The sequence below is a fragment of the Streptomyces griseocarneus genome, from assembly GCF_014655595.1.
In the GTDB taxonomy this organism is placed as follows: domain Bacteria; phylum Actinomycetota; class Actinomycetes; order Streptomycetales; family Streptomycetaceae; genus Streptomyces; species Streptomyces griseocarneus.
Map to the genome: position 1 here is coordinate 1406181 of NZ_BNBL01000001.1, position 48922 is coordinate 1455102.

Below are 48922 nucleotides of genomic sequence, written 5' to 3' on the forward strand. Positions count from 1 at the left end.
CGGATCCGCCTGCCGGCACGATTCGACATCGGCACGGGAGGCCGCGCACGATGGAAGAAAGGACGTTCGAGGGGGTCCGAGGGCGACCTGGGAGGCCGACATGGCCGGTGAGGACAAGATTCTTCATGTGCGCGTGACGGCGGCCGACACCCGCGCGCTGCGCAACCTGCTGCGCGACGAGCGGCTGGACGTCGGCGGTGGACCCGCCCCCACGCCCGGCCCCGGCGAGCAGAGGAGCATCGAGGCGTACGTCACCGAGGAGAAGGCCCTGGGCCTGGAGCGCGAGGACGTCGCCGTGCACGTCCTCGGGGACGCGACCGCCATCGGGCGGGCCCGACAGGAGGAGGTCGGCACCGGCGATCGTTACGCGGACCCCGGCACCGTCCCGCAGGGCCTCGGGCAGAAGGTGAAGGACCGGAGCCGGGAGGGATGAGATGCCGTACCTCAACACCACTGAAATAGACTCCGCGTTGGTGAATCTCTCGGGCGCCTATCCCACGCTCTGCGAGCTGATCGACCTTCCCGAGACGTCCGTCGAAGGAGTCGCCTGCCACGCGCTGCGCATGCGGGCGGAGCCGGACGCCGGGCCCCGCGACTGCGCCGTGTTCATCGGCGGCGTCCACGCCCGTGAGTGGGGCAGCTGCGAGATCCTCGTGTTCTTCGCCGCCGACCTGCTCGAGGCGTACAGCACGGGGTCCGGGCTCGTCTACGGCGGCAAGACGTTCACCGCGGCCCAGGTGGCCGCGCTGCTGGAGGGCCTGGACATCGTCGTCTTCCCGATGGTCAACCCGGACGGCCGGCACTACAGCCAGACCGTGGACGCGATGTGGCGCAAGAACCGCAACCCCGAGCACTCCACGGGCGTGGGCGACTGCGTGGGCGTCGACATCAACCGCAACTACGACTTCCTGTTCGACTTCGCCACGGCCTTCTCGCCCCTCTCCGACGTCCGGGTGTCGGCCGACCCCTGCGACCGGCAGGTCTACCAGGGCCCCCGGCCGTTCTCCGAGCCCGAGACGCGCAACGTGCGGTGGCTGCTGGACGAGCACCCCCGCACCCGGTGGTTCGTCGACGTGCACAGCTACTCGCAGGCCATGCTGCACGTCTGGGGCGACGACGAGAACCAGTCGGACGACCGGGACATGAACTTCCAGAACCCCGCGTTCGACGGCACGCGCGGCGTCGACGGCGACACCGCCTACCGCGAATTCGTCCGCAAGGACGACCTCGACGGCTCGTTCGCCCTCGCCCAGCACTTCACCCGGGCCCTGGAGGCCGTACGGGGCAAGGAGTACACCCCCAAGCCGGCCTTCGACCTCTACCCCACCGCCGGAACCAGCGACGACTACGCCTTCGCCCGGCACATCGTCGACTCCGGCAAGGGGAAGATCCTCGCCTACACCGTCGAGTGGGGCACCGAGTTCCAGCCGCCGTGGGCCGAGATGAAGCTGATCGCCAAGGACGTGTGCGCGGGCCTGCTGCAGTTCTGCGTCGAGGCGCCCTCCACGGTCACCGACTGAGCCGGTCACCGACTGAGCCGGATACGGACCGACCGAGCCGGTCAGTCCTCCGCGACGACCCTGACCACCTCCAGCCGGGGATCGGTGGCGTCGGGGACGACCATGCCCGCCTCCACTCCGGTGCGCAGATAGCGCAGCACCGCCGCGTCGAACCGCTCGCCGGGCAGCACCGCCGGAATGCCGGGCGGATAGGGGGTGAGCGTCTCCGCCGCGACGCGGCCGCGGGCCTTCTCCCGGGGCACCACCTCGGCGGGACCGAAGAAGGCGTCACGGGGCAGCACCACCTGCTCCAGCCGCAGTTCCGCCGGTGCGGGCACCTCCACGTCCAGGGTGGTCCGCAGCGACGCCGCGTGCCGGGAGAGGTCGCGCAGGGCCTCGACCAGGACGCCCGCCGTCCGCTCGTCGTCGGCGTGGGTCAGCTGGGCGCTGACCCGGCGGTGGTCGCTGACGTGCGAGTTCATCCGGTGGTGGGCGCGCAGCCAGTCGGCGCAACGGTAGCCGGTGGTCCCCAGCGCGGAGACGTCGACGACCAGCTGCAGCGGATCGAGGGCGGCGGCCCGGCCGGGGCCGCAGAAGTCCTCGCGGCCGTACACATGGAGCCCCTCGATCCGCTCCAGCCGGGCGCGGACGGTGTCCGCGAGCGCCAGGGCACGGTCGTACAGGTCCCGGCCGTGCTGGACCATCTGCCGGCGCCAGCCGTCGAGCGCGGCGTGGACCAGGACCGACGGGCTGGTGGTGCCCAGCAGGTCCGCGCAGGCCCTGAGCCTGCCGGCGTCGACGCGGTCACCGCGCAGGTGGAAGACCGAACTCTGCTCCAGGCCGGAGCCCATCTTGTGCGCGGACGTGACGCACACGTCCGCCCCCGCGTCCATCGCCCACACCGGCAGCGAGGGATGGAACGGCAGGTGCGCGCCCCACGCCTCGTCGACGACGAGGGGCTTGCCGCGCCGGTGGCAGACGTCGGCCAGGGCCGCCAGGTCAGCGCAGGTGCCGTACGGGGTCGGGCTGGTGACCAGGGCACCCCGGGCGTCGGGGTGGCGCTCGAACGCCTCCTCGAAGTCGGCCGGCGACGGGGGATGGGCCAGGTGCAGCCCGGCGTCCCACCGCGGGTCGACCCACACGGGCCGTACGCCCGAGAGGATCAGCCCCGCCACCACCGACTTGTGGGCGTCACGGCCGATCAGCAGCTCCTCGTGGGGACCGGCGACGGCCAGCATGGCCGCCTTGACGGACAGTGAACTGCCGCAGGTGGAGAAGAAGGTGTGCTCCGCCCCGACCGCGTCGGCCATCAGCGCCTCGGCCCGCTCCAGGACCCGGCCCGAGGACGTCCGGTCGTCCAGGCCGCCGACGGCCAGCACGTCGTGGGCGAACACCGCGTCCCCCAGCACCTCCCGCACCCGGGGGTCCGTGCCGCGTCCCTGTTTGTGGCCCGGCGGGGTGAACGGGACCTGCCCGCCGCGGGTGTAGGCGGAGAGTGCTTCCAGTACCGGTGCGCGAGAGTGGTCCATGGGATGCGGCTCCCCCCGAAGCGCCGCGCGAAACGGCACTCGTGCCTTGGGCCGGCAGGGTGAGCGCCGCGCGGTGGGCGCCGCCGGATGCGGCGATGGCGAGCGCGGGCGTGCTGGACTCCCTGCGATGGCGGAGGGCCATCGGCCGCGGGGCGCGCGCGGCCAGCGGGCACCCGGCGCGCAGGGAGCGTGGTCAATGCTGTTCGGGAAACGGAGGGGGCGGGCCGCGGAGCGGGCCCGGGCCGTGGCCGTGGCCGGCTTCGAGGCGCTGGACCGGCGCTTCCCCGCCGCCGAGGCGGGCAACGCCCTGCTGCGCAAGGTCTTCCCCGGCCACTGGTCGTACCTGCTGGGGGAGATCGCGCTGTACAGCCTCGTGGTGCTCGTCGTCACCGGCTGCTACCTCGTCTTCTTCTTCGACGCGAGCATGGTCGAGACCGTGTACGACGGGGCGTACGGGCCGCTGCGCGGGCTGCGGATGACCCAGGCGTACGCGTCGACGCTGCGCATCAGCTTCGACGTGCGCGGCGGGCTGCTCATCCGTCAGGTGCACCACTGGGCGGCGCTGGTGTTCGTGGCCGCCGCCGGCGTCCACATGCTGCGGATCTTCTTCACCGGGGCCTTCCGCAGGCCGCGCGAGCTGAACTGGGCCGTCGGCGTCACCCTCTTCATGCTCGCCCTGCTCGAGGGGTTCTGCGGCTACTCCCTGCCGGACGACCTGCTCTCCGGGACCGGGATGCGCACCGCCAACACCATCGTGATGTCCCTGCCCGTCGTCGGCACGTACCTGAGCTACCTCATCTGGCAGGGGCCGTTCCCCGGTGAGGGCGTCATCCCCCGGCTGTACATCGTGCACGTGTTCTTCGTGCCCGGCGTCCTGCTGGCGCTCGTCGCCCTGCACCTGTTCCTGGTGGTCTACCTCAAGCACACCCAGTGGAGCGACCGGGGCCGGACGAACCGCAACGTGGTGGGGGAGCCGATGTTCCCGCAGTTCACCATGAAGTCCACGGGCCTGTTCTTCATGATCTCCGGGGGGCTGACCGTCCTCGGGGCCCTCGCCCAGGTCAACCCGGTGTGGAGCTACGGGCCCTACCGCGCGGACCAGGTCACCACCGACGCCCAGCCCGACTGGTACGTGGGCTTCCTGGAGGGCGCCCTGCGCCTGATGCCGCCCTGGGAGAACGCGGTGGCCGGGCACACGCTGATGTGGAACGTCCTGCTGCCGGCGGTCGTCCTGCCGGGCCTGCTGTTCCTGATCCTGTACGCCTACCCGCTCTTCGAGAAGTGGGTGACGGGCGACGTGAGCGAGCACCACCTGTGCGACCGCCCCCGCGACCGGCCCACCCGTACCGCCTTCGGGGTGGCGGCCGTCGTCTGCTACGGCCTGTTGCTGCTGGCCGGCGGCAACGACGTCATCGCCCTCACCTTCCGGCTCTCGGTCGAGGAGCTGATCCGCGTGCTGCGGGCGCTGGTCGTGCTCGGGCCCGTCGTGGCCTTCGTGGTCACCAAGCGGCTGTGCCTGGCGCTGCAGGCCCGCGACCGGCGGCGCCTGACGGAGGGGGAGGAGACCGGCGAGGTCGAGCAGAGCGTCTCCGGCGGTCTCGGCGAGGGCCACCGGGCCCTCTCGCCCCGGCAGCGGTACCGGCTGATGGTGCGCGAGATGCCCCGCCCGCTGCCCGCTCGGCCGGCGCCCCTGACCCGCCGGAACCGGCTGCGGGTGGCGCTGAGCTCCTGGTTCTACCGGGACCGGGTGGACATGCCCGCGACCGCCGAGCAGCGCGAGCAGATCGCCGGCCGGCTGGCCGCGCCGGCCCGGCGGCCCCGGGAGTGAGCCGTCCCCCGTACGGGGTTCACAGCTCGCGCCCGACGTACTGGAAGGTCATGCCCAGCACACCGGCGAGGAGGACCCCCATGGCCAGGAGGAACAGCCACAGGCCGTAGACGACCCCCAGGGCCAGCAGCGCGATCCCGGCCGCCGTGAGCACCGGGTAGGGGCTGTGGGGCGGGAAGAAGTCCAGCCGCCCCGCGCGCTCGGCCACCGCGGCGTCCTCGCGGTCCTCGGGCCTCGGGCCGCGGCGGCGGTAGTTCGTGGCGCAGAAGAAGCAGATCAGCGAGGCCATGATGAAGGACACCGTCAGCGCCGTGGTGCCGACGGGTTCCCTGTCCGACCACCAGGCGTAGCCGACGTCGGTGACGAGGAAGAAGCCGGCGACCCCGGCGAACAGCAACGCCTCGGTCTTCATGCGTCCCTCTCCCGGGAGGTGTCGGCAGTGGCTCCGGTCCCGGCGGGAAGCGGGCGTGCCGCCGCCTCGGGGTGGTGCAGGTCGAAGGCGGGGGAGTCGGAGCGCACCTGGGGCAGGGCGACGAAGTTGTGGCGGGGCGGCGGGCAGGACGTCGCCCATTCCAGCGACCGCCCGAACCCCCAGGGGTCGTCGGTCTCCACCTTCGGCGCGTGGCGGGCGGTGTGCCAGACGTTGTAGAGGAAGGGCAGCGTGGACAGCCCCAGCAGGAACGACCCGATGGAGGAGACGCTGTTCAGGACGGTGAAGCCGTCGGCGGCCAGATAGTCGGCGTAGCGGCGCGGCATGCCCGTCTCGCCGAGCCAGTGCTGGACGAGGAAGGTGATCTGGAAGCCGGCGAACAGCGTGAAGAAGTGCACCTTGCCCAGGCGCTCGCCGAGCATGCGACCGGTCCATTTGGGCCACCAGAAGTAGAAGCCGCCGAACATCGCGAAGACGACCGTCCCGAACAGCACGTAGTGCAGGTGGGCGACGATGAAATACGTGTCGGTGACCTGGAAGTCCAGCGGCGGGGAAGCGATCAGCACGCCGCTGAGCCCGCCCAGCAGAAAGGTCACGAGGAAGCCGACGGCCCACAGCATCGGGGTCTCGAAGGAGAGACTGCCCTTCCACATCGTGCCGATCCAGTTGAAGAACTTCACCCCCGTGGGCACGGCGATCAGGAAGGACAGCAGCGAGAAGAACGGCAGCAGCACCGCACCGGTCGCGAACATGTGGTGCGCCCAGACGCTGGCCGACAGCATCGTGATGGCGATCGTCGCACCCACCATGCCCGCGTAGCCGAAGAGCGGCTTGCGGCTGAAGACGGGGATGATCTCGGTGATGACCCCGAAGAACGGCAGCGCCACGATGTAGACCTCGGGGTGGCCGAAGAACCAGAACAGGTGCTGCCACAGCAGCGCGCCGCCGTTGGCCGCGTCGAAGACGTGGGCGCCGAACTTCCGGTCCGCCTCCAGGGCCAGCAGCGCCGCCGTCAGCACCGGGAAGGCCAGCAGCGCGAGGATGGAGGTGAAGAGGATGTTCCAGGTGAAGACCGGCATCCGGAACATCGTCATGCCGGGGGCGCGCAGGGTCACGATGGTGGCGATGAAGTTCACCGACCCCAGCGTGGTGCTCAGCCCGGCGACCACCAGCCCCATCGCCCACAGGTCGCCGCCCGCCCCGGGCGTACGGACGGCGCTGTTCAGCGGCGCGTAGGCGAACCAGCCGAACGACGCCGCGCCGCCGGGCACCAGGAAGCCGGACACCACGGTCAGCCCGCCGAAGAGGAACAGCCAGTACGTGAGCGCGTTCAGGCGGGGGAAGGCCACGTCCGGGGCGCCGATCTGCAGCGGCATGACGGCGTTCGCGAAGCCCGCGAACATGGGCGTGGCGAACAGCAGCATCATCACGGTGCCGTGGATCGTCACCAACTGGTTGTACTGGTCGGCGCTGACGATCTGCAGCCCCGGCCGCGCCAGCTCCGCGCGCATCAGCATCGCCAGGACGCCGCCCAGCAGGAAGAAGCCGAACGCGGTCACCAGATACATGTTGCCGATCACCTTGTGATCGGTGGTCGTCAGATACGTCAGGATCCGGCTGCCCAGGGTGGAGCGTTCGCCTCGCGCCACCTCCTCCCGGCGCACCGCGCTCCGGTCCTCCAGCTGGGGCATGCGCCTCTCCCTCACCGTCCGGTTTCACGGCGCACTCGCCGGGTACCCGCGGTGTTCTTCCCCGCCCGGCGGCCCGACGCCGCACGCGTGCGGCCGGATGGAGTACCGGCGGCGGGCGCCCGCCCGCCGGGTGTGCCAGCGTGACGAGGCGTGGAGTACCGGCGGCCACTCGGCGAAGGAGAGCAGATGCGCGCCCTGACCTGGCACGGGAAGCGGGACGTCCGCGTCGAGACCGTCCCCGACCCGCGCCTGGAACAGCCCACCGACGTGATCGTCCGCATCACCTCCACCGGCATCTGCGGCTCCGACCTCCACCTCTACGAACTGCTGGCCCCCTTCCTCGATCCGGGCGACATCCTCGGCCACGAGCCGATGGGCGTCGTCGAGGAGGTGGGCCGGGAGGTCACCTCCCTCGCGCCCGGCGACCGGGTCGTCGTCCCGTTCAACGTCTCCTGCGGGGCCTGCTTCATGTGCGGCCGGGGCCTGCAGTCCCAGTGCGAGACCACCCAGGTCCGCGAGCGCGGCAAGGGGGCCGCCCTGTTCGGCTACAGCAAGCTCTACGGACAGGTGCCGGGCGGCCAGGCCGAGTTCCTGCGCGTGCCGTTCGGCGACACCCTGCCCGTCAAGGTGCCCCACGGCCCGCCCGACGAGCGGTTCGTCTACCTCTCCGACGTCCTGCCCACCGCCTGGCAGGCGGTGGAGTACGCCGCGGTCCCCGACGGCGGCAGCGTGACCGTCCTGGGCCTGGGACCCATCGGCGACATGGCCGCCCGGATCGCCCTGCACCGCGGCGCCGAGCGGGTCATCGGCGTCGACCTGGTGCCCGAACGGCTGGCGCGGGCCGAGGCCCGCGGCGTGACCACGCTGGACGCCGGCGCCCTGGGCAAGGACCTCGTCGAGGCCGTCCGTGACCTCACCGACGGCCGGGGGAGCGACGCCGTCATCGACGCCGTCGGCATGGAGGCCCACGGCGCGCCCGCCGCCCACGCCGCCCAGCGGGCCGTGGGCCTGCTGCCCGGCACCCTGGCGCAGAAGCTCATGGAACGGGCCGGCGTGGACCGCATGTCCGCCCTGCTCACCGCGATCGAGGCGGTGCGCCGCGGCGGCACGGTCTCGGTCGTCGGCGTCTACGGCGGGATGACCGACCCGTTCCCGATGATGACCGTGTTCGACAAGCAGATCCAGCTGCGCATGGGCCAGGCCAACGTCCGGCGCTGGACCGACGCCATCCTGCCGCTGCTCTCCGACGCCGACCCGCTGGGCGTGGAGGGCTTCGCCACGCACATCCTGCCGCTGGAGGAGGGCCCCCGGGCGTACCAGGCCTTCCAGGCCAAGGAGGACGGCATGATCAAGACACTCCTGACCCCCTGAGGCGGATCCCGTGACGGCCTACGACGACATGACCACCGCGGCAGGCTCCCCGCACCCGAGAGCGGCCGTCTTCGACGTGGACGGCACCCTCGTCGACACCAACTACCTGCACGCCGTCAGCTGGTGGGAGGCCTTCCAGCAGGCCGGCCACCGGGTCGCGATGACCGACATCCACCACACCGTGGGCATGAGCTCCGGCCGGCTGATGGACCGGCTGCTCGGCGAGGACCGCGACAAGGAGCGGGACGAGGCCATCAGCGCGGCGCACAAGGCCCTCTACGCCACCTGGTTCGACCGGCTGCCGCCCCTCGAGGGCGCCGCCGCCCTGCTGCGCGCGCTCGCCGACCGCGACTGGCGCATCGTCCTCGCGACCTCCGCCGAGGGCTCCGAACTCAAGGCGCTGCGCCGCGCGATCGACGCCGACGACGCCATTCTCGCCGCCACCAGCGCCGACGACGTCGACGCCGGCAAACCGGCACCCGACCCCGTCCTCCGGGCGCTCGAGCAGGCGGACGTGCCGCCGCACCGGGCCCTGTTCACCGGCGACACCGTCTGGGACGTCGAGGCCGCCCGCGCGGCGGGGGTGGACTGCGTCGCCCTGCTCTCCGGCGGCATCGGGCGGGCCGAGCTCGAGGCCGCCGGGGCGATCGCCGTCTACCGCGACCCCGCCGCGCTGCTCGCCGGCCTGGACGACAGCCCGTTCGCCCGCATGGAGTGACGCGGGGGGCTCGAACCTTTGGGCCTATGGGCCGTCAGCCGGGCAGGCGGTAGACGACCAGCGCCTCGTTCTCCTTCTCCAGCAGCAGGGAGCCGGGCGCGGGCGCCACCTCGCCGTCGTAGGCCAGATGAGTGTCGTCCGGGATGTCCTCGACGGACAGCCGCCGCACCCGCGCCGCCTTGAGCACCGGGGAGTGCTTGAGCGCCCCCGACAGGGCCGCCGTCAGCAGCCGTGTACGGGCAAGCCTGCCGCCCAGCAGCATCCGCACGTCCAGCACCCCGTCGGCCAGGTCGTGCCGGCGGACCGGGGTGGCCCCCAGGCCGCGGTAGGTGCAGTTGCCGGCGAACAGCGCCCACAACGACCGCTCCCGGCCGTCGATCCGCAGCCGCAGCGGACGCCCGGTGCGCAGCACGTGGACGGCGGCCACGATGCCGGCGGGCCAGGCGCCGATCCGCCCGGCCCAGTGCTCCCGCACTCGCACCAGTTCGGGATACGCCCCGATGCTGAAGGTGTTCAGGAAGCGGCCCTCGCCGAAGCGGCCCAGGTCGACGGCCACCGCCTCCCCGGCCTCCACCGCGCGGGCGGCGTCGGCGACGGACTCGATGCCCAGGTCGTGGGCGAAGTGGTTGTACGTGCCGCCGGGCAGCACCGCCAGCGCCACGCCGTGCCGCGCGGCGGCGGCCGCCGCCGCGTTGACGGTGCCGTCCCCGCCGGAGACGCCCAGCGCCCCGCCGAGCTCGGCGGCCCGCTCGGCGGCCGACTCCAGCGCCTCGGACAGGTCGTCCTCGGGGCCCACCCCGACGAACTCGGTGTCCGGCAGCTCCGCGCGGATCTCCGGCTCCGGGTCCGTACGGCCCGGCATCCGCTGGCCGGAGGCGGCGTTGGCGACGACGACCAGGCCACGGCCGCCCGGCAGCGCCGGAGCCTCCGCCCGCGGCCGGGCCGGCGGAGCGAGCTGGGAACGGGTCGGGGCCACCCCGCGCACGGCGTAGGCGGCGCCCACGCCGAGCAGCGCCCCCGCCAGCACGTCGCCCGGGTAGTGCACCCCGGTGTAGACGCGCGAGAAGCACACGGACACGGCGAGCGGCGCCAGCGCCAGGCCCCACACGGGGTTCTCCAGCGCGACGCCGGTCGCGAAGGCCGCCGCGGAGGCGGAGTGCCCGGACGGGAAGGAGGTCGTGAACGGCTGGCGCGCCAGTCGCCGGATCACCGGGACCGCGTCCAGCACCGGCCGGACGCGCCGCACCGACCGCTTGCCCAGGGTGTTGACCGTCGCCGAGGCGAGCGCCAGCGACGCCACCCCGCGCAGGGCGGCGCGCCGCGCGGGCCGCCCGCCCAGCAGCGCCGCGCCCGTGGCCACGCCGAGCCACAGCACCCCGTGGTCCGCCCCGCGCGAGAGTTTCGGCAGCACCCGGTCGCCCCCCGGCCAGTGGCGCGTGGCCACCAGGTCGAACAGGGACCGGTCCCAGGAGTTCAGCAAGGTGCGCATGGGGCACGGGTACCCGCATCCGGGGCGGGCACGCGTCCCGGCGACAGCACCGCGCCTCTGGTCGCGACGACCGCGCGGGCCAGCTCGGACAGTTTGCGGTTGCCGTGCTGCGAGGCCCGCCGCAGCACCTCGAGGGCGGCGTCGGCGTCGCAGTCCATGAGGTGCATGAGGATGCCGCAGGCCTGGTCGACCACCGCGTGCGAGCGCAGCGCCGCGTCCAGCTGCTCCACGGCGGCCAGCGCCCGGCGGTAGCGGCGGTCCCGCGCGATCGTGTCCGTGAGCAGCTTGCCGAGGATCACCGGCGGCCCCTCCGCGACGCCCTCCAGCCCGCCGGGGCGCAGGTGGTAGAGGGTGACAGTGACGGTGACGCCGTCCCGGCGGAAGGGGAAGGTGGTGCTGGCCCGGATGCCCGTGCCCAGCGCACTGGCCCGGTAGCGCGGCCAGCGGCTGTCGTGGAGCAGGTCGGCCGCGTGCACCGGCTCCTGGGTGCGCAGGGCCGTGGGGATCGGGCCGTCGTCCTCGCGCAGTTGCACACAGACCAGTTCGGCCAGGTCCGGGTGGGTGGCCGCGGTCGGCGGTTCGTCGCCGCCGTCCCACACCGTGGTGGTCGCGCCGCAACTGCCGGGCACGAGGCGGGGGATGAGCTCGGTGAGCCGGGCGGTGCGCCGCCCCGACGGGAGGCCGGCCTCGTCGCCGAGCACGTCCGCGCCCTCCGACAGCGCCCCGGCCTGTGGTGGTGCCATGTCGTCCATGGGGGGCGCATGCCCGGGGGCCCGGCGGGGAAACGGCACGGGCGCGGGGCACTATCGTGACGTCATGGCCGGTGAGGACTGGGACGAACTCGGCGAGGACCTGCGGGACTTCCGGGCCCGGGTCAGGGAGCTGGAAGGCGCGCGGGGCCTCGCCCCGGACCGGCGGGCGCCGGCGCTGGAGGCCGCGCTGATCGAGCTGCGGTACGCGGCCGACGTGCTGTGGCCGCACTACGAGGAGCAGGCGCGCCGGGCCGGGGCGGGCACCGGCCCCGGCCGCCGCGAGGAGCAGCTGCTGCGCCTGCTCTTCCAGCGGCTGCCCCTGCCCGTCGCCCTGCTCGACCGGGAGGGCACCGTGCGGCGGCTGAACCAGGAGGCCGCCCGCCTGCTGGGCGTCGGCGCGGGCTACGCCGCCGGGCGCCCGCTGGCGTCCTTCCTGCGGCCCGAGGACCGGGCCGCCCTGCGCACCCAGGCGGCCGCCGTCGCCCGCGGCGACGGGGCGCGCAGCACCGTGGTGCGGCTGCTGACGGCCGGCCGGCCCCAGGGCGAGCGACGCCAGCTGACCCTGCTGGCCCTGCGCCCGCCGGGCGAGACCCGCAACGCCGTCCTGACCGTCTTCCAGGCCCCCGGTCACCTTCCGGACCCCCACCCGTCCGGCGGCGGCGCGGCGGCCGGCCCCGCGTGCCCCGTGCCGCCGGCGGCCGAGCGGGAGACGCTGCTGCTGGACATCGCCGACGAGGCGGCGGCCGCCCTGCTGACGGTCCGCGCCGGGGAGCCGGAGGACGTGCTGCGGGCGGTGACCCGGGCGCTGCGCGCGACGGCCGCCGACTGGGCGGTCGCCGACCTGGTGGAGGACACCGGGCGGCTGCGGCGCTGTGCCGTGGCCGCTCCGCCGGGGCAGGAGGACGGCGCCGTCGCGGCCGTCCTGCGGGCCCAGGACCCGGCTGACTGCCCGGTGGTGGCCGGGGCGGCGGCGGGCGGGGTGGTCACGGTGCGGGTGCGGCCCGAGGACGCCGACTGCCTGGGCCGGGACGGCGAGGGCAACGCGCTGGTCACCCGGGCCGGGGTGGTCTCGCTGGCCTGTCTGCCGGTGCGGCGGCCGGACGGGCCGGGCGGCCCGGCGGTGGCGGCCGTGCTGACGCTCCTGCGCACCCCGGACGGGGCCGGGGGCGGGGCCGGGCCGTTCTCCATGGCGGAGGCGGGGGTGCTGGAGAGGGTCGCCCGGCACACGGGGCTGGCGCTGGGCGGCCCGCTCACGCCTCCGCCGTGATCTCCTCGCGCAGCCGGGCGCAGCAGCGGCTGAGCAGGCGCGAGACGTGCATCTGGGAGATGCCCATGACCTCGGCGATCTGACGCTGCGTCATGTCGCGGAAGAACCGCAGGTAGAGGATCTCCTGCTCGCGCCGGGGCAGTTCCCGCAGCCGAGGTTCCGCCGCCACCCGGTCCACCACGACGTCCAGCCGGCCGTCCGGGCCGCCCAGCGAGTCCAGCAGCGCCTGGCCGTCGCCACGCCGGGGTTCCGCCTCGAGCGAGAGCGTGGCGTAGCTGTCGATGGCCTCCAGCCCGGTGCGCACCTCCTCCTCGGTCAGCCCGGCGTGCTCGGCGATCTCACCGACGGTGGGGCCGGTGCCGTCCGGGCTCTTCGCCAGCTCGTTGCGGGCGCGGCGGACCCGGTTGCGCAGGTCCTGCACCCGGCGGGGCACATGGACGCCCCACATGTGGTCGCGGAAGTGGCGCTTGATCTCCCCCACGACCGTGGGCACGGCGAACCCCGCGAACGCCGTCCCGCGGTCGGGGTCGTAGCGGTGCACGGCCTTGACCAGGCCGAGCGCCGCGACCTGGTGCAGGTCCTCGGCGGACTCGCCGCGGTTGCGGAACTGCACGGCCAGGCGCTCGGCCATCGGCAGCCAGGCGGTGACGACCTGGCGGCGCAGCTCGTCCCGCTCGGGGCCCTTGGGCAGGCGGGCGATGCGGCGGAACGCGGCCGCGGTGTCGGGGGCGTCGTCATGGGGGTGTCGGGAAGGGCGCATGGCGGTGACTCGTCTCCTCGGGGGATCGGGTCTTCCGGCCGGCGGTCGCCTCGCGCGCACGCCGGGGCAGCGCCGCACGGCCAGGGCGGGGAGTCCTGCTGTCGCGGCGTGCCTCCGGTCCGAAGCACAAGGAGCGGCTGCCCTCCCGTCAACCGCCCAAACCCCACCGGCCGTTCCCACCGGTGCCCCTGACGGTGCGCCCGCCGCCGGGCGGGCGCACCGCGCCCCCGGGCCGCCCGGGTCAGCGGCCGGGTACCGTACGGCCGGCGCCGGCCGGCGCCGCCCGGGCATCCCGCTCCCTGGTGAGGTCACCCAGGCTCACCAGCCCCACCGGGCGGCCGTCCTCGACCACCGGAAGCAGCCGCACCGCATGCAGCCGCATCAGCTCGGCGGCCCGCTCGGCGGGCTCGAGCGGCCCGATCACCACCGGGTCCGGCGTGCACACCGAACCGGCGCTCAGCGAGAGCGGGTCCATCCCGTCGGCGACGGCGCGCACGGTGATGTCCCGGTCGGTGATCATCCCCACCACCGTGTCGCCGCTGGCCACCACCACGTCCCCGACGTCCTGGTCGCGCATCATCTGCGCGACCTCGGCCAGCGAGGCCTCGGTCCACACCGTGGCGACGCCCGCCGTCATCACGTCCTTGACCAGTCGTGTCATCGTCTCCTGCCTCCGTCCCGGGTCAGAGCGCCCGGACCTCGTCCGTCAGGGCGCGGATCCCCTCCCGCCGCCGGTGCGGCGGCACCACCACGTCGTCGCTCCCGGGCCGCTGTCCGGCCGCATCCGAGGGCGCCATGCCCGTTCCTCCTCAACGCGTCGGTCGGTCGGGTCCGTGCCGGGTACCCCGCGTCGCCGGGGCGACACCGCGCCCGCCGCGACCGTCCCGAGCGGCGCCGCCCGCCGTGCCGGGTGACACTTGGCGGACAGCGAAGGAGGTGGTCCCGTGGCCCGCTCGCACCATGACCGCCTGGAAGGCCGCGCGGCGCTCGTGACCGGCTCCTCCCGGGGCCTGGGCCTGCTGATCGCCCGGGAACTGGCCCGCCGGGGGTGCTCGGTGCTGCTGTGCGCCCGCGACGAGGAGGAGCTCGCCTGTGCCGCGGAGATGCTCCGCGACGAAGGCGCCCCCGTCACCCACCTGGCCTGCGACGTCACCGACAAGCACGCCCCGCAGCGCCTCGTCGCCGCCGCCCACGAGGCCTTCGGCGGCCTGGACATCCTGGTCAACAACGCCGGCGTCATCCAGGTGGGCCCGCTCTCCGCCATGACCGAGGCCGACTTCCGCGACGCCATGGAGACGATGTACTTCGCCCCGCTGCGCCTGGTCCTGGCCGCGGCGCCGGCCCTGCGCGAGCGGGGCGACGGCCGGATCGTGAACATCAGCTCCATCGGCGGCCGCGTGGCCGCCCCGCACCTGCTGCCCTACGTCGGCGCGAAGTTCGCCGCCGCCGGGCTCTCCGAGGGGCTGCGCGCGGAACTGGCGGCGGATGGCATCAGCGTGACGACCGTCCTGCCGGGCCTGATGCGCACGGGATCCCACACGGCCGCGCGGTTCAGCGGCCGCCCCTCCAAGGAGTACGCCTGGTTCGCCGTCGCGGCGGGGCTGCCCGGGCTGTCGATGGACGCCGAGCGGGCGGCGCGCGCCGTCGTACGGGCCGCCGAGCACCGCCGGCCCGAGCTGGTGCTCACCCCCGTCGCCAAGGCCGCCGTCCGGCTGCACGGCGTCGCCCCGGCCACCACCACCCGCGCCCTGACGCTGTGCGCCCGGCTGCTGCCCTCCGCCGGCGAGGCGCCGAGGCGCAACGTCCCCGGCCGCGTCGCCGCCCGGGGCGCCCACTCCCGGGCCCTGCACCGCCTCACCCGGCTCAACGACCGCGCCGCCCGCCGCTTCAACCAGCAGCTGTCCTGATCCGGCCCCGGGCCGCCCGGCCGCGCCCGGTCGGCGGTGTCCAGTTGCCCGCCGGGGGAACGCGGGTGAGCCTGAGGAGGCGAGCGGCGCCGTGCCGCCGAGTCCCTCCCCCCTTTGGATGAACCCACGCGGAAGGATGTGCGCGCGTGTCCGCCCACCACCAGTCGCAACAGCGGGGGACCCCCGCACCGCAGGACGCCAAGGACGAGCAGCTGGAACGCTTCCGTGCCGCCCCCGAGAGCGACGCCCTCACCACGGACCAGGGCGTGCGGGTCGACGACACCGACAACGCGCTGCGGGCCGGGACGCGCGGGCCCACGCTCCTCGAGGACTTCCACAACCGCGAGAAGATCACCCACTTCGACCACGAGCGCATCCCCGAACGCGTCGTCCACGCCCGGGGCGCCGGCGCCTACGGCTACTTCGAGCCGTACGAGTCGCTGAGCGAGTACACCTGCGCCGACTTCCTCGCCGAGGCCGGCCGCCGCACGCCCGTCTTCGTGCGCTTCTCCACCGTCCAGGGCCCGCGCGGCTCCGCGGACACGGTGCGCGACGTGCGCGGGTTCGCCACCAAGTTCTACACCCGCGAGGGGAATTACGACCTGGTCGGCAACAACATTCCGGTGTTCTTCATCCAGGACGCCATCAAGTTCCCCGACTTCGTGCACGCGGTGAAGATGGAACCGGACAACGAGATGCCCACCGGCGGCACCGCGCACGACACGTTCTGGGACTTCGCCTCCCTGCAGCCGGAGACCACCCACATGCTGATGTGGGCGATGTCCGACCGGGCCATCCCGCGCAGCTTCCGGATGATGCAGGGCTTCGGGGTGCACTCCTTCCGGTTCGTCACCGCCGACGGCCGCGGCACGTTCGTGAAGTTCCACTGGAAGCCGAAGCTGGGCGTGCACTCCCAGGTCTGGGACGAGGCGCAGATCACCGCCGGACGGGACCCCGACTACCACCGGCGGGACCTGTGGGAGGCCATCGAGGCCGGGGAGTACCCCGAATGGGAGCTCGGGGTGCAGCTGGTCCCCGAGGAGGACGAGTTCTCCTTCGACTTCGACCTGCTCGACGCCACTAAGATCATCCCCGAGGAGCAGGTGCCGGTGCGTCCCGTCGGCCGGCTCGTGCTCAACCGCAACCCGCAGAACTTCTTCGCCGAGACCGAGCAGGTCGCCTTCCACACAGCGAACGTCGTGCCCGGCATCGACTTCACCAACGACCCGCTGCTGCAGGGCCGCAACTTCTCCTACCTCGACACCCAGCTGATCCGCCTGGGCGGCCCCAACTTCAGCCAGATCCCGGTCAACCGGCCCGTCGCCGACGTCCACCACAACCACCGCGACGGCTTCGGCCAGCAGGTCATCCACCCCGGCACCAACTACTTCCCCAACTCCCTGGGCGGCGGCTGCCCCGCCCACGCGGGAGCGGGCGGCGGCGCCGGGGTGTTCCGGCACTACGCCGAGCGCGTGGACGGCGAGAAGATCCGGGTGCGCAGCGAGAGCTTCCAGGACCACTACAGCCAGGCCGCGCTGTTCTGGAACAGCATGTCGGACTGGGAGCGGCGGCACATCACGGAGGCCTTCCGCTTCGAGCTCGGCAAGGTCGGCTCCATGGAGGTCCGCGAGCGCATGGTCGGCAATCTGGCCAACGTCAACGGCGACCTCGCCGCGATGGTCGCCGAGGGCGTCGGCGTGCCGGCCCCGGCGCCGGTCTCCGGCGTCCCCTCGGCCACCTCTCCCGCCCTCAGCCAGGAGAACCTCCTCGGCTCCGGCATCCGCACCCGCAAGGTCGCGGTGCTGGCCGCCGAGGGCACCGACGCCGGGCAGGTGACGGCCGTGCGCGAGCGGCTGGCCACGGAGGGCGTGATCGTCGAGGTGCTGGCCGCCAGGGACGGCAGCGTCCGGGGCGCCGACGGCGGCGCCCTGAAGGTCGACCGCGCGCTGCCCACCATGGGGTCTGTCCTCTACGACGCGGTGCTGGTCGCGGACGGCAAGGAGGCGGTGTCCGCGCTGGCCGCCGACCCGGCGGCCGTACGGTTCGTCGAGGAGGCCTACCGCCACGGCAAGCCGCTGGCCGCCCTCGGCGAGGGCACCCGGCTGCTGACCGAGGCCAAGGTGCCCGAAGCGGTCGTCCTGGGCGAGTCGGCGCCCGACCACGGCGTCCTGACCGGCAACGGCACCGCCTCGGCGGAGGACATCGCCGACGCCCTGGCCACCGCCCTCGCGCAGCACCGCTTCCCCCGCCGCCCCGGCCTGCTCAACTGAGCCGCGCCCTGGACGAGGAAGTGGCCGACGAGGTGCGCGGATGACAGCGGGGCGGGAGACTTGACCGTGAGGGGGTACACGGCATGGGAGCGACACGGGCACGGGAGCCAGACGCCCACCCGTTCCCGACGACACGATCACCTCTCTTCGAAAGGCAGTGCTGAGGCATGAGTGCCAAGGACAGGGCCAAGGCGAAGGCCGAGCAGGCCAAGGGCCGGCTCAAGGAGACGACCGGCCGGGCCACCGGCGACAAGCGGATGGAGACCGAGGGACGCGTGGAGAAGACCAAGGGACACCTCCACGACGCCGTGGAGAACGTCCGGCAGACCGCCAAGAAGAAGCGCCACCAGTAACGACGCGCGTACGGTACGGCAGTGACCCGGAAAACCGGGTCGCTGCCGTACCCCCATGTGCGGCCCCTGCGGACGGAAAGCCCCCCCATGGACCCGGAGAGCGCCATCGACGAGCTCTTCCGGCTGCGGCCGGAGGAGTTCACCGCCGCCCGCGACCGGCGGGCCGCCCAGGCCCGCCGGGACGGCGACCTCGAGCTGGCCCGGCGGCTGAAGGCGCTGCGCCGCCCGACGCTGGCGGCCTGGGCGAGCAATCTCCTGGTGCGCGCGCTGCCGGACGAGGCCGAGGCGCTGACGGCGCTCGGCGAGGGCCTGCGCGCCGCCCACCGCGACCTCGACGGCGGGCGGCTGCGCGAGCTGGGCCGCCGGCAGCGCGCCCTGGTGGTCTCCCTGTCCGCACAGGCGAGCCGGCTCGCGGAGGAGGCCGGGCACCCCGTCGGCGAGGACGTACGGCGCGAGGTCGAGGAGACCCTGCACGCGGTCCTGGCGGACCCCGGCACGGCACGGGAGTGGGCCGCCGGCCGGCTGACCAGGCCGCCGGCCCCGGCGACCGGCTTCCCCGGGCTCACCCCCGACGCGGCGGAGCGGCTTGCGGCACCGCCGTCGCCCGCCCCCGCCGGGCCGTCGCGCGAGCGCGGCCCCGGGGCGCGCGTCACCGACCTGGCGGCGGAGCGCGCCCGCCGGCAGGCCAAGCAGCACGGCGAGGAACTCACCCTCGCCCGGCGGCAGGCGCGCGAGGCCAGGAAGGAGTCGCACACCCGCGAGGAGGAACTGGGCCGCGCCCGCGACGAGGCGGACCGGGCCGAGCGGGCCGAACGGGACGCCCAGCGGCAGCTGGAGGAGCTGGCCGCCGAACTCGCCGAGGCCGAGGACCGCCGGCGCGCCGCCCACGAACGGGTGCGGGAGATCCAGAACCGCGTCCGCGCGGCGGAACGCGCCTGGCGCTCGGCCCGCCGCGCGGCCGAGGCCGCCGAGGCGGAGGCCGAACGCCTCACCTAGTGCTGTGACCGAGCGGGTTCGCCGGGGCGACGGTCGTGGCGGCCGGACGGGACGACGTGGGCGGCGATGGTGCGCGCGCACACCAGGGACTCGGTGTGCGTCGTGTCCACCTCCAGGTCGTAGAAGACCCCCTCGTGCACCACGTCCGCCTGCGACGCGGCCATCCCCCGGATGCGGTCTCCCCGTGCGATCTCACGGCCCGCGGCGACCTCGGTCTCACACCTGACGCCGACCCACAGCACGTCCAGATCGCCCAGGGCCTTTCGCCACCGCTGCTGGGAGGCCGCTCCGCCGAGGAAGACGTCATCGACGACGATCCTGGCGCCGGCACGGGCCATCGCCACGATGCCGTCCATCCAGGCCGCCTCCAGCGCCCGGAAGTCCTCCCCGACGCTCACCCCGCCGTCCGCCGCGAACACGATCCCTCCGTCCGACTCCTGCATCCTCGCGGGCATCGCGTCGACGAACGAGTCGCACCCGAACGCCAGCCACGGATCCGGCAGTACGGCCTGCAGGCACCGTACGATCCCGGACTTCCCCGCGCTGGAACCGCCGTTGAGAATGATCATCTGAGTCGTCACCGCGCCACAGTAAGGCGCTTCCCGCGCGGCGCGAAACGATTATCGGCAGGCGCGCGAAGCAGGGCACGGCGCGGCACGGAAAGGGCCGCCGGGCGGGTGCCCGGCGGCCGTGGACTGTGCGGGGGATCTCACCATCGGTACCAGCGGCCGCGGCCGCGGCCTGCGCCACTGTCGGCGGACCGCATGACGAAGCCGAGCAGCCAGATCACGAGAACGGCCACGGCGACCCACCACAGCACCTTGATGGCGAATCCCGCCCCGAAAAGGATCAGGGCGAGCAGGAGAACGAGAAGAAGAGGAACCATGGGATATCAACCTCCGATGCATCGGCTGCCCTCCAATTGGCCCTTCAATCCAGGGGTTTGGGAAATCAATGGCGTGGTAACCGGAGAACAAGGCCCCAAGACCGATGACGAGGCCCCATGACTGATCCGAAGAAATCCAAGGAATCTTCATCCCCCGAGCCCGGGAAACCGGCTCTTACGGCACCGCAGGTCCTGCGCGCGGCCCACGAACAGTTCGCGGAACTGACCGGACTGCGCCCGGAAGGCATCTCCCGGTTCGAACGGACCGAAGAGGGGTGGGAGCTGGAGGCCGAGGTGGTCGAGATCGCCCGCGTCCCCGAGACGATGAGCGTGATGGCGCTCTACGAGGTGACCCTCGACCCCGACGGCCTGCTCACCGGCTACCGCCGCGTTCGGCGCTACGAACGCGGCCGGACCGGCTCCCGCTGAGACCCGCGCGCGTGCCGGGCCGGACCGGCCCTCGGGGACGAGGGGAAGCTGTCCGAGATGAGCGTTGTCCCAATGGAGCAGGGCGGCGGCGCAGGCGGTACCAGCGGCCTGTACGACGTCCTGGAACTCGTCCTCGACCGCGGACTGGTGATCGACGCGTTCGTGCGCGTCTCGCTGGTCGGCATCGAAATCCTGAAGATCGACGTACGTGTCGTGGTCGCCAGCGTCGACACCTACCTGCGCTTCGCCGAGGCGTGCAACCGCCTCGACCTGGAGGCCGGCCCGCACCGGAGCGCCGGACTGCCCGACATCGTCGGCCAGATGACCGAGAGCGGGGCCCACGGCAAGACCAAGGGCGCCCTCTCCGGAGCCGCGCAGACCGTGCAGGACGCGGTCCGCCAGGTGCGCGGCAAGGACACCGAGAGCAGCCGCACCACCGCCTCCCGCAGGAAGAAGGAGGAGGACCAGTGACCACCTACGTCTACGGCATCGCACGCCTGGGCCGCACCCCGCTGCCCGAGGACCTCACCGGCATCGGCGACCCGCCGCTGCCCGTACGCCTGGTCACCCACGACGACCTGGCCGCGGTGGTCAGCGACTGCCCCGAGCGGCTGCGGCCCAAGCGGCGCGACCTGCTGGCCCACCAGAACGTCGTCACCGAGGTCGGCCGGCGCGCCCCCGTCCTGCCCATGCGCTTCGGCAGCCTCTCCGACAGCGACGACCGCGTCCGCGACGTCCTCGACGAGCATGCCGACCGCTACCGCGAGGCGTTGGTCAAACTGAACGGCCGCGTCGAGTACAACGTCAAGGCCGTCCACCGCGAGGACGCCGTCCTGCACCTCGTCCTCGCCGAGAACGCCGGCCTGCGCAGCCTCGCCGCGGCCAACCAGGCCGACGGCGGCGGCTCGTACGAACAACGGCTGCGCTTCGGCGAGCTGGTCGCCCAGGGGGTGCGCGAGCGCGAGGGCCGCGACGCCGAGCTGGTGCGCGAGACCCTGGCACCGCTGGCGGAGCGGGAGCGGACCGGGCCGGAGAACTCCGGCTGCTTCCTGAACGTCTCCTACCTCATCGAGGAGGCCGCCGCCCGGCGCCTGCTCGACGAGGTCCGCCGACTCGAGAAGGCGCACCCCCAGCTGGACCTGACCGTCCACGGCCCGCTGCCGCCCTACAGCTTCGTCGAATGATCGGCTTCGTCGGCTGGGTGCTGCGCCGGGTGCTGGCGGAGGCGGAGCGGCTGTACTACGACCCGGCCGTGGTGCGCGGCGAACTCAAGGCGCTGGAGGAGAGCAGGGCGGCGGGCCGGATCGACGACGAGGAATTCGACCGGCTCGAGGACGCCCTCCTCGACCGCCTGGAACGCACGCACCCGCCGGCCGGCGGAAGCGGGGCGACATGAGTGAGACGAGCGGGATGAGCGGGACGGTCGGGCGAAGGGCGCCGGTGCCCGCGGAGGGGCCGGCCAATCTCGCCGACATCCTCGAACGGGTGCTTGACAAGGGCATCGTCATCGCGGGGGACATCCGCGTCGACCTGCTCGACATCGAACTCCTCACCATCCGGCTGCGGCTGATCGTGGTCTCCGTCGACAAGGCGAAGGAGATGGGCATCGACTGGTGGGAGAGCGACCCCTCGCTCTCCTCCCGCGCCCGCCGCGAGGAATCCGTGGAGGGGGCCGGCACCGACGTCGGCCGCCTGGCGGCGCGCGTCGCCGAACTGGAGAAACGGGCCGGGCCCGAGGGACGGCAGGAGGGATCCGGGTGAACCCCACGCAAGCGCGCTATCTGTACGCCTACGCCGTCGTCCGCGCCTCCGACGCCGTCGCCGGGGCCCTGGAGACCGTCACCGGCGTCGCCGACGGGCCCGTACGCGCCGTGCGCCACGGCGACCTCATGGTCCTGGCCGGGCCGGTGCCCGCGACGGACCACGGCGAACGGCAGCTGGCCGAACACCTGGAGGACCTCGACTGGCTGGAGCGGACCGCCCGCGCCCACCAGAGGGTGATCGGCGCGGCCGCCGCCGTCGCCCCGAGCGTCCTGCCGCTGCGCCTGGCGACGGTCTTCCACGACGAGGAGGGCGCCCGCGCGATGCTGGGCGCCCGCCACGACACGCTGCTCGCGGCCCTCGACCGGCTGGACGGCCGCACCGAATGGGGCGTCAAGATCTACGCGCTCGGCACGGCCCGGCCGGCCGGGACGGTCGCCGTACCACCCCCGGACGCGCCGCGCGCCGCCGTGTCCGGCCGCGACTACCTCCGCCGCCGCGCCGCCGAACGGCACGCGGCCCAGGAGGGAGTGCGGCGCGAGGACGAGGCCGCGCGCGGTATCCACACCACGCTCACCGCCCTGGCCCAGGAGACCCGGCTCCACCCGCCCCAGAACCCCCGGCTCTCCGGCCAGGCGGGCCGCAACGTCCTCAACGCCGCGTACCTCGTCAGGCGCGAGGACGGCCCCCGCTTCACCTCGGCCGTCGCCCAGCTGGCGGAGCGCGCCCCCCGCGACGGGATGCGCGTGGACCTCACCGGCCCCTGGGCCCCCTACTCCTTCGCCGGAACCGACGCCTCCCCGGAGTCCCCGTGACCGGCCACGCCCCGCCCGCCGAACGCGGCCCCGCCCTGGTCGACCTCCTCGACCGGCTCCTGGCGGGCGGCGTCGTGATCGCCGGCGACCTCACCCTGCGGATCGCCGACGTCGACCTCGTCCGCATCGACCTGCACGCCCTCATCTGCTCCGTCGACGCCCTGGTGGCCGCCCCCCTGGAGGCCGGCTCATGACGCGCCGCGTGGAGCTGGACCGGGACACCGCCGAGCGCGACCTGGCCCGGCTGGTGCTCACCGTCGTGGAACTGCTGCGGCAGTTGATGGAGCGGCAGGCGCTGCGCCGCGCCGAGGCGGGCGACCTCACCGAGGAGCAGGAGGAGCGGATCGGGCAGACCCTGATGGCGCTCGCCGGGCACATGGAGGAGCTGTGCGCCCTGCACGGCCTGCGGCCCGAGGACCTCAATCTCGACCTCGGACCGCTGGGAACGCTGCTGTGAACGGGGCCGGGCCGGGGCCGGGCCGGGGCCGGGGCCTACATGGTTTCCATCTTGATGTAGCGCACCGCGTCGGGGGCGCTGGTGACGATCGCCGTGACGACCGCCGCGGCGATGACGCCTACGGCGATGCGTACCACGACCGCCGGGATGAAGATCCCGTTTCTCATGTCGGTCACCTCCTCGGCACGGCGGGCGACGCCGTGGCCGCCACGGGCGGCTCCAGCGGGCGGCGCGGATCGTCCAGCAGGTCGCCGGTCAGGGACAGCAGCAGCGGTACGGCCCGGCCGACCGCCGCCCGTACGGGCTCGCTGAGCCCGAAGGCCACGTCGGGCTCGTCACCGCGCATCCGGATCAGCGGCTCGCACCCGAGCACCACCAGGCGGGGCAGGAGGACGCCCTCCTCGCGCGCCAGCTCCCGGGCCAGCGCGAGCACCTTCACCGGATCCATGCCGTGGGCCTCCGGCGCGGCCGCCCGCTCCGCGCCCGCGCCGTCCGGGGTGCCGTCCACCTCGATGACGTACAGCGTGCCGGGCTCGCCGCCGCGCGGCGCCGCGTCGACCAGCACCGCCGCGTCGTAGCCGTCCAGCAGCCGGTAGGCCAGGTCCATGCCGCGGATGCCGAAGTCGGCCAGGTGGGCGCCGGGCGGCAGGGGCCGGCCGCGCAGGGCGGCGACGACCTCGGGCCCGAAGGCGTCGTCGGCGAGGAAGACGTTGCCGATGCCCGCGACGAGGACGCGGCGCGGCGCCCCGGCGGGCGCGTCCCGGACGGGCTCCACCTCCTCGGGCGAGAAGAAGAAGCGGTGCCCCAGGCCGGTGGCGAAGTCGCGGCCCGTGTCGTCGTGCAGCGTGACGACCAGCTGCACCCGGCCCTCCAGGTCCTCCTCCACCGCCTCGACCTCGGCCGTCCGCCCGGCCAGCGCCAGGTCGAGGACGTCCGCGCCCCGGGCGGGCCGCAGCCGGACCCTGCTGCCGCGGCCGAGCCGCACCCCGTCCACCAGTACCGTGCCGCCCGTCGTCATCGTTCCTCCGCGAGGGACCGGACGGCGGGGGAGAGCCCCCGGATCGTCCCGTGCAGTGCCATCAGGTCGTCGGGGGACAGGGCGGCGCAGCGGTCGAGGATCTCGCGGGCCCGGGGGTCGCTCGCGCGGGCCTCCTCCTGCTCGTGCGGCGTGAGGGCGAGCACGTTGAGGATCAGCAGCTGGTCGATCTCGCCGCCGTCGAAGAGGTCGCCGGGGCTCTCGGGGGCGACGGCCGGGAAGTCCTCGAGGGTGACGGGCGAGGACAGCACGGCCCCGGACCGCTGCCGGTCCCCGTCCGGCGGCCCGCCGCACCCGGCCACCAGCGCGGGCCAGGTGCCGTCGTTGCGGCAGGCGCCGGCCGCCTCCCGCAGGGCGGCGGGCGGGTCGGCGAGCGAGACGAAGGCCCCGGGGCCCTCGCAGCCGAGCACCAGGTGGGTGGAGACGAAGGCGTACGGGGCCAGCTCGTCGCGGGCGGTGCGCGGGTCGCCGCCGGGCCCCGGGCAGGCGGTGGTGTTGCGGACGACGACGGTGATCCGCCGTACGCCGTCCGCCACGGGGACGGCGTCCAGGGTGACGGTGCCGGTCAGTGGCCGACGGGTGCGGACCAGGACCCCGGCCGGGCGGCCGTCCTCGTCGGTCAGCGGCTCCTCGTCCGTGACCGCGGGCGCGCCGACCTCGGTCCGCCGGGGGCCGTCGGCGGGGGACCACGGCGGCAGGACCCATTCGTGCTCGGTGGCCTCCTGCCACGTCAGGTGGCGCGTACCGGCGACGGTGAGGGAGTCGACCGGCTCCCGGCCGCCGTCCGCGCGCACCCGGTGCACCTGCCGCTCGAGGACGTGCAGGAACCGCACCCGCACGCTCAGCCGTACCTCCCCGGCCGCCTCGAGCAGCACCTCCGTCCGCACCCGGTCCCGCTCCCCGCAGGCCCGCGCCCGGGCCTGCGGGAAGACGCCGCCGAAGGTCCAGCGCCGGGTGTTCTTCAGCGCCGACCTGCGGTACGGCCACAGCAGATAGCCCTCGTACAGGCAGGTGCGGGCGATCTTCTCGACGGCCTCGCCGACGCCGGCGGCGCTCATCGCGGCGCTCCTTCGAGCAGGGCGCGGACCGTCTCGTCCCAGTCGGTCAGCGCGTGCCGGGCGCGGAAGGCGCCGAGCCGGGCGTGGGTGTCCTTCGTGACCCGCAGCCAGCTGAGCCCGCCGAAGTACCGGCCCGTCAGGGCGTGCCACTGCGCGGCGGGCAGCCGGTACGTGCAGTCCCGGGCCCAGGAGATCTGCGAGGTCCGCAGCCGTCCGCCGGCGTCGGTGTGGAAGACCGTGCCGCTGAAGAGGAAGTCCAGCGGCACCTCGGCGTCCCGTACGGCCTCGAAGTAGGCGGTGACGGCCAGCTCGCACTCGCGGGTGCAGGGCACCTGCAGGTCGACGGCCGTGGTGTCGTCGAAGGGCGGGACGACGGTGGTCAGCCGGGCCCAGGTCAGCGGGCGCATGCCGGTGGCCCACTGTTCGGGCTGGCCGAACAGCCGGGCCAGCGCGAGCCGTTCCTCCTCCTGGTAGCGGCGGCGCTCCACCGCGATGCGCACGTCCGTCGTCAGGCTGACCGAGCGGACCGGCCCGCCGCCGGTCCGCGTCACGGCCAGCCGGAACGCCAGGGTCGGCACGGCCGCGTGCTCGAGGGGGCGGGCGCCGGTGACGGCGAAGGACAGGTCGGCGATGTCCGCGCCGTGCGGTGCGCGCGCGCTCACGCGGGCGAGAGGTTGGGCATGCCGGGCAGGATCGGGTTCTTCGGCCCCGGGTTGATGCCGGTCGACCTGCGGGAGGAGGACCGGTCGTCGCTCTCGTGGCCGGGCTGCCGCTTGTAGAGGCCCTTGTGGTTGCCCTGGCGCACGCCATGGACGTGCGAGGCCTTGTCGGGGCGCACCTCGGGCTCGCCCACCGTGATGGCGGTTCTCTGTGTCATGTCGCCTCCCGCAGACCGTCGTGGTCCGGCGCGGACGGCGCCGGCTCCGCGAAGAACGATGCGATCCGGGACCATGCCTCCCGGCCGCCGGTCAGGCCCTTCCAGTGTGCGCGGACCACCGCCACCAGGCGATAGCAGTCGTCCAGCGGGACGATCCAGTGCTCGTGCGGCTCCTGGGCCCGGTTGACCAGCAGCGCCTCGACGTCGTCGGCCGGCCGCGCGGGTCCCGGCAGGGCGCTGGCGAGCTCGGCCCAGACGGCCGGGTCCACGGTGGAGCGCACGGCTCCCAGCGGGCTCGGGTAGCTCACGGCGGTCCGCCCCGACCGGCCGTCGCGCACGAAGAACGCCAGCCCCACCGGTACGCCGAGCGCCGCCCAGAGCAGGTCGTCGATCCGGTGGCCCTCCAGGCGGATCCGGCGGGTGGGCAGCAGCCGGTAGAGCCTGCCGCCCGCCTCCCGGCGATCGAACAACAGTGCGCAGGCCCGGCAGGAGCACAGCGCGGCGCCGTCCGCGAGGTCCAGCAGGTGCCGGTGCTCCCGCGGGACCGGTTCCGCGCACAGATCGCACCGCTCGGCCGGGGCGGCCGGTGCCGGAGCGAGGGCGGGGGCGGGGCGGCGGGCCAGCTCCCGCAGCCGGGTCGCCGCGACGGGCGCGGCGCTCACGTCCCGCTCGCCGTGCCGGCGCGGAAGAGGGAGTCGACCGGGATCAGCGTCCCGGGCGCCGGCTCCGTCACCTCCACCCGCTCGATCTCCGGTGCCGCCCAGGTCACCGCGGCGCGGACGTCCTCCTCGGCCCGCTCCGCGTGCGAACCGCAGCCGCCGGCCGCGAGCCGGACCCGGGCCAGGCGTCCCTCGACCGCGACGAGCTCCGCGCGCAGCCCGCGCAGGGCGCGCCGCACCCGCGCCTCGACGGGTTCGGGATGCAGGTCGTGCACCAGCAGGAGATGGCCGACGAGCTCGTCGTCGACGAGGGCGTCGCGTGCCGGGCCGGCGGTGTGCTCCAGGACGCGCGCGAGGCACTGGCCGTACAGCTCGACGACGGCGTGCAGGGCGTCCGCGACCTGGTCGCGGACGGCCGCGTCGGGCAGGGCCGCGAGCGACGACAGCAGCGCCTCGGCGCGCGCGACGTGTTCGCGGGTCTCGGAATCGTTCCAGGTCATCGCGGTGTCTCCCGTCAGGCCAGGGCGCCGAAGGTCGGCGAGTGGCTCTGCCGCACCGTGCGCCCGCCGCCGAGGTACATGTGGACGCCGCAGGGCAGGCAGGGGTCGAAGCTGCGGACGGTGCGCATGATGTCGATGCCCTTGAAGTTCTCCGGGCCGTTCTCCTCGAAGAGCGTCATGCCCTGCACCGCGTCCTCGTACGGGCCGGGGGTTCCGTAGTGGTCGCGGGGGCTGGCGTTCCAAGGAGTGGGCGGGTAGGGGTGATAGTTGGCGATCTTGCGGTCGCGGATGACGAGGTGGTGGGAGAGCACCCCGCGCACGGCCTCGTGGAAGCCGGCGCCGATGGCCTCCTTGGGGACCTTGAAGTCCTGGAAGACCTTGGTGCGCCCGGCCCGCACCTCCTCCAGCGCGCGCTCGACGAAGTACAGCGCCATGCCGGCCGCGTAGGCGACGAAGTACATCCGCGCCCGGTCGCGTTCGATGGTGTTGGGGAAGGGCGGGGGCTTCCACTCCAGCCGCACCTCGGGGGTCGCCGGGGTCTTCGGCAGGTCGATCACGACGCTGTGGCCGGTGGAGCGGACGTAGGGCGTACGGACCTTGCCGGCCAGCGCGGTGGTCCACAGGCGGGCGAGGGGGCCGCCGCCGGTGTCGAGGGCCAGATGGTCGCCGGTGCGCTTGTCGTACCAGCGCGGGCTCATCACCCAGCTGTAGTTGCCGCCGTCCAGGTCGCGCTTCTGGGGCTTGGGCAGGGTGGTCTGGTTCCAGGGGTGGCGCTGGTCCACGGGGTTGCCGAGCGGGTCCTTGTCGACGTAGGTCTCCTCGCCGGTCCAGTCCTCGTAGTACGAGCTGCCGAGCAGCACGCGCAGGCCCAGGTTGATGTCGACGAGGTCGGTGGTGACCAGCTGGTTGTCGACGACGATCCCGGGGGTGACGAACATGGCGTTGCCCCAGGTGTTCATGTTCCGGTAGTCGTAGTCCACGACCTCGGGGTCCTGGAAGCAGCCCCAGCAGCCGAGCAGGGTGCGCCGCCGGCCGACCTCCTCGTAGCCGGGCAGGGCCTCGTAGAAGAAGTCGAAGACGTCGTCGTTGAGGGCCACCCCGCGCTTGACGAAGTCCAGGCAGCGGGTGAGGCGCACGAGGTAGTCGGTGAAGACCTGGGGGGTGGCGACCGTGCCGACGCCGCCGGGGTAGAGCGTCGAGGGGTGGACGTGGCGCCCCTCCATCAGGCAGCACATCTCCCGGGTCAGGCGGCTCATGCGCAGCGCTTCCTTGTAGACCTCGCCCTCGAAGGGGTTGAAGGCGCGCATGATGTCGGCGATCGTCCGGTAGCCGTGGACGTCGCCGCGCGGGGCGGGGGTGCGCTCGGCGCGTTCGAGGACGCCGGGGTTGGTCTCCTTGACCATGCGTTCGCAGAAGTCGACGAAGACCAGGTTGTCCTGGAAGATCGTGTGGTCGAACATGAACTCGGCCGCCTCGCCGAGGTTGATGATCCAGTCGGCGAGCGGCGGCGGCTTGACGCCGTAGGCCATGTTCTGGGCGTAGACCGAGCAGGTGGCGTGGTTGTCGCCGCAGATCCCGCAGATCCGGCTGGTGATGAAGTGCGCGTCCCGGGGGTCTTTGCCCTTCATGAAGACGCTGTAGCCGCGGAAGATCGACGAGGTGCTGCGGCACTCGACGACCTTCCGGGCCGGAAAGTCGATCTTCGTGTAGATGCCCAGATTGCCGATGATCCGGGTGATGGGGTCGAACGCGACGTCGGTGAGGTCGCTCCGTGCCGCGTCGCTGTCCTGGGCGGTGGCCACTGATGGGTTCCTCTCGTGGTTCCTCGCGCGGTCGGCCCGGTCAGTCCCGGCCGTGCCAGCGCGGCTCGTAGCCGCTGGTCAGCGCCTCACGGTTGTGCCGCCAGCGGGGCTCGCGGTTGACGCTGACGTTGGTGAGGGAGCGCAGGGTGCGGATGAACGGCCCGTAGACGCTCATCAGGTTCGAGGACAGGGTGCCGCCGGGCGGCTCGTCCATGAAGGGCATGAACTTGTCGGGGAAGCCGGGCATGGTGCAGCCGATGCAGATGCCGCCGACGTTCGGGCAGCCGCCCACGCCGTCCATCCAGCCCCGCTTGGTGACGTTGCAGTTGACCACCGGTCCCCAGCAGCCCACCTTGACCTGGCACTTGGGGGAGTTGTAGTCCTTGGCGAAGTCGCCCTGCTCGTAGTACGCGGCCCGGTCGCAGCCCTCGTGCACGGTCTTGCCGAACAGCCAGGTCGGGCGCAGCTGTTCGTCCAGCGGGATGACCGGGGCCAGCCCCGCCGCCTGGTGCAGCACCCACAGCAGGGTCTCCATGAAGTTGTCGGGCTGGACCGGGCAGCCGGGCACGTTGACGACGGGCAGGCCGCCGGCCGTGCGGAAGTCGGCGCCGAGGTAGTCGACCAGCCCCATGCAGCCGGTGGGGTTGCCCGCCATGGCGTGGATGCCGCCGTAGGCGGCGCAGGTGCCGATCGCGACCACGGCCCACGCCCGGTGGGCCAGGCGGTCGAGCCAGGTGTTGAGGGTGATCGGCTCGCCGGTCTCCGGGTCGTTGCCCATCGAGGTCCAGTAGCCCTCGCCGCTGATGTTCTCGTTGGGGATCGACCCCTCGACGACGAGGATGAACGGCTCCAGCTCGCCGCGGGCCGCTTGGTGGAAGGCGGCCATGAAGTCGTCGCCGGTCTCGTAGGCGAGCACCTTGTTGTGCAGATGGACCTTCGGCAGCCCGGGGATGGCGCCCAGCAGGACGTCCTCCAGGCTCGGCAGCGAGGCGGCGGTCACCGAGACGGTGTCGCCGTCGCAGCTCATGCCCTCGGAGGTCCACAGGATGTGAACCTCCTCGAAGCCGGGTGTCATCGGCTCGAAGCCCATCGGCGGATTCCCTTCGGTGCCCAGAAGTGCCCGAGGCTAAAATTCGCATACCGCTTCTTTTCCGGCAATATGCATATCCTGCCGGGGGAGGCGTGACAGCGCGTCGAACCGCTCGGCCGCGTCGCCCGGCGGCCGCTTGCGCACGAACGCCGACCGCAGCGCGTGGTACGGCGCGTCGGGCGAGAAGAACACCGCGCGCATGCGCTCCAGCTCCTCCGCGCGGTAGGCCGCCAGCGGCTTGAGGGACTCGTCCCGCTCCCGCGCGGCCTTCTTCACCGCGATCCGCAGGGGCACGTCGCATTCACCGATGAGGTCCGCCGCCATCCGGGTGACGGCCCCCGCGAACTCCTGCGCCGGGCCCGGCACCACGCGGTCCACCAGCCCCAGCGCCCGCGCGCGGGCCGCGCTCACCGGCGCCGCCTCCGCCATCAGGGTCGCGGCCCGGGCCGGGCCCACCCGCCGGGGCAGCGTGTACGTCCAGTACTCGGAGCCGTACAGGCCCATCAGCCGGTAGTGCGGATTGAGGACCGTCCCCGCCCGGCACCACACCTCGTCCGCCGCGAGCGCCAGCATCGCCCCGCCCGCCGCGGCGTTGCCCGCCACCGCCGCGACGACGAGCCGGTCGGTGGTGGTGAGCACCGCCTCGACCAGGTCGTCCATCGCGTTGATGTTCGCCCAGGACTCCTCGGCCGGGTCGGCCGCCGCCTCGATGACGTTCAGGTCGATGCCGTTGGAGAAGAAGTCCCGCTCGCCCCCGAGCACGATCACCGACGTCGGCCGGCGGCACGCGAACCGGTAGGCGTTGAGCAGCCGCCGGCACTGCACCGCGCTCATCGCCCCGCCGGGGAAGCGGAACCGTACGAAGCCCACCTCGCCCCGCTCGGTGTACCGGATGTCGCTCCAGGTCGCCCGGTGCGCCGGGAGCTCCAGCGGAGCCGGTACGTCCGGCACGGCGGGCAGCGCGTCGCCCAGCGCCGTCACGGCGGGCAGCCTGATGCCGGGCGCCCCGTCCCCCGAACGGCAACGCCGCAGCTGGGGAATCCACACGGCGCCGTCCGCCGTCGCCCGGCAGATCGCGCCCGCCCGCGTCGCCAGCACCTCGCCCGGCCGGCCCCGCAGCCGGTCCTCGCCGTGCCCCCCGTGCAGGAACCACTCGCCGCCCAGCAGCTCGTCCCGCACCCCCGGCCGCGAGTCGGCGGCGCGCAGCGTGCGCAGCACCGACTCCGTGGGCTGCGCGGCCCAGTCGATCCGCCGCTCGCCCTGCGGCAGCCAGGGGCGGGTGCGCACCGGGAACTCCGTCTGCGCCCGGGGTGTCCACGACCCCGACCCGAACCGCTCCACCGCCAGCAGCAGCGCCGAGACGGCGGCGTCCGCCACCTCGCCGCGGTACAGCTCGCTCTTGGTCACGTCCGGCGGCACGGCGAAGCCCGCCGAGGCCCAGACCGGCCCGGCGTCCAGCTCCTCCTCCGCCTGAAGGACCGTCACCCCCCAGCGGACCTCGCCGTCCATCAGGGCCCGGTCCAGCGAGGCCGGCCCCCGGTCGCCGGGCGGCCCCGGATGGACGACCAGACAGGTGTGGCGCGAGAAGACCTCCCGGGGGATCGCCGTCGTGAGCATCGGCGCGACGACCAGGTCCGGCCAGTGCCGGCGGACGGCCGCGCACAGCGCCCGCGGCCCGTCCACCACGGCCACGGACGTGGCGTGGCCCCGGTCGCCGAGCTCGGCGAAGACCCGCTGGGCGAGGCTGTTGAAAGCGCTGGCGACGACAAGGATGCGCATGGCGGCGGCCCTCCTGGTGCTCGGGAGCACGACGGCCCGGGGTCGGCGCCGTCCGTGACCGATCGTCACCGACGCGCGCCGCCGGGACGGGCGGCGCCGCGCGAGGGGCGCCGCGATTGCGCTACGCGGGCGAATACCGTTCCCCGCCCGGCCGCTCGGGCCGTGGCGGGCGGCCGGGCCCCGTCCGCGCCGGGTCACTGTGGACCGCGTACCGCCCCCCAGCGAGGGGCGGGCACCCACACGGGCACGCGGCCGGGAGCAGGTGAGGCGGATGCACGAGCTGTCCATCGCCACCGCGATCGTCGAGCGGGCGACGGAGCTGGCCCGGCGGCACGACGCCGGCGGTGTCGAAGCGGTACGGGTGCGGGTGGGCGAGATGTCGGGCGTCGTCCCCGACGCCCTGCGCTTCTCCTTCGAGGTGGCCCGGGAGGGCACCGTGGTGGAGGCCGCCCGGCTGGACGTGGAGGAGGTCCCCGCGCGGGCCCACTGCGCGGCCTGCGAGAAGGAGTTCGCGGTCGGCACCCCGCCGTTCCTGTGGTGCCCGCGCTGCGACTCGCCGACCACACGCCTGCTCAGCGGGCGGGAGCTGGAGATCACCGTGATCGAACTGGCGGAGGCGACCGCGTGATGTGCAAGGTCATCGACGTCCGGCAGGCGGTGCTGGCCAGGAACGACGCCCTGGCCGGCGCCCTGCGCAAGGAACTGGCGTCCCGGCGGACGACGGTGGTGAACCTGTTGTCCAGCCCCGGCAGCGGGAAGACGGCGCTGCTGGAGCGCATCCTGACGGCCATGAGCGAGCGCGGCGTGCCGGTGGCCGCGCTCACCGCCGACCTCGCCACCGAGAACGACGCGCGGCGCCTGGCGCGCTCCGGCGTCCCCGTCAAACAGGTGCTCACGGGCGGCCTGTGCCACCTCGAGGCGGCCCAGCTCAGGGGGCACCTGCGGGGATGGCTGCCGGCGGACACGCGGGTGCTGTTCGTGGAGAACGTCGGCAATCTCGTCTGCCCGGCCGCCTACGACCTGGGGGAGACGCTGCGGGTGACGCTGATGTCCGTGACCGAGGGCGAGGACAAGCCGCTGAAGTACCCCATGGCCTTCGGCCTGGCGCACCTCGTCGTACTGACCAAGACCGACATCGCCGACGCCGTGGACTTCGACCGGCCGGCGTTCACGGGGAACGTGGTGCGGGTCAACCCGGGCGTGGGGATCGTGCCCACCTCGGCCCGCACCGGCGCCGGGGTGGACGCCCTCCTCGAGCGGATCCTGGCGGTCGCCGAGGGCGCCGCCGCGCACCGGCCCGTGATGGCGGGCCGCGTCCGGGAAGGACGTCTCGTCGAGGACGCCCCCGACGAAGTGACGGCCGGGCAGCAGTGACCGCGGCCCACGACGACACCGTCGTCCGGCACCGGATCATCGTGCGCGGCGCGGTGCAGGGCGTCGGATTCCGGCCCTTCGTCCACGGCCTGGCCCGCGAGCTGGGGCTGGCGGGCTACGTCAGCAACGACACCGGAGGCGTCGTCGCCGAGATCGAGGGCGACCCGGGACGCGTCCGCGCGTTCCGCGACCGCCTGATCAGCCACGCGCCCCCGCTGGCCGTCGTTTCCTCCGTCTCCCACCGGCGCGTGCCCGTGCTGGGCGCCGGCGACTTCACCATCCGGCCCTCCCGGCCGGGCCGGGGCCGCACCCGCGTCCCTCCCGACGCCGCCCTGTGCGCCACCTGCCTGCACGAGCTCACCGACCCCGCCGACCGCCGCTTCCGCCACCCCTTCATCACCTGCGTGCACTGCGGACCGCGCTTCACCATCGTCACCGGCCTGCCCTACGACCGGGCCACCACCACCATGGCCCCCTTCGCCCTGTGCCCGCGGTGCGCGGGCGAGTACGCGGACCCCGCCGACCGGCGCTTCCACGCCCAGCCGGTGGCCTGCCCCGACTGCGGCCCCCGGCTGCGGCTGGAGGGCCAGGACCCGCCCGCCACCGGGGAGGCCGCCCTGGCGAGGGCCCGGGAGCTGCTCGCCCGCGGCGCCGTCCTGGCCGTCAAGGGCATCGGCGGCTACCACCTGGCCTGCGACGCCACCGACGAGGACGCCGTCGCCCGGCTGCGGGCGGCCAAGGACCGCGGCGCGAAACCCTTCGCCGTCATGGCGGCGGACCTGCCCACCGCCCGGGCCCTCGCCCCGGTCACCGCCGCCGAGGCGCGCCTGCTGGCCGGGCCCCGGGCACCGGTCGTCCTGCTGCGGCGCCCCGACGGCTTCGAGGGCGGCGTCCCGCTCGCCGCCGGCATCGCCCCCGGCGCCCCCGACATCGGCGTGATGCTCCCCTACAGCCCCCTGCACCGGCTGCTGTTCGGCCTGCCCGGCGACCCGCCGGGCCCCCGCGTCCTGGTGATGACCAGCGCGAACCGCCCCGGCGAGCCCATCGTCACCGATGACGGCCGGGCGCGCACGGACCTCGCCCCGCTCTGCGACGCCCGCCTCGCGCACGACCGCCCGGTCCACGTGCCGTGCGACGACTCCGTGGTGCGGGTGCGCGCCGACGGCGGCGTACTGCCCCTGCGCCGGTCGCGGGGGTACGTACCCGACCCCGTTCCGCTGCCCTTCGAGGTGCCGCCCGTGCTGGCCGTCGGCGGCGACCTGAAGAACGTCTTCTGCCTCGCGCGCGGCCGCTCCGCCTGGCTGTCGCAGCACATCGGCGACCTCGGGGAGCTGGCCACCGCGACCGCCTTCGACCGGGCGGTCGCCCACCTCGGCGAACTCACCGGCATCCGCCCCGGCCTGCTGGCCGCCGACCTCCACCCCCGCTACCGGTCGGCGGCGTGGGCCCGCGACCACGCCGCGGGCCGTCCGCTCCGGCTGGTCCAGCACCACCACGCGCACATCGCCTCCGCCATGGCCGACGCCCACCTGGACGGCGCCACACCCGTCATCGGCGTCGCCTTCGACGGGACCGGCTACGGCGACGACGGCGCCGTGTGGGGCGGCGAGATCATGCTCGCCGACTACACCGGCTACCGGCGCCTGGCCCACCTGTCCTACGTACCGCTGCCCGGCGGCGACGCCGCCGTCCGCAACCCCTGCCGCATGGCTCTGGCACACCTGCGCGCCGCCGGCCTCGCCCGGGAGCCCGGCCTGCCGGCCGTGGCCGCCTGCGGGGAGGAGGAACGGCGCCTGGTGGAGCGGCAGCTGGAACGGGGGATCGCGTGCGTGCCCACCTCCAGCATGGGCCGGCTGTTCGACGCCGTCGCCTCCCTCACCGGGGTGTGCCACCGCGCCGGGTACGAAGCCCAGGCGGCCGTCGAGCTGGAGGCGCGCGCCGCACCCGCCATGGCCGGCTGCGGCCGGCCCTACGCCTTCGGGGCACACGACGACCCGCACGGCGGCCCCCGGCGCATCGACCCCGCACCCGTGCTGCGCGCCGTGACCGAGGACCTGCGGACGGGGGTTCCCGCCGGCGTCATCGCCGCGCGCTTCCACCACGCCGTCGCCGGGGCCGTCACCGCCGCCTGCGAGGCGGCCCGGCACGCGACCGGCGCGGGCACGGTCGCCCTGACCGGCGGGGTGTTCGCCAACCGCCTGCTCGAGGACGCGTGCACGCACGCGCTGCGCGCGGGCGGCTTCACGGTGGTGCGCCACCGTGCCGTGCCGTGCGGCGACGGCGGGCTGGCGCTCGGCCAGGCGCTCGTCGCCGCCCGGGCCCGCGACCGCGCGCCGGCTCCCGCCGGCGGGGAAGGAGGAGCTCATGTGCCTGGCGGTGCCCGGCAAAGTGGTCGGCATTGAGGAGCGGGACGGCACCCGCATGGCGAAGGTCGACTTCGGGGGCGCGGTCAAGGACGTGTGCCTGGCCTATCTGCCCGACATCGAGGTCGGCGACTACGCCATCGTGCACGTCGGATTCGCCCTGCAGCGCCTGGACGAGGCGGCGGCGCTGGCGACGCTGGACCTGTTCGCGCGCATCGGCGCCCTGGAGGAGGAGTTCGGCGACGCCTGGGGCCGCGCCGCCGCCGAGGCCGGAGCGACGCCGGCGGACGCCGCCGCGCCCGGGGCCCCGACTCCGTACGACGCGACGGCTTCGTACGACGCCCCGACTCCGTACGACGCGACGACGCCGGAGGGCACGCGATGAGGTACCTCGACGAATTCCAGGACCCCGCCCTGGCCCGGCGGCTGCTGGACGACATCCACGCCACCGTCACCCGCCCCTGGGCGATGATGGAGGTCTGCGGCGGCCAGACCCACTCGATCATCCGGCACGGCATCGACCAGCTGCTCCCCGCGTCGGTGGAGCTGATCCACGGGCCCGGCTGCCCGGTCTGCGTCACCCCGCTGGAGATGATCGACAAGGCGCTCGCCATCGCCTCCCTGCCCGAGGTGGTCTTCTGCTCGTTCGGCGACATGCTGCGCGTCCCGGGCACCGAGGGCGACCTGTTCCGGGTCAGGGGCGCCGGCGGCGACGTCCGGGTGGTGTACTCACCGCTGGACGCGCTGGAGATCGCCCGCCGGCACCCGGAGAAGGAGGTCGTCTTCTTCGGCATCGGCTTCGAGACCACCGCCCCCGCCAACGCCATGACGGTCCACCAGGCCCGGGCGCTCGGCGTCCGCAACTTCAGCCTGCTGGTCTCGCACGTGCGCGTACCGCCCGCCATCGAGGCGATCATGCGCTCGCCCGACTGCCGCGTCCAGGGATTCCTGGCCGCCGGGCACGTGTGCAGCGTCATGGGCGTCGAGGAGTACCCGGCGCTGGCCGAGCGGTACCGGGTGCCCATCGTGGTCACCGGCTTCGAGCCGCTCGACATCCTCGAGGGCGTCCGCCGCACCGTCCGCCAGCTCGAACGCGGCGAGCACCGGGTGGAGAACGCCTACCCCCGCGCCGTACGGGACGAGGGCAACCCCGCGGCCCTGCGGATGCTCGCCGAGGTGTTCGAGGTCACCGACCGGGCGTGGCGGGGCATCGGCGTCATCCCCGGCAGCGGCTGGCGGCTGGCCCCCGCCTTCCGGGCGTACGACGCCGAGCACCGCTTCCGCGTCGGCGGCGTGCGGACCCGGGAGCCCGCCGCCTGCCGCAGCGGCGAGGTGCTGCAGGGCCTGATCAAGCCGCACGAGTGCGCGGCCTTCGGCACCTCCTGCACCCCGCGCAACCCCCTGGGCGCGACCATGGTCTCCAGCGAGGGAGCCTGCGCCGCCTACTACCTCTACCGCCGCCTGGACCGCGCGGCGCCCGCCGAGGAGGCGACCCCCGTTGGCTGACACCGCGCCCGCCACCACCATCGACCCGTCCGCCCTGACCTGCCCGGCCCCGCTGCGCGACCAGCCCGTCGTCGTCCTCGGGCACGGCGGGGGAGGGGCGCTGTCCGCCGAGCTCGTCGCCCAGGTCTTCGCGCCCGCGTACGGCAACGAGGTGCTCGCGGGCCTCGCCGACTCGGCGGCGGTGACCCTGGGCGGGGCGCGCCTCGCCTTCTCCACCGACTCCTACGTCGTACGCCCCCTGTTCTTCCCCGGCGGCGGCATCGGCGACCTCGCCGTCAACGGCACCGTCAACGACCTCGCCATGAGCGGCGCCCGGCCCGCCCACCTCTCCTGTGCCTTCATCCTGGAGGAGGGCACCGAGCTGTCCGTCGTGGCGCGGGTCGCCCGGGACATCGGCGCGGCCGCCGAGGCCGCCGGGGTCACCGTCGTCACCGGCGACACCAAGGTCGTCGACGCCGGCCACGGCGACGGCGTCTTCGTCACCACCTCCGGCATCGGGATCGTCCCCGACGGCGTGGACATCCGCCCCCAGCGGGCCGCGCCCGGCGACGTGGTGATCGTCAGCGGGCCGGTCGGCATGCACGGCGTGGCCGTCCTGAGCGTGCGCGAGGGGCTGGAGTTCGGGGTGGAGATCGCCAGCGACACCGCCCCGCTGGGCGGCCTCGTCGCCGCGATGCTCGCCGTCACCCCGGACCTGCACGCCCTGCGCGACCCCACGCGCGGCGGCGTGGCCACCGCCCTCAACGAGATCGCCGCCGCCTCCGGCACCGGCGTCGTCCTCACCGAGGGCAGCGTGCCCGTGCCCGAGGCCGTCGCCAACGCCTGCGGCTTCCTCGGCCTCGACCCGCTCTACGTGGCGAACGAGGGCCGGCTCGTGGCCTTCGTCCCCCGCCCGCACGCCGAGGCCGTGCTCGCCGCCATGCGCGCCCATCCGCACGGGAGGGGGGCGGCCGTCATCGGCGAATGCGTGGCCGAGCACCCGGGCATCGTCGTGGCGCGCACCCGGCTCGGCGGGACGCGCGTCGTCGACCTGCCCCTGGGGGAACAGCTGCCGCGCATCTGCTGAGCCGGCCGGCCCCGGTCGGGTCCGCTCGTCTCAGGTCCGCTCGTCTCAGGCCTGCGCGTCTCGCGTCCGCTCGCTCAGGTCTGCTCGTCCATGCGGATGGCGTCGCGCAGGGTGTCGAAGGCCTTGCCCTCGCGCGCGCCCTCGGCCTGTGCCAGCAGCGCGCCGGCGATCGCGTCGAGCTTGCGCTGCACGGCGTGCTCGGCCCGCAGCTCGGAGTTCTTGAGCAGGGCCAGCAGCAACAGCGTCACCGACGTCATGAGACCGGCGGACAGCAGCTCCAGCCCGACCGACAGCCGCGCGACGTGGACGGCCAGGAAGTTCGCCACCAGCACGAAGCACAGCACGAAGAACGCCCGCGAGCTCGTGAAGTGGGAGGCCTTCTCGGCCACCCGCTCGAACAGGTCGGGCTGCTCGCCGCCGCGGTGCGAAGGATGCCGGATTCTCACCTGCGACCGGTACCCGGTCCCGGGCGCGGCTATACGTTGCCTCCCGCGCCGTACGGCCGAACGGGCGCGGGGGCCGTTCAGGCCGCGCCCCGCGCCCGCCGGAAGCGGGCCAGGCCGTCGGCGAGGCCGACGACCGGCCCGGGATAGCCGAGGCGCGTGCGCAGCGCGGGGTCGAGGGTCCACGGTTCGTGGACGGCGGCGCCCGCCACGCCGGCCAGCTCCGGTACCCAGCGGCGCACGTAGGCCCCCTCGGGGTCGAAGCGCCGGGCCTGGACGAGGGGATTGAGGACCCGGTTGGGGCGGGTGTCGGTTCCGGTGCCGGCCATCCACTGCCAGTTGAGCTGATTGTTCGCCACGTCCGCGTCGATCAGCAGCTCGGTGAAGTGCCGGGCGCCCTCCCGCCAGTCGTGGTAGAGGGTCTTGGTGAGGAAGGACGCCACCAGCATCCGGGCCCGGTTGTGCATCCAGCCCTCGTGCGCGAGCTGGCGCATCGCCGCGTCGACGACGGGGAACCCGGTCAGCCCCGCCTTCCAGGCGGCGAGCTCCTCCGGATCCGTGCGCCAGCGGTCGTGCCGCGGGCGGTAGTCGCGGGCGGCCGCCCCCGGCACGGCGGCCAGCACCTGGTGGTGGAAGTCCCGCCAGGCCAGCTGGCGGACGAACGCCTCCGCGCCCCCGGGACGGCGGCGCGCCCGGTCGATCACCTCCACCGGCGACAGACAACCGAAGTGCAGATAAGGGGACAGCCGGGACGTGGCGTCCGCCGCCATGTCGTCGTGGCGGGCGGCGTACCCCTCGACGCCGGTGCGCAGCCAGGCCGCCAGGCGCCGGCGGCCCTCGCGCTCGCCGCCGGGCGCGAGGGCGGGCGAGGCCGTCCCCCGGGCCAGGGACGCGGCCGCCGGCAGGGGGAGCGTGGCGACGTCGGGCAGGTCGACGCGCCGGGGCGCGCCGGTCACCGGCCGGAGCCGCTCGGCCGACCACCTGCGGTAGTACGGGGTGAACACCGCGAAGTGGCTCCGGCCCGAGGGCAGCACCGCCCCCGGCGGCAGGGCGGTGACCACCGCGTCGTGCACCCGCAGCAGCCGCCCGTCCGCAGCCAGCGCCGACCGCAGCCGGTCCTCCCGGCGCTGGGCGTATCCGCTGCTCCCGCCCGCCAGATGGACCTCCGCCGCGTCCGTCTCCGCGGCCACCCGGCAGGTCTCGCGCACCACGTCCCCCTCGCGGATCACCAGGTGGCCGCCCCGGGCCCGCAGCCCCCGGTCGAGGTCGGCGAGGCAGTCGGACAGGAACGCCGCGCGGTTGGGCGCGGTGAAGCCGGCCTCCCGCACCCCCGAGTCGACGACGAACAGCGGCACCACACGCTCGGCGGCGCGCAGCGCGGCGCGCAGGACGGGATTGTCGTGCAGCCGGAGATCGGCGGTGAAGAGGACGATCGCGACACGCATGCCGGCTCATTTCCGTTGATCAAGGTCCAGAAGTGCTGATCAAGGTCCAGAAGGCCCAGATTACGACAGAAACCGCTCTGACCTGCGAAGCTTGCGCTTTTTTCGCAGGAGTGTTCTGGTGTTTGGGCGTCACGCCGGTACGGAATCCGGCCGCGTCCGGACCGAAGAGTGGGGGTCTGCGTTTGGAGAATTTCTTGTCCGCTGTCCCGTCCGAATCGCCCCTGTCCGTCATACGGCCGTCCCGGCCGCCCCGGCTCGCCGCCGTCACCCCGCGTGCCCGGCACGCCCGGCCGATCGGCCTCTACGACTCCTGGATGACGCTCACCGCGGCCGCGCTCACGCTGTGCGCCGCCTGGGCCGCGAGCGTCTGGGTCTCCGTGCATCTGCAGGCCGACCCGGCCCTGCACACGGTCGCCCTCTTCGTCCACCTCGCCAGCCTCGTGCTCGGCTTCGGCGCCGTGCTGGTGGCCGACTACTACGGCCTCCTGTGGATCATGGGCCGCTGCGACCTGAAGGACGCGCTCGGCAGCGCGAGCCGGCTGCACCTGCCGATCTGGGCCGGACTCGCCGGCCTGGTCCTCAGCGGCACGCTGCTGCACCCGAACATCTCCTCCACCATGACCTGCGTCAAGCTGGCGATGGTGCTCGTCCTCACCCTCAACGGCCTGCAGGCCGGCCTCCTCGGCAAGCACATGGAGCGCAGCGCCGGCGGCACGCCCTCGCCGCGCCTGCTCGCCTGGGGCGGGGCCAGCGCCCTGGTGTCCCAGATCTGCTGGTGGGGCGCCGTGATCATCGGCTTCATCAACACCCAGAGCTAGCCGCCCGGGCCCCGGGCCGCCCTGCGGCCGGCCGGCTACTCCGGCCAGCCGTAGGGCACCGACGTCCTCGGCTCGGGCGCCGCGCCCATGGCCTCGACGTCGTGTTCCGCCGTCCGCAGCAGCCGGGTGCCGAGATCGCGCAGGGCCCGGCCCGCCGCGAACTCGTCACCGATCTCCGGCACGTCCTTGTCGCCGGGGGCGCACTGGGCGGTCCCGGTACCGGTCAGCGAGGCGGCCCCGGTGTCCAGCACCACGCGTGCCCTGGTCCTCCCGTCCTCCTCGGAAAGCTGGAGGCGGACGTTCCACTCGGTTGTGTGCGACATGACGCGCTCCTCGGCCGATCGGGTCGCTGCCTCCCTCCATTGAATACCCGTGCGCCGTGAGCGGCCGGGTGCGACTGTTGAGGTGAGGCGATCGGGCACCGCACGGTCTGTGACGCACGGTGACGGTGGGGTGGCCGACCCGGCTCAGGAAGTGGGAACGGCCGTGATCACACGCATCCGCCTGCCGCACCGGCACCTCACACCGCCCGCCGGCCCCCGGCCGCCGGGCGAACCGCCCAGGCCGCCGTCCGGCCCGCCGGCGCAGCCCGCCTGGCGCCGGTGGATCCTGCCCGCCGCCCTCGTCCTGTTCGTGATCACCCTGCTGCTGGCGCGCGGTGTGTCCGGCCCCCAGCCCAGCCAGGTGCCCTACAGCGACTTCGTCGCCAAGGTCGGCGCCGGACAGGTCCAGACGGTCGACGTCAGCGACAAGGGTGCGGTGAGCGGCACGCTCAAGAACGGCACCAAGTTCACCACCCGCATCCCCACGGCCCTCGGCACGAGCGGGCTCGAACAGCGCCTGGAGGCCCAGCACGTACGGGTCACCGCCTCCCAGTCCACCGGTACCCTGTGGCCCTCGCTCCTGGTGGCCTTCCTGCCCCTGCTGCTCCTGGCCGGCTTCTTCCTGTGGGGCGCCCGCAGGGCCGCGAGCTCCCTGACCGGCGGCGTCAGCGCCATCGGCCGGTCGCGGGCGAAGATCATCGAGGCCGAGCGGCCCACCACCCGCTTCGCCGACGTCGCCGGCTACGACGGGGTCAAACAGGAGGTCAGCGAGGTCGTCGACTTCCTGCGCAACCCCGACCGCTACGCCCGTGCGGGCGCCAAGGGACCCCGCGGAGTGATCATGGTCGGGCCGCCCGGCACCGGCAAGACGCTCTTCGCCCGCGCCGTGGCCGGCGAGGCGGACGTGCCGTTCCTGTCGGTGACCGGCTCGGCGTTCGTCGAGATGTTCGTCGGCGTCGGGGCGTCCCGGGTCCGCGACCTCTTCGACGAGGCCCGCAAGCGGGCCCCCTCGATCATCTTCATCGACGAGATCGACGCCGTCGGCGGCCGGCGCGGCGGCGGCACCCGCCTCGGCGGCAACGACGAGCGCGAGCAGACCCTCAACCAGCTGCTCGCCGAGATGGACGGCTTCGACCAGAGCAGCGGCATCGTCGTGATCGCCGCCACCAACCGGCCCGACGCCCTCGACCCCGCCCTGCTGCGCCCCGGCCGGTTCGACCGCCAGGTCACCGTGCCGCTGCCCAACCAGGCCGAACGGGCGGCGATCCTCACCGTGCACGCCCGCGGCAAGACCCTGGCCCCCGACGTCGACCTCAACATCGTCGCCCGCGCCACCCCCGGCTTCTCCGGCGCCGACCTGGCCAACCTCGTCAACGAGGCGGCCATCAACGCCGTACGCCAGGACCGCGCCACCCTCAACGCCGAGGACCTCGACGCGGCCCGCGACCGCGTGCTGCTGGGCCGGCGCGAGACGTCCAACGCGCTGCTGCCCGAGGAGCGCCGTTCCGTCGCCGTCCACGAGTCGGGCCACGCCCTCGTCGCCGCCCTGTGCGAACACGCCGACCCCGTCGCCAAGGTGACGATCCTGCCCGCCGGGGTGTCGCTCGGGGTCACCGAGCAACTCCCCGAGGCCGAGCGCCACCTGTACACCGAGGGCTACCTCACCGACCTGCTCGCCGTGCGGCTCGGCGGCCGCGCGGCCGAACTGACCGTCTTCGGCGAGGGCTCGACGGGCGCCGCCAACGACCTGGCGGGCGCCACGGCCATCGCCACCCGCATGGTCCGCGAGTTCGGCCTCTCGGCCGCCCTGGGCCCGGTCGGCTACGCCGCCCCCGGCCAGCCGTTCCTGGGCGAGACCGCCGAGGACCTCGCCCGCCAGCCCTACTCGGAGCGCACCCAGCGCATCGTCGACCAGGAGGTGGCGCGCCTGCTGCGCGCCGCCGAGGACCGGGCCCTGACCCTGCTGCGGGACCACCGCGCCGCCCTGGACCGGCTCTCCGGGCTGCTGGTGGCCCGGGAGACCGTCGACGGCTCGGTGGTGCTGGACGTCCTGCGGGAGGAGGGTCCTCCGGACGCCGGGGACGACGACCGGGGGGCGTCCTGATGGACGCCCCCCGGAATCGGCTCGCTCAGATGTTGGTGAACGCCAGCTTCGCGCCCAGGGCCACGAACGCGCCCGCGAACGTGCGCCGCATCCACGTCAGCACCTTGGGCCGCGAGATCACGTGGTCACGGACCGCGGCGGCCAGCAGGCCGTAGCCGACGAAGATCACGAACGTCATCAGCATGAAGACGGCGCTCAGTTCGAGCATCCGGGGGACCGGGTGCGCCTCGTCGGTGCTCACGAACTGCGGGAGGAAGGCCAGGAAGAAGATCGTCAGCTTGGGGTTGAGGATGTTGATGAGGACGGCCGTGACAGTCACCTTGGTCGCCGACTGGGCCTGGGCCTCGTCGTCGGTCTCCACCTTCAGCGTGCCGCTCTCGCGCAGCGTGCTCCACGCCACGTAGAGCAGGTAGGCGACGCCCGCGTACTTGAAGATCTGGAAGGCGAGCGCGCTGGTGTGTAAGAGCGCGGCCAGCCCCATGATCGTGGCGGCCATGTGGGGGACGATTCCCAGCGTGCAGCCGAACGCGGCCACGACGCTCGCGCGGAAGCCCCGCGAGAGGCCCGTGGCGAGCGTGTAGAGCACCCCCGTGCCGGGGGAGGCGGTGACGATGAACGATGTGACCAGGAATTCGATGCCCACGGATTGACGCTCCTCTTGTGCCCTCGGACGTGCGGCAAGTGCCTATTCGGCGGCCGGAGTTGGCTGTGCCGCTCCGCGCGCGAGTATGGCACGGGTGGCCGCCTCGATGTCCGGTGCACGCATCAGGCTCTCGCCGATGAGGAAGGACGAGACGCCGGATTTCGCCAGCCGGGCGAGGTCGGCGGGGCCGCCCAGCCCGCTCTCCCCGACGATCACCCGCCCGTCCGGGACCTGTGGCGCGAGCGCCTCGGTCGTCGCCAGCGACGTCTCGAACGTCCTGTGGTCGCGGTTGTTGACGCCGATCAGGCGCGTGCGCAGGCTCAGCGCCCGCTCCAGCTCCCCGGCGTCGTGGACCTCGGCGAGCACGTCCATGCCGAGCGACGACGCCGCGTCCTCCAGCTCCTTGGCCGTCGCGTCGTCGACCGCGGCCATGATGACGAGCACGCAGTCGGCGCCCCACGCGCGGGCCTCGACGACCTGGTACGGGTCGTAGAGGAAGTCCTTGCGCAGCACCGGCAGTCCGGTCGCGGCGCGCGCGGCCGCCAGGTGCGCCGGCGCGCCCTGGAACGAGCGGGTGTCGGTCAGTACCGACAGGCAGGCGGCGCCGCCCGCCTCGTAGGCGCGGGCGATCGCCGGCGGGTCGAAGTCGGCGCGGATGAGGCCCTTCGAGGGGCTCGCCTTCTTGATCTCGGCGATCAGGGCGTAGTCGCCCCGCCCCAGCCTGTCCTCGAGCGCGGCGAGGAAGCCGCGCGGCGGCGGGGCGGCCGCGGCCTGCGCCTCCAGGGCGGCGAGGGGGCGCGAGCGCTTCGCGGCCGCGATCTCCTCGCGCTTGTAGGCCTCGATGGTGGCCAGAAAGCCGGTCATGTCCTGCTCCTTTCGGCCCTGCGGGCCGGTGCCGTACGACCGTCGCGCCGCGCGGGCGGCGGTCACGCGTGGGAGACCGCGACGAGGCGGTCGAGGCGGCGCCTGGCCTCACCCGAGTCGATCGACTTCACGGCCAGTTCCAGGCCGTCCGCCAGGTCCGCGGCCCGGCCGGCGACCACCAGCGCCGCGGCCGCGTTGAAGGCCGTCACGTCGCGGTAGGCGCCGCGCTCGCCGTCGAGGACCGCGAGCAGCGCCTCCGCGTTGTCCCGCGCGTCGCCGCCCTTGAGCTGCTCCGGGCGCGCTCTCGGCAGGCCGAATTCCTCCGGCGTCACCTCGAACGTCCGTACGGTGCCGTTCTCGAGCGAGGCGATGGCGGTGGGGCCGGTGGTCGTGATCTCGTCGAGCCCGTCGGAGCCGTGGACGACGAGGGCGCGCTGCGAGCCGAGCCGGCCCAGCACCTCGGCGAGCGGCTCCACCCATTCCCTCGAGAACACCCCGACCATCTGCCGGCGCACCCCGGCCGGGTTCAGCAGCGGCCCCATGAGGTTGAAGATGGTGCGGGTGCCCAGCTCGACGCGGGTGGGGTGGACGTGCCGGGCCGCCGGATGGTGGTCCGGGGCGAACATGAAGCCGATGCCCGCCTCGGCCAGGCAGCGTTCGACGGTGGCGGGCGGCAGCCCGACGCGCACGCCCAGCTCCGCCAGCACGTCGGCCGCGCCGCAGCGCGAGGAGAACGCCCGGTTGCCCATCTTGGCCACCGGGACGCCCGCGCCGGCGACGACGAGCGCCGCGCAGGTGGAGATGTTGTACGAGCCCGACGCGTCGCCGCCGGTGCCGAGCAGGTCGATGGCCCCGGGCGGCGCGGTGACCCGGAGCATCCGGGAGCGCATCGTGGTCACCGCTCCGGTGATCTCCTCGATGCTCTCCCCGCGCATCCGCAGCCCCATCAGCAGGGCGCCCATCTGCGAGGGGGTCGCGTCACCCGACACGATGAGGTCGAAGGCCCGGGCCGACTCCTCGAAGGTCAGCGTGGCGCCGGTGGCGACCTTGGCTATCAGGGGCTTGAGTTCTTCCATGGGCCTCTCCTCGGGCTCCGGGCGTGCGCGGCGGTCAGCTGAGGACGTCCCTGGGCGCCCGTACGTCCTCACCGCCCGGCGGCAGCGGCAGGTCCCAGCCGGTCTCGACGTTCTCGCGCCGGTAGGGCGTCCGGTCGGTGAGCGCGGTGTCCAGGGTGCGGGCGAACAGGTGGCCGCTGTGGACCGCGGCCGCGATGATGCCGGGCCCCAGGCAGTCGCCCAGCCGTACGACGCGGCGGATGCCGGCCGCGGCGAGCTCCGCCTCGCCCCGCAGTCGGAGCTCCTCGTAGAGCTCGTCGCGCGGCACCATGCCCGTGGTCAGCACGACGGCGTCCGCCGCCACCGTCGTCTCGCGGCCGGTGAAGACGCAGGCGAGGTGGGCGGCGCCGGGCTCGGCCCGCGCGAGCGTCGTCGAGGTGTGCACCGCCGCGCAGGACTGGAGGATCCGCCGCTGGACCTTGCGCTGTTCGGCCGTCAGCTGGGTGTAGGCGGACACCAGGCTCTCGGGCGTGACGAAGGTGACCTCGCAGCCGTGCTCGACGAGGCGCTCGGCGATCACCCCGCCCATGTAGTAGTGGTCGTCGTCGAACACCACGACGCGCCCGGAGGGCAGCCGGGAGTCCATGACGTCGTCCGGGGTGTAGACGGGCACCCGGTCCAGGCCGGGGACCGGGTCGGCGTGGTACCGGCCGACCCCGTCGCCGCGCCAGGTCGCCCCGGTGGCGACGGCGACGAGCGAGGCCTCGGCCTCCAGCACCATGTCGGCGGTGATGTCGTTGCCGGGCAGCAGCTGGACGTTGCGCATCCGGCGCAGCTGTCCCAGGCGCCACTCGCTGACCCGGGCCCAGGTCCCCAGGCCCGGCAGCCTGCTCTCCCGGACCACCCGGCCGCCCAGCTGCCGGCCGCGGTCGGCCAGCATGACGTCGTAGCCGCGCTGGCCCAGCGCGCGGGCGGCCTCCAGGCCGGCGGGACCGCCGCCGACGATGAGCACCGTGTCGTCGGTGTCCTTGGGCGGGATGTACTCGGGGTGCCAGCCGCGCCGCCACTCCTCGCCCATGGTCGGGTTCTGGGTGCAGCGCATGGGCACGCCCGAACGGTCGCCGGCCACGCAGATGTTGCAGCCGATGCACTCGCGGATGTCGTCGAAGCGGCCTTCCTCGATCTTGCGGGGCAGGAAGGGATCGGCGATCGAGGGGCGGGCCGAGCCGATGAGGTCGAGCGTGCCGCCCCTGACCATCGCGGCCATCGTGTCGGGCGAGGTGAACCGGCCGACCCCGACCACGGGTCTGGTGGTCACGCTCTTGACGAACCTGACGTACTTCTCCTGGTGTCCCTCGTCGCCGAACCGCGCGGTGACCCCGTCGTCGTCGAAGTCGCTGAGGTTGACGTCCCACAGGTCGGGCAGCTCAGCGAGCATCTCCACCACGTCGCGGCCCTCGTCCCGGGCGCCGGCGTCCTTGGAGCCGAGCCCGTCGACGCCGAACCGGATCGCGACCGCACAGGTGTCGCCGACGGCCTCCTTGGCGTCCTCGACCAGCTCGCGCAGGAAGCGGGCGCGGTTCTCCAGGCTGCCGCCGTACTCGTCGGTCCGGTGGTTGTGGCGGCGGGTGAGGAAGTGGACGGGCAGCGTCATGTCGTGGCCCGCGTAGACGTAGATGATGTCGAACCCCGCGCGCCGGGCGTTCAGCGCCGCCGTGCGGTACCAGCGGCGGGCGGCGCGGATGTCGCTCTTGTCCATCGCCCGCGCGGTGACGGGGTTGATCCCCCGGGTGAGCCGCAGGCTCGGCGCTATCGGCACGGTGCGGCTCTCGAGGTTGGCGACGTGGGAGCCGTTGTGCACCAGCTCCACGGCCGCCAGGGCGCCGTGCTCGTGGATCAGGCCGGTGGCGCGGGCCAGGTAGGGGATGTCCCGCTCGTCCCACAGCCGCAGCTCGCGCTGGTGATTGCCGGAGTGGTGCACGTCGCACTGCTCGGTGGAGATCACCCCCCAGCCGCCCTCGGCCTTCACGCCCCGCATCGCCGCCATGGGGCTGGGGAACGCGCGCCCCATGCCGTTGCAGTGGGGCACCTGGAAGAAGCGGTTCCGGGCGGTGACCGGGCCGATCCGTACGGGCTCGAAGAGGATGTCGAACCGGGAGGGACGGGTCATATGGTGTCCCTCTGCACATAGGCCCGCGCCCCGAAGATCGCGCTGCCCACGCGCACGTGCGTGGCCCCGTGGGCGATCGCCTCGGCGAAGTCCGTGCTCATGCCCATGGACAGCCCCGGCAGTCCGTTGCGGGCGGCGATGCCGGCCAGCAGGGTGAAGTGCGGGGCCGGGTCGGCGCCGGCCGGCGGAACGCACATCAGGCCGGCGACCTCGAGGCCGTAGGTCTCCCGGCAGGCCGCGAGGAAGCCGTCGGCGTCCTCGGGCAGGACGCCCGCCTTCTGCGGCTCCGCCCCGGTGTTGACCTGGACGAACAGCCGGGGCCTGCGGCCCTGCCGGTCGCACTGCCGGGCCAGGGCCTCGCACAGGCCGGGCCGGTCGACGGAGTGGATGACGTCGAACAACGCCACCGCCTCCCGGGCCTTGTTGGTCTGCAGGGGCCCGATCAGGTGCAGCTCGAGGCCGGGAATCCGCTCGCGCAGGGCGGGCCACTTCGCCTTGGCCTCCTGGACGCGGTTCTCGCCGAAGACCGTGAGCCCGGCCGCGGCGGCCCGCTCCAGGACGTCGGCGGGAACCGTCTTCGAGGCGGCGACGAGCGTCACCGACCCCGGATCGCGGCCGGCGCGGGTACAGGCGCCTTCGATGGCATCGCGGACCGCGCCCAGCCCGATCGCCGGGTCGGGCCGGTGAAGGGTTTCGTGGATGGCCGTCATGGAACCTCCTTCCGGTTCTGCGGCCGTGG

Annotated in this window: 53 protein-coding genes; 26 read left to right on the plus strand and 27 right to left on the minus strand. The window is 74.0% G+C overall.

Translation table 11 applies throughout. The features are described 5' to 3' along the window. The first annotated feature begins 100 nt into the window (after positions 1–100). A complete protein-coding gene (locus tag IE295_RS05580; protein ID WP_190062265.1) occupies positions 101–433 on the plus strand; it encodes a hypothetical protein in 333 nt (110 codons plus the stop codon). A gap of 1 nt (position 434) precedes the next feature. Then, the gene (locus tag IE295_RS05585; RefSeq protein WP_190062266.1) at positions 435–1520 is read left to right on the plus strand and encodes a M14 family metallopeptidase; all 1086 of its coding nucleotides are present in this window, start codon (positions 435–437) and stop codon (positions 1518–1520) included. Between the two features lie 41 nt (positions 1521–1561). Here IE295_RS05585 and IE295_RS05590 read toward each other — a convergent pair whose 3' ends face one another. After that, positions 1562–3028 carry an aminotransferase class I/II-fold pyridoxal phosphate-dependent enzyme gene (locus tag IE295_RS05590; RefSeq protein WP_190062267.1) on the minus strand — a complete coding sequence of 489 codons (1467 nt, stop codon included), beginning with the start codon at positions 3026–3028 and terminating at the stop codon, positions 1562–1564. A 196-nt stretch (positions 3029–3224) separates the two neighbouring features. On the opposite strand from IE295_RS05590, the gene qcrB reads away from it, so the two are divergent. Continuing rightward, positions 3225–4856: a cytochrome bc1 complex cytochrome b subunit gene (gene qcrB / locus IE295_RS05595; protein ID WP_190062268.1), complete on the plus strand. Its 1632-nt coding sequence runs from the start codon at positions 3225–3227 to the stop codon at positions 4854–4856. A gap of 19 nt (positions 4857–4875) precedes the next feature. Here the strand turns inward: qcrB and IE295_RS05600 are convergent, their stop codons facing one another. Further along, positions 4876–5268, minus strand: a complete 393-nt coding sequence (locus IE295_RS05600) for a cytochrome c oxidase subunit 4 (protein ID WP_190062269.1) — start codon at positions 5266–5268, stop codon at positions 4876–4878. Then, complete coding sequence (gene ctaD, locus IE295_RS05605) at positions 5265–6977, minus strand: aa3-type cytochrome oxidase subunit I (RefSeq protein WP_190062270.1); 1713 nt, start codon at positions 6975–6977, stop codon at positions 5265–5267. The genes IE295_RS05600 and ctaD overlap by 4 nt, the downstream gene beginning before the upstream one ends. A 186-nt stretch (positions 6978–7163) precedes the next feature. On the opposite strand from ctaD, the gene IE295_RS05610 reads away from it, so the two are divergent. Together IE295_RS05610 and IE295_RS05615 are read left to right on the plus strand one after the other, a co-directional pair. After that, on the plus strand, positions 7164–8348 hold the full coding sequence (locus IE295_RS05610) for a zinc-dependent alcohol dehydrogenase (RefSeq protein ID WP_190062271.1): 1185 nt from the start codon (positions 7164–7166) through the stop codon (positions 8346–8348). A gap of 28 nt (positions 8349–8376) precedes the next feature. Continuing rightward, positions 8377–9066 (plus strand): HAD family hydrolase, encoded by a 690-nt coding sequence (locus IE295_RS05615; RefSeq protein WP_190062426.1) that lies wholly within the window; start codon positions 8377–8379, stop codon positions 9064–9066. A gap of 34 nt (positions 9067–9100) precedes the next feature. Here the strand turns inward: IE295_RS05615 and IE295_RS05620 are convergent, their stop codons facing one another. Next, positions 9101–10555: a bifunctional phosphatase PAP2/diacylglycerol kinase family protein gene (locus IE295_RS05620; protein ID WP_190062272.1), complete on the minus strand. Its 1455-nt coding sequence runs from the start codon at positions 10553–10555 to the stop codon at positions 9101–9103. Continuing rightward, positions 10540–11298: a GAF and ANTAR domain-containing protein gene (locus IE295_RS05625; RefSeq protein WP_190062273.1), complete on the minus strand. Its 759-nt coding sequence runs from the start codon at positions 11296–11298 to the stop codon at positions 10540–10542. The genes IE295_RS05620 and IE295_RS05625 overlap by 16 nt, the downstream gene beginning before the upstream one ends. A 73-nt stretch (positions 11299–11371) precedes the next feature. Between IE295_RS05625 and IE295_RS05630 the strand changes: the two genes are divergently transcribed. Next, positions 11372–12574, plus strand: a complete 1203-nt coding sequence (locus tag IE295_RS05630) for a PAS domain-containing protein (protein WP_190062274.1) — start codon at positions 11372–11374, stop codon at positions 12572–12574. Here IE295_RS05630 and IE295_RS05635 read toward each other — a convergent pair. Both IE295_RS05635 and IE295_RS05640 read right to left on the minus strand, forming a co-directional pair. After that, positions 12558–13334, minus strand: a complete 777-nt coding sequence (locus IE295_RS05635; RefSeq protein WP_190062275.1) for a SigB/SigF/SigG family RNA polymerase sigma factor — start codon at positions 13332–13334, stop codon at positions 12558–12560. The genes IE295_RS05630 and IE295_RS05635 overlap by 17 nt on opposite strands. A 241-nt stretch (positions 13335–13575) precedes the next feature. After that, entirely contained in the window at positions 13576–13995 is a 420-nt protein-coding gene (locus IE295_RS05640; protein ID WP_190062276.1) for a CBS domain-containing protein, read from the minus strand. A 283-nt stretch (positions 13996–14278) separates the two neighbouring features. Here IE295_RS05640 and IE295_RS05645 point away from each other — a divergent pair, with 283 nt between their 5' ends. The 4 genes from IE295_RS05645 (at position 14279) to IE295_RS05660 (ending at position 18860) form a co-directional block, all read left to right on the plus strand. Continuing rightward, positions 14279–15241, plus strand: a complete 963-nt coding sequence (locus IE295_RS05645) for an SDR family NAD(P)-dependent oxidoreductase (RefSeq protein WP_190062277.1) — start codon at positions 14279–14281, stop codon at positions 15239–15241. Between the two features lie 146 nt (positions 15242–15387). Then, positions 15388–17511, plus strand: a complete 2124-nt coding sequence (locus IE295_RS05650) for a catalase (RefSeq protein WP_190062278.1) — start codon at positions 15388–15390, stop codon at positions 17509–17511. A 167-nt stretch (positions 17512–17678) separates the two neighbouring features. Continuing rightward, positions 17679–17864, plus strand: coding sequence for a CsbD family protein (locus IE295_RS05655; protein WP_190062279.1), 186 nt, complete (start codon positions 17679–17681; stop codon positions 17862–17864). Between the two features lie 87 nt (positions 17865–17951). Then, positions 17952–18860 (plus strand): hypothetical protein, encoded by a 909-nt coding sequence (locus IE295_RS05660; protein WP_190062280.1) that lies wholly within the window; start codon positions 17952–17954, stop codon positions 18858–18860. Here the strand turns inward: IE295_RS05660 and cpt are convergent. Together cpt and IE295_RS05670 are read right to left on the minus strand one after the other, a co-directional pair. Beyond that, a complete protein-coding gene (gene cpt / locus IE295_RS05665; RefSeq protein ID WP_190062427.1) occupies positions 18857–19429 on the minus strand; it encodes a chloramphenicol phosphotransferase CPT in 573 nt (190 codons plus the stop codon). The two genes, IE295_RS05660 and cpt, sit on opposite strands and share 4 nt — an antisense overlap. A gap of 140 nt (positions 19430–19569) precedes the next feature. Further along, a complete protein-coding gene (locus IE295_RS05670; RefSeq protein WP_190062281.1) occupies positions 19570–19746 on the minus strand; it encodes a hydrophobic protein in 177 nt (58 codons plus the stop codon). Between the two features lie 117 nt (positions 19747–19863). On the opposite strand from IE295_RS05670, the gene IE295_RS05675 reads away from it, so the two are divergent. Genes IE295_RS05675 through IE295_RS05710 form a run of 8 tightly spaced genes read left to right on the plus strand, consistent with a single transcriptional unit; the run spans position 19864 to position 23208 of the window. Beyond that, positions 19864–20175 (plus strand): gas vesicle protein GvpO, encoded by a 312-nt coding sequence (locus IE295_RS05675; RefSeq protein ID WP_190062282.1) that lies wholly within the window; start codon positions 19864–19866, stop codon positions 20173–20175. 57 nt (positions 20176–20232) lie between these two features. Next, positions 20233–20646, plus strand: a complete 414-nt coding sequence (locus IE295_RS05680; protein ID WP_190062283.1) for a gas vesicle structural protein GvpA — start codon at positions 20233–20235, stop codon at positions 20644–20646. Then, on the plus strand, positions 20643–21359 hold the full coding sequence (locus IE295_RS05685) for a GvpL/GvpF family gas vesicle protein (RefSeq protein ID WP_190062284.1): 717 nt from the start codon (positions 20643–20645) through the stop codon (positions 21357–21359). Before IE295_RS05680 ends, IE295_RS05685 begins: the two co-directional genes overlap by 4 nt. Then, positions 21356–21571 carry a gas vesicle protein GvpG gene (locus IE295_RS05690; RefSeq protein ID WP_190062285.1) on the plus strand — a complete coding sequence of 72 codons (216 nt, stop codon included), beginning with the start codon at positions 21356–21358 and terminating at the stop codon, positions 21569–21571. Before IE295_RS05685 ends, IE295_RS05690 begins: the two co-directional genes overlap by 4 nt. A 14-nt stretch (positions 21572–21585) precedes the next feature. Continuing rightward, on the plus strand, positions 21586–21936 hold the full coding sequence (locus tag IE295_RS05695) for a gas vesicle protein (protein WP_190062428.1): 351 nt from the start codon (positions 21586–21588) through the stop codon (positions 21934–21936). Continuing rightward, positions 21933–22751, plus strand: a complete 819-nt coding sequence (locus tag IE295_RS05700) for a GvpL/GvpF family gas vesicle protein (protein ID WP_224323355.1) — start codon at positions 21933–21935, stop codon at positions 22749–22751. The genes IE295_RS05695 and IE295_RS05700 overlap by 4 nt, the downstream gene beginning before the upstream one ends. Then, positions 22748–22945: a gas vesicle protein gene (locus IE295_RS05705; RefSeq protein WP_190062286.1), complete on the plus strand. Its 198-nt coding sequence runs from the start codon at positions 22748–22750 to the stop codon at positions 22943–22945. The genes IE295_RS05700 and IE295_RS05705 overlap by 4 nt, the downstream gene beginning before the upstream one ends. Beyond that, positions 22942–23208: a gas vesicle protein K gene (locus tag IE295_RS05710; RefSeq protein ID WP_190062287.1), complete on the plus strand. Its 267-nt coding sequence runs from the start codon at positions 22942–22944 to the stop codon at positions 23206–23208. The genes IE295_RS05705 and IE295_RS05710 overlap by 4 nt, the downstream gene beginning before the upstream one ends. A gap of 35 nt (positions 23209–23243) precedes the next feature. Here the strand turns inward: IE295_RS05710 and IE295_RS34075 are convergent, their stop codons facing one another. Genes IE295_RS34075 through IE295_RS05755 form a run of 10 tightly spaced genes read right to left on the minus strand, consistent with a single transcriptional unit; the run spans position 23244 to position 32009 of the window. Next, entirely contained in the window at positions 23244–23375 is a 132-nt protein-coding gene (locus IE295_RS34075) for a DUF6893 family small protein (RefSeq protein ID WP_263453839.1), read from the minus strand. A 5-nt stretch (positions 23376–23380) separates the two neighbouring features. After that, positions 23381–24226: a hydrogenase maturation protease gene (locus IE295_RS05715; protein ID WP_190062288.1), complete on the minus strand. Its 846-nt coding sequence runs from the start codon at positions 24224–24226 to the stop codon at positions 23381–23383. Continuing rightward, a complete protein-coding gene (locus IE295_RS05720; protein WP_190062289.1) occupies positions 24223–25302 on the minus strand; it encodes a hypothetical protein in 1080 nt (359 codons plus the stop codon). Before IE295_RS05720 ends, IE295_RS05715 begins: the two co-directional genes overlap by 4 nt. Next, positions 25299–25964: a DUF6084 family protein gene (locus IE295_RS05725; RefSeq protein WP_224323354.1), complete on the minus strand. Its 666-nt coding sequence runs from the start codon at positions 25962–25964 to the stop codon at positions 25299–25301. The genes IE295_RS05720 and IE295_RS05725 overlap by 4 nt, the downstream gene beginning before the upstream one ends. Then, positions 25961–26179 (minus strand): hypothetical protein, encoded by a 219-nt coding sequence (locus IE295_RS05730; RefSeq protein ID WP_190062290.1) that lies wholly within the window; start codon positions 26177–26179, stop codon positions 25961–25963. Before IE295_RS05730 ends, IE295_RS05725 begins: the two co-directional genes overlap by 4 nt. Continuing rightward, on the minus strand, positions 26176–26841 hold the full coding sequence (locus IE295_RS05735) for a DUF5947 family protein (protein WP_190062291.1): 666 nt from the start codon (positions 26839–26841) through the stop codon (positions 26176–26178). The genes IE295_RS05730 and IE295_RS05735 overlap by 4 nt, the downstream gene beginning before the upstream one ends. Then, positions 26838–27338: a NifU-related iron-sulfur-binding protein gene (locus IE295_RS05740; RefSeq protein WP_190062292.1), complete on the minus strand. Its 501-nt coding sequence runs from the start codon at positions 27336–27338 to the stop codon at positions 26838–26840. The genes IE295_RS05735 and IE295_RS05740 overlap by 4 nt, the downstream gene beginning before the upstream one ends. Before the next feature lie 14 nt (positions 27339–27352). Continuing rightward, on the minus strand, positions 27353–29140 hold the full coding sequence (locus tag IE295_RS05745; RefSeq protein ID WP_190062293.1) for a nickel-dependent hydrogenase large subunit: 1788 nt from the start codon (positions 29138–29140) through the stop codon (positions 27353–27355). Between the two features lie 40 nt (positions 29141–29180). Then, on the minus strand, positions 29181–30230 hold the full coding sequence (locus IE295_RS05750) for an NADH-quinone oxidoreductase subunit B family protein (RefSeq protein ID WP_190062294.1): 1050 nt from the start codon (positions 30228–30230) through the stop codon (positions 29181–29183). A 36-nt stretch (positions 30231–30266) separates the two neighbouring features. After that, the gene (locus tag IE295_RS05755; RefSeq protein ID WP_190062295.1) at positions 30267–32009 is read right to left on the minus strand and encodes an enoyl-CoA hydratase-related protein; all 1743 of its coding nucleotides are present in this window, start codon (positions 32007–32009) and stop codon (positions 30267–30269) included. A 271-nt stretch (positions 32010–32280) separates the two neighbouring features. On the opposite strand from IE295_RS05755, the gene hypA reads away from it, so the two are divergent. The 6 genes from hypA to hypE are packed head-to-tail and all read left to right on the plus strand — an operon-like array spanning position 32281 to position 38318. Then, positions 32281–32637 carry a hydrogenase maturation nickel metallochaperone HypA gene (gene hypA / locus IE295_RS05760; protein WP_190062296.1) on the plus strand — a complete coding sequence of 119 codons (357 nt, stop codon included), beginning with the start codon at positions 32281–32283 and terminating at the stop codon, positions 32635–32637. Beyond that, entirely contained in the window at positions 32637–33383 is a 747-nt protein-coding gene (gene hypB, locus IE295_RS05765) for a hydrogenase nickel incorporation protein HypB (protein WP_190062431.1), read from the plus strand. Before hypA ends, hypB begins: the two co-directional genes overlap by 1 nt. Next, positions 33380–35785 carry a carbamoyltransferase HypF gene (hypF, locus tag IE295_RS05770; RefSeq protein ID WP_224323353.1) on the plus strand — a complete coding sequence of 802 codons (2406 nt, stop codon included), beginning with the start codon at positions 33380–33382 and terminating at the stop codon, positions 35783–35785. The genes hypB and hypF overlap by 4 nt, the downstream gene beginning before the upstream one ends. Then, a complete protein-coding gene (locus IE295_RS05775; RefSeq protein WP_190062297.1) occupies positions 35748–36131 on the plus strand; it encodes a HypC/HybG/HupF family hydrogenase formation chaperone in 384 nt (127 codons plus the stop codon). The genes hypF and IE295_RS05775 overlap by 38 nt, the downstream gene beginning before the upstream one ends. After that, the gene (gene hypD, locus IE295_RS05780; RefSeq protein WP_190062298.1) at positions 36128–37252 is read left to right on the plus strand and encodes a hydrogenase formation protein HypD; all 1125 of its coding nucleotides are present in this window, start codon (positions 36128–36130) and stop codon (positions 37250–37252) included. Before IE295_RS05775 ends, hypD begins: the two co-directional genes overlap by 4 nt. Next, complete coding sequence (gene hypE / locus IE295_RS05785) at positions 37245–38318, plus strand: hydrogenase expression/formation protein HypE (RefSeq protein WP_190062299.1); 1074 nt, start codon at positions 37245–37247, stop codon at positions 38316–38318. The genes hypD and hypE overlap by 8 nt, the downstream gene beginning before the upstream one ends. Before the next feature lie 74 nt (positions 38319–38392). On the opposite strand, the gene IE295_RS05790 is transcribed toward hypE, so the two are convergent. Next, positions 38393–38764 carry a hypothetical protein gene (locus tag IE295_RS05790; protein ID WP_190062300.1) on the minus strand — a complete coding sequence of 124 codons (372 nt, stop codon included), beginning with the start codon at positions 38762–38764 and terminating at the stop codon, positions 38393–38395. 77 nt (positions 38765–38841) lie between these two features. Then, positions 38842–40206: a cryptochrome/photolyase family protein gene (locus IE295_RS05795; RefSeq protein WP_190062301.1), complete on the minus strand. Its 1365-nt coding sequence runs from the start codon at positions 40204–40206 to the stop codon at positions 38842–38844. A 194-nt stretch (positions 40207–40400) separates the two neighbouring features. Here IE295_RS05795 and IE295_RS05800 point away from each other — a divergent pair, with 194 nt between their 5' ends. Next, positions 40401–41024 carry a hypothetical protein gene (locus IE295_RS05800; protein WP_224323352.1) on the plus strand — a complete coding sequence of 208 codons (624 nt, stop codon included), beginning with the start codon at positions 40401–40403 and terminating at the stop codon, positions 41022–41024. A 35-nt stretch (positions 41025–41059) separates the two neighbouring features. Here the strand turns inward: IE295_RS05800 and IE295_RS05805 are convergent, their stop codons facing one another. Further along, positions 41060–41347 carry a DUF1876 domain-containing protein gene (locus tag IE295_RS05805; RefSeq protein WP_190062302.1) on the minus strand — a complete coding sequence of 96 codons (288 nt, stop codon included), beginning with the start codon at positions 41345–41347 and terminating at the stop codon, positions 41060–41062. Between the two features lie 163 nt (positions 41348–41510). Between IE295_RS05805 and ftsH the strand changes: the two genes are divergently transcribed. After that, positions 41511–43451 (plus strand): ATP-dependent zinc metalloprotease FtsH, encoded by a 1941-nt coding sequence (ftsH, locus tag IE295_RS05810; protein ID WP_190062303.1) that lies wholly within the window; start codon positions 41511–41513, stop codon positions 43449–43451. A gap of 25 nt (positions 43452–43476) precedes the next feature. Here ftsH and IE295_RS05815 read toward each other — a convergent pair whose 3' ends face one another. The 5 genes from IE295_RS05815 to IE295_RS05835 all read right to left on the minus strand — a co-directional run bounded on the left by IE295_RS05815 (position 43477) and on the right by IE295_RS05835 (position 48893). Continuing rightward, a complete protein-coding gene (locus IE295_RS05815; protein ID WP_190062304.1) occupies positions 43477–44094 on the minus strand; it encodes a LysE family translocator in 618 nt (205 codons plus the stop codon). A gap of 42 nt (positions 44095–44136) precedes the next feature. Then, positions 44137–44958: an indole-3-glycerol phosphate synthase TrpC gene (trpC, locus tag IE295_RS05820; RefSeq protein WP_190062305.1), complete on the minus strand. Its 822-nt coding sequence runs from the start codon at positions 44956–44958 to the stop codon at positions 44137–44139. Positions 44959–45020: 62 nt separating this feature from the next. Next, on the minus strand, positions 45021–46034 hold the full coding sequence (gene trpD / locus IE295_RS05825) for an anthranilate phosphoribosyltransferase (protein WP_190062306.1): 1014 nt from the start codon (positions 46032–46034) through the stop codon (positions 45021–45023). Positions 46035–46068: 34 nt separating this feature from the next. After that, positions 46069–48183 (minus strand): oxidoreductase, encoded by a 2115-nt coding sequence (locus IE295_RS05830; RefSeq protein ID WP_190062307.1) that lies wholly within the window; start codon positions 48181–48183, stop codon positions 46069–46071. Next, complete coding sequence (locus IE295_RS05835) at positions 48180–48893, minus strand: YggS family pyridoxal phosphate-dependent enzyme (RefSeq protein WP_190062308.1); 714 nt, start codon at positions 48891–48893, stop codon at positions 48180–48182. Before IE295_RS05835 ends, IE295_RS05830 begins: the two co-directional genes overlap by 4 nt. Between the last annotated feature and the right edge of the window lie 29 nt (positions 48894–48922).

Coding starts and splice junctions, on each gene's coding strand:
- IE295_RS05755 (WP_190062295.1), bottom strand. CDS start 32,009: ATGCGCATCCTTGTCGTCGCCAGCGCTTTCAACAGCCTCGCCCAGCGG.
- IE295_RS05795 (WP_190062301.1), bottom strand. CDS start 40,206: ATGCGTGTCGCGATCGTCCTCTTCACCGCCGATCTCCGGCTGCACGAC.
- hypB (WP_190062431.1), top strand. CDS start 32,637: ATGTGCAAGGTCATCGACGTCCGGCAGGCGGTGCTGGCCAGGAACGAC.
- IE295_RS05655 (WP_190062279.1), top strand. CDS start 17,679: ATGAGTGCCAAGGACAGGGCCAAGGCGAAGGCCGAGCAGGCCAAGGGC.
- IE295_RS05695 (WP_190062428.1), top strand. CDS start 21,586: ATGAGCGGGACGGTCGGGCGAAGGGCGCCGGTGCCCGCGGAGGGGCCG.
- IE295_RS05635 (WP_190062275.1), bottom strand. CDS start 13,334: ATGCGCCCTTCCCGACACCCCCATGACGACGCCCCCGACACCGCGGCC.
- IE295_RS05715 (WP_190062288.1), bottom strand. CDS start 24,226: ATGACGACGGGCGGCACGGTACTGGTGGACGGGGTGCGGCTCGGCCGC.
- IE295_RS05720 (WP_190062289.1), bottom strand. CDS start 25,302: ATGAGCGCCGCCGGCGTCGGCGAGGCCGTCGAGAAGATCGCCCGCACC.
- ctaD (WP_190062270.1), bottom strand. CDS start 6,977: ATGCCCCAGCTGGAGGACCGGAGCGCGGTGCGCCGGGAGGAGGTGGCG.
- trpD (WP_190062306.1), bottom strand. CDS start 46,034: ATGGAAGAACTCAAGCCCCTGATAGCCAAGGTCGCCACCGGCGCCACG.
- IE295_RS05730 (WP_190062290.1), bottom strand. CDS start 26,179: ATGACACAGAGAACCGCCATCACGGTGGGCGAGCCCGAGGTGCGCCCC.
- IE295_RS05585 (WP_190062266.1), top strand. CDS start 435: ATGCCGTACCTCAACACCACTGAAATAGACTCCGCGTTGGTGAATCTC.
- IE295_RS05625 (WP_190062273.1), bottom strand. CDS start 11,298: ATGGCACCACCACAGGCCGGGGCGCTGTCGGAGGGCGCGGACGTGCTC.
- cpt (WP_190062427.1), bottom strand. CDS start 19,429: ATGATCATTCTCAACGGCGGTTCCAGCGCGGGGAAGTCCGGGATCGTA.
- IE295_RS34075 (WP_263453839.1), bottom strand. CDS start 23,375: ATGAGAAACGGGATCTTCATCCCGGCGGTCGTGGTACGCATCGCCGTA.
- hypD (WP_190062298.1), top strand. CDS start 36,128: ATGAGGTACCTCGACGAATTCCAGGACCCCGCCCTGGCCCGGCGGCTG.
- IE295_RS05615 (WP_190062426.1), top strand. CDS start 8,377: ATGACCACCGCGGCAGGCTCCCCGCACCCGAGAGCGGCCGTCTTCGAC.
- IE295_RS05710 (WP_190062287.1), top strand. CDS start 22,942: ATGACGCGCCGCGTGGAGCTGGACCGGGACACCGCCGAGCGCGACCTG.
- qcrB (WP_190062268.1), top strand. CDS start 3,225: ATGCTGTTCGGGAAACGGAGGGGGCGGGCCGCGGAGCGGGCCCGGGCC.
- trpC (WP_190062305.1), bottom strand. CDS start 44,958: ATGACCGGCTTTCTGGCCACCATCGAGGCCTACAAGCGCGAGGAGATC.
- IE295_RS05690 (WP_190062285.1), top strand. CDS start 21,356: ATGATCGGCTTCGTCGGCTGGGTGCTGCGCCGGGTGCTGGCGGAGGCG.
- IE295_RS05660 (WP_190062280.1), top strand. CDS start 17,952: ATGGACCCGGAGAGCGCCATCGACGAGCTCTTCCGGCTGCGGCCGGAG.
- IE295_RS05640 (WP_190062276.1), bottom strand. CDS start 13,995: ATGACACGACTGGTCAAGGACGTGATGACGGCGGGCGTCGCCACGGTG.
- IE295_RS05835 (WP_190062308.1), bottom strand. CDS start 48,893: ATGACGGCCATCCACGAAACCCTTCACCGGCCCGACCCGGCGATCGGG.
- IE295_RS05630 (WP_190062274.1), top strand. CDS start 11,372: ATGGCCGGTGAGGACTGGGACGAACTCGGCGAGGACCTGCGGGACTTC.
- IE295_RS05740 (WP_190062292.1), bottom strand. CDS start 27,338: ATGACCTGGAACGATTCCGAGACCCGCGAACACGTCGCGCGCGCCGAG.
- IE295_RS05830 (WP_190062307.1), bottom strand. CDS start 48,183: ATGACCCGTCCCTCCCGGTTCGACATCCTCTTCGAGCCCGTACGGATC.
- IE295_RS05620 (WP_190062272.1), bottom strand. CDS start 10,555: ATGCGCACCTTGCTGAACTCCTGGGACCGGTCCCTGTTCGACCTGGTG.
- IE295_RS05670 (WP_190062281.1), bottom strand. CDS start 19,746: ATGGTTCCTCTTCTTCTCGTTCTCCTGCTCGCCCTGATCCTTTTCGGG.
- IE295_RS05600 (WP_190062269.1), bottom strand. CDS start 5,268: ATGAAGACCGAGGCGTTGCTGTTCGCCGGGGTCGCCGGCTTCTTCCTC.
- IE295_RS05775 (WP_190062297.1), top strand. CDS start 35,748: ATGTGCCTGGCGGTGCCCGGCAAAGTGGTCGGCATTGAGGAGCGGGAC.
- IE295_RS05675 (WP_190062282.1), top strand. CDS start 19,864: ATGACTGATCCGAAGAAATCCAAGGAATCTTCATCCCCCGAGCCCGGG.
- IE295_RS05805 (WP_190062302.1), bottom strand. CDS start 41,347: ATGTCGCACACAACCGAGTGGAACGTCCGCCTCCAGCTTTCCGAGGAG.
- IE295_RS05680 (WP_190062283.1), top strand. CDS start 20,233: ATGAGCGTTGTCCCAATGGAGCAGGGCGGCGGCGCAGGCGGTACCAGC.
- IE295_RS05580 (WP_190062265.1), top strand. CDS start 101: ATGGCCGGTGAGGACAAGATTCTTCATGTGCGCGTGACGGCGGCCGAC.
- IE295_RS05750 (WP_190062294.1), bottom strand. CDS start 30,230: ATGGGCTTCGAGCCGATGACACCCGGCTTCGAGGAGGTTCACATCCTG.
- IE295_RS05610 (WP_190062271.1), top strand. CDS start 7,164: ATGCGCGCCCTGACCTGGCACGGGAAGCGGGACGTCCGCGTCGAGACC.
- IE295_RS05590 (WP_190062267.1), bottom strand. CDS start 3,028: ATGGACCACTCTCGCGCACCGGTACTGGAAGCACTCTCCGCCTACACC.
- hypA (WP_190062296.1), top strand. CDS start 32,281: ATGCACGAGCTGTCCATCGCCACCGCGATCGTCGAGCGGGCGACGGAG.